The organism is Microbacterium invictum (assembly GCF_014197265.1).
GTDB lineage: Bacteria > Actinomycetota > Actinomycetes > Actinomycetales > Microbacteriaceae > Microbacterium > Microbacterium invictum.
In genome coordinates, this window is sequence record NZ_JACIFH010000001.1 from 1 (window position 1) to 55,663 (window position 55,663).

55 protein-coding genes (1 of these 55 cut by a window edge) are annotated in these 55,663 nt (G+C 70.3%); 28 read left to right on the top strand and 27 right to left on the bottom strand.

Annotation, left to right across the window (positions count from 1 at the left end):
* From BKA10_RS00005 to BKA10_RS00015, 3 genes are all read right to left on the bottom strand, one after another.
* Nucleotides 1-1,274 (bottom strand): lipase maturation factor family protein (locus tag BKA10_RS00005; RefSeq protein ID WP_183497780.1); only part of this gene is annotated, 1,274 nt, incomplete at its 3' end.
* Nucleotides 1,275-1,283: 9 nt separating this feature from the next.
* Entirely contained in the window at nt 1,284-2,765 is a 1,482-nt protein-coding gene (locus BKA10_RS00010; RefSeq protein ID WP_183497781.1) for a phytoene desaturase family protein, read from the bottom strand.
* 7 nt (nt 2,766-2,772) lie between these two features.
* On the bottom strand, nt 2,773-3,537 hold the full coding sequence (locus tag BKA10_RS00015) for a GntR family transcriptional regulator (RefSeq protein ID WP_183497783.1): 765 nt from the start codon (nt 3,535-3,537) through the stop codon (nt 2,773-2,775).
* Nucleotides 3,538-3,796: 259 nt separating this feature from the next.
* Here BKA10_RS00015 and BKA10_RS00020 point away from each other — a divergent pair, with 259 nt between their 5' ends.
* From BKA10_RS00020 to ehuA, 4 genes are read left to right on the top strand one after another with little or no spacing between them, the layout of a single operon-like run.
* Nucleotides 3,797-4,714, top strand: coding sequence for a transporter substrate-binding domain-containing protein (locus BKA10_RS00020; protein WP_183497785.1), 918 nt, complete (start codon nt 3,797-3,799; stop codon nt 4,712-4,714).
* Between the two features lie 12 nt (nt 4,715-4,726).
* The gene (locus tag BKA10_RS00025) at nt 4,727-5,446 is read left to right on the top strand and encodes an amino acid ABC transporter permease (RefSeq protein ID WP_206686717.1); all 720 of its coding nucleotides are present in this window, start codon (nt 4,727-4,729) and stop codon (nt 5,444-5,446) included.
* Nucleotides 5,443-6,102: an ectoine/hydroxyectoine ABC transporter permease subunit EhuD gene (gene ehuD / locus BKA10_RS00030; RefSeq protein ID WP_183497789.1), complete on the top strand. Its 660-nt coding sequence runs from the start codon at nt 5,443-5,445 to the stop codon at nt 6,100-6,102. The genes BKA10_RS00025 and ehuD overlap by 4 nt, the downstream gene beginning before the upstream one ends.
* Nucleotides 6,086-6,880 carry an ectoine/hydroxyectoine ABC transporter ATP-binding protein EhuA gene (gene ehuA, locus BKA10_RS00035; RefSeq protein WP_183497791.1) on the top strand — a complete coding sequence of 265 codons (795 nt, stop codon included), beginning with the start codon at nt 6,086-6,088 and terminating at the stop codon, nt 6,878-6,880. Before ehuD ends, ehuA begins: the two co-directional genes overlap by 17 nt.
* A gap of 41 nt (nt 6,881-6,921) precedes the next feature.
* Here the strand turns inward: ehuA and BKA10_RS00040 are convergent, their stop codons facing one another.
* Both BKA10_RS00040 and BKA10_RS16520 read right to left on the bottom strand, forming a co-directional pair.
* Complete coding sequence (locus BKA10_RS00040; RefSeq protein WP_183497793.1) at nt 6,922-7,263, bottom strand: cupin domain-containing protein; 342 nt, start codon at nt 7,261-7,263, stop codon at nt 6,922-6,924.
* A gap of 71 nt (nt 7,264-7,334) precedes the next feature.
* On the bottom strand, nt 7,335-7,463 hold the full coding sequence (locus BKA10_RS16520; protein WP_277816556.1) for a hypothetical protein: 129 nt from the start codon (nt 7,461-7,463) through the stop codon (nt 7,335-7,337).
* A 137-nt stretch (nt 7,464-7,600) separates the two neighbouring features.
* On the opposite strand from BKA10_RS16520, the gene BKA10_RS00045 reads away from it, so the two are divergent.
* Nucleotides 7,601-9,715: a glucose PTS transporter subunit IIA gene (locus BKA10_RS00045; RefSeq protein WP_183497795.1), complete on the top strand. Its 2,115-nt coding sequence runs from the start codon at nt 7,601-7,603 to the stop codon at nt 9,713-9,715.
* A 61-nt stretch (nt 9,716-9,776) separates the two neighbouring features.
* On the opposite strand, the gene BKA10_RS00050 is transcribed toward BKA10_RS00045, so the two are convergent.
* Entirely contained in the window at nt 9,777-10,148 is a 372-nt protein-coding gene (locus BKA10_RS00050; protein ID WP_183497797.1) for an META domain-containing protein, read from the bottom strand.
* A gap of 2 nt (nt 10,149-10,150) precedes the next feature.
* Nucleotides 10,151-11,398 carry a bifunctional phosphopantothenoylcysteine decarboxylase/phosphopantothenate--cysteine ligase CoaBC gene (gene coaBC, locus BKA10_RS00055; protein WP_183497799.1) on the bottom strand — a complete coding sequence of 416 codons (1,248 nt, stop codon included), beginning with the start codon at nt 11,396-11,398 and terminating at the stop codon, nt 10,151-10,153.
* A gap of 43 nt (nt 11,399-11,441) precedes the next feature.
* Here coaBC and BKA10_RS00060 point away from each other — a divergent pair, with 43 nt between their 5' ends.
* The 3 genes from BKA10_RS00060 (at nt 11,442) to BKA10_RS00070 (ending at nt 14,987) form a co-directional block, all read left to right on the top strand.
* The gene (locus BKA10_RS00060) at nt 11,442-12,152 is read left to right on the top strand and encodes an NRDE family protein (protein WP_183497801.1); all 711 of its coding nucleotides are present in this window, start codon (nt 11,442-11,444) and stop codon (nt 12,150-12,152) included.
* 66 nt (nt 12,153-12,218) lie between these two features.
* Entirely contained in the window at nt 12,219-13,178 is a 960-nt protein-coding gene (locus BKA10_RS00065; RefSeq protein ID WP_183497803.1) for a calcium/sodium antiporter, read from the top strand.
* A 324-nt stretch (nt 13,179-13,502) separates the two neighbouring features.
* A complete protein-coding gene (locus BKA10_RS00070) occupies nt 13,503-14,987 on the top strand; it encodes an HNH endonuclease signature motif containing protein (RefSeq protein WP_183497805.1) in 1,485 nt (494 codons plus the stop codon).
* A 210-nt stretch (nt 14,988-15,197) separates the two neighbouring features.
* On the opposite strand, the gene BKA10_RS00075 is transcribed toward BKA10_RS00070, so the two are convergent.
* Nucleotides 15,198-15,536 carry an SdpI family protein gene (locus BKA10_RS00075; RefSeq protein ID WP_183497807.1) on the bottom strand — a complete coding sequence of 113 codons (339 nt, stop codon included), beginning with the start codon at nt 15,534-15,536 and terminating at the stop codon, nt 15,198-15,200.
* 93 nt (nt 15,537-15,629) lie between these two features.
* Between BKA10_RS00075 and BKA10_RS16860 the strand changes: the two genes are divergently transcribed.
* Complete coding sequence (locus tag BKA10_RS16860; RefSeq protein WP_248199145.1) at nt 15,630-16,277, top strand: YdeI/OmpD-associated family protein; 648 nt, start codon at nt 15,630-15,632, stop codon at nt 16,275-16,277.
* 118 nt (nt 16,278-16,395) lie between these two features.
* On the opposite strand, the gene pgi is transcribed toward BKA10_RS16860, so the two are convergent.
* From pgi to BKA10_RS00100, 4 genes are all read right to left on the bottom strand, one after another.
* Nucleotides 16,396-18,075 (bottom strand): glucose-6-phosphate isomerase, encoded by a 1,680-nt coding sequence (gene pgi / locus BKA10_RS00085; protein WP_183497809.1) that lies wholly within the window; start codon nt 18,073-18,075, stop codon nt 16,396-16,398.
* Between the two features lie 227 nt (nt 18,076-18,302).
* On the bottom strand, nt 18,303-19,157 hold the full coding sequence (locus BKA10_RS00090; RefSeq protein WP_183497811.1) for a DUF4097 family beta strand repeat-containing protein: 855 nt from the start codon (nt 19,155-19,157) through the stop codon (nt 18,303-18,305).
* A 1-nt stretch (nt 19,158) separates the two neighbouring features.
* Nucleotides 19,159-19,830, bottom strand: coding sequence for a response regulator (locus BKA10_RS00095; RefSeq protein ID WP_183497813.1), 672 nt, complete (start codon nt 19,828-19,830; stop codon nt 19,159-19,161).
* Nucleotides 19,818-21,080, bottom strand: a complete 1,263-nt coding sequence (locus tag BKA10_RS00100) for a sensor histidine kinase (protein ID WP_183497815.1) — start codon at nt 21,078-21,080, stop codon at nt 19,818-19,820. Before BKA10_RS00100 ends, BKA10_RS00095 begins: the two co-directional genes overlap by 13 nt.
* Nucleotides 21,081-21,221: 141 nt before the next feature.
* Between BKA10_RS00100 and BKA10_RS00105 the strand changes: the two genes are divergently transcribed.
* The 3 genes from BKA10_RS00105 to BKA10_RS00115 all read left to right on the top strand — a co-directional run bounded on the left by BKA10_RS00105 (nt 21,222) and on the right by BKA10_RS00115 (nt 25,065).
* On the top strand, nt 21,222-22,037 hold the full coding sequence (locus BKA10_RS00105; protein WP_308221565.1) for a Cof-type HAD-IIB family hydrolase: 816 nt from the start codon (nt 21,222-21,224) through the stop codon (nt 22,035-22,037).
* A 9-nt stretch (nt 22,038-22,046) separates the two neighbouring features.
* Nucleotides 22,047-22,877 carry an aldo/keto reductase gene (locus BKA10_RS00110; protein ID WP_183497816.1) on the top strand — a complete coding sequence of 277 codons (831 nt, stop codon included), beginning with the start codon at nt 22,047-22,049 and terminating at the stop codon, nt 22,875-22,877.
* A gap of 94 nt (nt 22,878-22,971) precedes the next feature.
* Nucleotides 22,972-25,065 (top strand): S9 family peptidase, encoded by a 2,094-nt coding sequence (locus BKA10_RS00115; RefSeq protein WP_183497818.1) that lies wholly within the window; start codon nt 22,972-22,974, stop codon nt 25,063-25,065.
* 87 nt (nt 25,066-25,152) lie between these two features.
* On the opposite strand, the gene BKA10_RS00120 is transcribed toward BKA10_RS00115, so the two are convergent.
* Nucleotides 25,153-26,346 (bottom strand): RimK family alpha-L-glutamate ligase, encoded by a 1,194-nt coding sequence (locus BKA10_RS00120; protein WP_183497820.1) that lies wholly within the window; start codon nt 26,344-26,346, stop codon nt 25,153-25,155.
* Between BKA10_RS00120 and BKA10_RS00125 the strand changes: the two genes are divergently transcribed.
* A complete protein-coding gene (locus BKA10_RS00125; RefSeq protein ID WP_183497822.1) occupies nt 26,345-26,851 on the top strand; it encodes an ATP-dependent zinc protease family protein in 507 nt (168 codons plus the stop codon). The two genes, BKA10_RS00120 and BKA10_RS00125, sit on opposite strands and share 2 nt — an antisense overlap.
* A 9-nt stretch (nt 26,852-26,860) precedes the next feature.
* Here BKA10_RS00125 and BKA10_RS00130 read toward each other — a convergent pair whose 3' ends face one another.
* The 5 genes from BKA10_RS00130 to BKA10_RS00150 all read right to left on the bottom strand — a co-directional run bounded on the left by BKA10_RS00130 (nt 26,861) and on the right by BKA10_RS00150 (nt 30,529).
* Nucleotides 26,861-27,607, bottom strand: coding sequence for an SDR family oxidoreductase (locus tag BKA10_RS00130; RefSeq protein ID WP_183497824.1), 747 nt, complete (start codon nt 27,605-27,607; stop codon nt 26,861-26,863).
* Nucleotides 27,604-28,275 carry a Pr6Pr family membrane protein gene (locus BKA10_RS00135; protein WP_183497826.1) on the bottom strand — a complete coding sequence of 224 codons (672 nt, stop codon included), beginning with the start codon at nt 28,273-28,275 and terminating at the stop codon, nt 27,604-27,606. The genes BKA10_RS00130 and BKA10_RS00135 overlap by 4 nt, the downstream gene beginning before the upstream one ends.
* A 48-nt stretch (nt 28,276-28,323) precedes the next feature.
* A complete protein-coding gene (locus tag BKA10_RS00140; protein ID WP_183497828.1) occupies nt 28,324-28,542 on the bottom strand; it encodes a hypothetical protein in 219 nt (72 codons plus the stop codon).
* Nucleotides 28,543-28,568: 26 nt separating this feature from the next.
* Nucleotides 28,569-29,555 carry a DNA-3-methyladenine glycosylase family protein gene (locus tag BKA10_RS00145; RefSeq protein ID WP_372491428.1) on the bottom strand — a complete coding sequence of 329 codons (987 nt, stop codon included), beginning with the start codon at nt 29,553-29,555 and terminating at the stop codon, nt 28,569-28,571.
* Nucleotides 29,556-29,788: 233 nt separating this feature from the next.
* Nucleotides 29,789-30,529: a winged helix-turn-helix domain-containing protein gene (locus BKA10_RS00150; protein WP_183497830.1), complete on the bottom strand. Its 741-nt coding sequence runs from the start codon at nt 30,527-30,529 to the stop codon at nt 29,789-29,791.
* 418 nt (nt 30,530-30,947) lie between these two features.
* On the opposite strand from BKA10_RS00150, the gene BKA10_RS00155 reads away from it, so the two are divergent.
* Genes BKA10_RS00155 through BKA10_RS00165 form a run of 3 tightly spaced genes read left to right on the top strand, consistent with a single transcriptional unit; the run spans nt 30,948 to nt 32,153 of the window.
* The gene (locus tag BKA10_RS00155; protein ID WP_183497832.1) at nt 30,948-31,532 is read left to right on the top strand and encodes a P-loop NTPase family protein; all 585 of its coding nucleotides are present in this window, start codon (nt 30,948-30,950) and stop codon (nt 31,530-31,532) included.
* On the top strand, nt 31,529-31,825 hold the full coding sequence (locus BKA10_RS00160; RefSeq protein ID WP_183497834.1) for a GNAT family N-acetyltransferase: 297 nt from the start codon (nt 31,529-31,531) through the stop codon (nt 31,823-31,825). The genes BKA10_RS00155 and BKA10_RS00160 overlap by 4 nt, the downstream gene beginning before the upstream one ends.
* A 40-nt stretch (nt 31,826-31,865) precedes the next feature.
* Nucleotides 31,866-32,153, top strand: a complete 288-nt coding sequence (locus BKA10_RS00165; RefSeq protein ID WP_183497836.1) for a DUF2277 domain-containing protein — start codon at nt 31,866-31,868, stop codon at nt 32,151-32,153.
* Between the two features lie 6 nt (nt 32,154-32,159).
* On the opposite strand, the gene BKA10_RS00170 is transcribed toward BKA10_RS00165, so the two are convergent.
* Nucleotides 32,160-32,891, bottom strand: a complete 732-nt coding sequence (locus BKA10_RS00170) for an alpha/beta fold hydrolase (protein ID WP_248199138.1) — start codon at nt 32,889-32,891, stop codon at nt 32,160-32,162.
* 86 nt (nt 32,892-32,977) lie between these two features.
* Between BKA10_RS00170 and BKA10_RS00175 the strand changes: the two genes are divergently transcribed.
* Together BKA10_RS00175 and BKA10_RS00180 are read left to right on the top strand one after the other, a co-directional pair.
* Nucleotides 32,978-34,126, top strand: a complete 1,149-nt coding sequence (locus BKA10_RS00175; RefSeq protein WP_183497840.1) for an exonuclease SbcCD subunit D — start codon at nt 32,978-32,980, stop codon at nt 34,124-34,126.
* Nucleotides 34,123-37,128, top strand: coding sequence for an AAA family ATPase (locus tag BKA10_RS00180; protein WP_183497842.1), 3,006 nt, complete (start codon nt 34,123-34,125; stop codon nt 37,126-37,128). Before BKA10_RS00175 ends, BKA10_RS00180 begins: the two co-directional genes overlap by 4 nt.
* 434 nt (nt 37,129-37,562) lie before the next feature.
* On the opposite strand, the gene BKA10_RS00185 is transcribed toward BKA10_RS00180, so the two are convergent.
* Both BKA10_RS00185 and BKA10_RS00190 read right to left on the bottom strand, forming a co-directional pair.
* The gene (locus BKA10_RS00185) at nt 37,563-38,222 is read right to left on the bottom strand and encodes a response regulator (RefSeq protein ID WP_183497843.1); all 660 of its coding nucleotides are present in this window, start codon (nt 38,220-38,222) and stop codon (nt 37,563-37,565) included.
* Between the two features lie 3 nt (nt 38,223-38,225).
* Complete coding sequence (locus BKA10_RS00190; RefSeq protein WP_183497845.1) at nt 38,226-39,746, bottom strand: sensor histidine kinase; 1,521 nt, start codon at nt 39,744-39,746, stop codon at nt 38,226-38,228.
* 104 nt (nt 39,747-39,850) lie between these two features.
* Between BKA10_RS00190 and BKA10_RS16865 the strand changes: the two genes are divergently transcribed.
* The 6 genes from BKA10_RS16865 (at nt 39,851) to BKA10_RS00220 (ending at nt 43,785) form a co-directional block, all read left to right on the top strand.
* Complete coding sequence (locus tag BKA10_RS16865; RefSeq protein ID WP_183497847.1) at nt 39,851-40,969, top strand: phosphotransferase; 1,119 nt, start codon at nt 39,851-39,853, stop codon at nt 40,967-40,969.
* 116 nt (nt 40,970-41,085) lie between these two features.
* Complete coding sequence (locus tag BKA10_RS00200) at nt 41,086-41,655, top strand: hypothetical protein (protein WP_183497849.1); 570 nt, start codon at nt 41,086-41,088, stop codon at nt 41,653-41,655.
* 134 nt (nt 41,656-41,789) lie between these two features.
* Nucleotides 41,790-42,224, top strand: a complete 435-nt coding sequence (locus BKA10_RS00205) for a hypothetical protein (RefSeq protein WP_183497851.1) — start codon at nt 41,790-41,792, stop codon at nt 42,222-42,224.
* A gap of 178 nt (nt 42,225-42,402) precedes the next feature.
* Complete coding sequence (locus BKA10_RS00210) at nt 42,403-42,891, top strand: hypothetical protein (protein WP_183497852.1); 489 nt, start codon at nt 42,403-42,405, stop codon at nt 42,889-42,891.
* 63 nt (nt 42,892-42,954) lie between these two features.
* Nucleotides 42,955-43,131 carry a hypothetical protein gene (locus BKA10_RS00215; protein ID WP_183497854.1) on the top strand — a complete coding sequence of 59 codons (177 nt, stop codon included), beginning with the start codon at nt 42,955-42,957 and terminating at the stop codon, nt 43,129-43,131.
* 66 nt (nt 43,132-43,197) lie between these two features.
* A complete protein-coding gene (locus BKA10_RS00220; protein ID WP_183497856.1) occupies nt 43,198-43,785 on the top strand; it encodes a hypothetical protein in 588 nt (195 codons plus the stop codon).
* A gap of 48 nt (nt 43,786-43,833) precedes the next feature.
* Here the strand turns inward: BKA10_RS00220 and BKA10_RS00225 are convergent, their stop codons facing one another.
* Nucleotides 43,834-45,930: an NAD(+) synthase gene (locus BKA10_RS00225; RefSeq protein ID WP_183497858.1), complete on the bottom strand. Its 2,097-nt coding sequence runs from the start codon at nt 45,928-45,930 to the stop codon at nt 43,834-43,836.
* A 78-nt stretch (nt 45,931-46,008) separates the two neighbouring features.
* Between BKA10_RS00225 and BKA10_RS00230 the strand changes: the two genes are divergently transcribed.
* Nucleotides 46,009-49,551 carry a TM0106 family RecB-like putative nuclease gene (locus tag BKA10_RS00230; protein WP_183497860.1) on the top strand — a complete coding sequence of 1,181 codons (3,543 nt, stop codon included), beginning with the start codon at nt 46,009-46,011 and terminating at the stop codon, nt 49,549-49,551.
* Nucleotides 49,548-49,868: a DUF3467 domain-containing protein gene (locus BKA10_RS00235; RefSeq protein WP_183497862.1), complete on the top strand. Its 321-nt coding sequence runs from the start codon at nt 49,548-49,550 to the stop codon at nt 49,866-49,868. Before BKA10_RS00230 ends, BKA10_RS00235 begins: the two co-directional genes overlap by 4 nt.
* A gap of 4 nt (nt 49,869-49,872) precedes the next feature.
* On the opposite strand, the gene upp is transcribed toward BKA10_RS00235, so the two are convergent.
* Entirely contained in the window at nt 49,873-50,505 is a 633-nt protein-coding gene (gene upp, locus BKA10_RS00240; RefSeq protein WP_183497864.1) for a uracil phosphoribosyltransferase, read from the bottom strand.
* A 32-nt stretch (nt 50,506-50,537) separates the two neighbouring features.
* Between upp and BKA10_RS00245 the strand changes: the two genes are divergently transcribed.
* On the top strand, nt 50,538-51,005 hold the full coding sequence (locus BKA10_RS00245; protein WP_372491427.1) for a nucleoside deaminase: 468 nt from the start codon (nt 50,538-50,540) through the stop codon (nt 51,003-51,005).
* Between the two features lie 60 nt (nt 51,006-51,065).
* On the opposite strand, the gene BKA10_RS00250 is transcribed toward BKA10_RS00245, so the two are convergent.
* Nucleotides 51,066-51,995 (bottom strand): LLM class F420-dependent oxidoreductase, encoded by a 930-nt coding sequence (locus tag BKA10_RS00250; protein WP_183497866.1) that lies wholly within the window; start codon nt 51,993-51,995, stop codon nt 51,066-51,068.
* A 27-nt stretch (nt 51,996-52,022) separates the two neighbouring features.
* Nucleotides 52,023-53,135: an alpha/beta fold hydrolase gene (locus BKA10_RS00255; protein WP_183497868.1), complete on the bottom strand. Its 1,113-nt coding sequence runs from the start codon at nt 53,133-53,135 to the stop codon at nt 52,023-52,025.
* Between the two features lie 143 nt (nt 53,136-53,278).
* On the opposite strand from BKA10_RS00255, the gene proC reads away from it, so the two are divergent.
* Complete coding sequence (gene proC, locus BKA10_RS00260) at nt 53,279-54,109, top strand: pyrroline-5-carboxylate reductase (RefSeq protein ID WP_183500979.1); 831 nt, start codon at nt 53,279-53,281, stop codon at nt 54,107-54,109.
* Nucleotides 54,110-54,137: 28 nt separating this feature from the next.
* On the opposite strand, the gene BKA10_RS00265 is transcribed toward proC, so the two are convergent.
* Entirely contained in the window at nt 54,138-54,809 is a 672-nt protein-coding gene (locus BKA10_RS00265) for a potassium channel family protein (RefSeq protein ID WP_183497870.1), read from the bottom strand.
* Nucleotides 54,802-55,663 carry the 3' portion of a TrkH family potassium uptake protein gene (locus tag BKA10_RS00270; RefSeq protein ID WP_183497872.1) on the bottom strand. 581 nt of this gene lie beyond the right edge of the window, so the window shows 862 of its 1,443 coding nt (coding positions 582-1,443); its start codon lies beyond the right edge, outside the window — the gene reads right to left on this strand; the stop codon is at nt 54,802-54,804. The genes BKA10_RS00265 and BKA10_RS00270 overlap by 8 nt, the downstream gene beginning before the upstream one ends.

The window sequence follows — 55,663 nt, forward strand, 5'->3', positions numbered from 1 at the left end:
AGAAGACGGACCAGCAGACCCGTGAACCAATCATCCAGCGATCGCCCCAGCGGCAGGAACCACATCAGCCAGTCCAGCCGCAGGTGGTACGGCGCGAACTGGCGGGGGATCCGCCCGAGCGGGCCGGGCTTGCCCTTGAACGTGTACTCGCGCCAGTCGCCGGCACCGGGGTCATCGGCCGTCGTCCCCTCGACGACGATCTCGATGCGCTCCTTCGTGACCGTCCCGAACGCCCCATACGCATTGGCGAGCTGCCAACGGTTGAAGCTCGCGTTCATCAGCTGCCGGCGGGCGAACAGGTTGCGCACCGCCGGCACGCTGATCACCGCATAGCCCACGAAGACGATGGAGGTCACGACGATCCAGTACAGGGGGATGGATGCCGGGGTGCCCGCACCCGGTGCGGGAGCGGTCGGGGGTACACCGAACGCCGAGAACGCGAGCACGATGGTCGCCCAGTTGAGCCACGCGAAGTTGCCGGTCAGCACGAGCCACAGCTGCGTCGCGATCACGATGGCCGCCGCAGCCGTGCCGATGTACGCCGGCCACGGGCCCGATACGGAAAGCCCGATCACAGGGGCGAACAGCAGCCACGGCACGACGAGCTGGGCGAAATGGTTGCCGAGCACCTCGCCGCGGTGGAACCACGCCGGCAGCAGGTGCGCCTGGCGGCTGAGCGGCCCGGGCATGGGCTGGGTCTCGTGGTGGTACATGAGCGCGGTGAGGTCGCGCCACTCGCGCCCGCCGCGGATCTTGATCATGCCCGCCCCGAACTCCAGCCGGAACACGAGCCACCACATCAGCACGATCACCGCAGTCGGTGGCGGCTGGGAGTCAGAACCCAGGAACGCCGCCAGGAACCCGGCCTCCAGCAGCAGCATCTCCCACCCGAACCCGTAGAAGGTCTGCCCGATCGAGGTGATCGACATGTACCCGAGCCACAGCAGAAGGAAGGCCAGCATCGGCACCCATGGCGGCCCGAGCTGCGGCACACCGGCGACCAGCAGCGCCGAGACCACGGTGCCGCCCGCGCACAGCAGCACCAGCCGCCGATCGGTGTAGGCGACCCAGCGGAACAGGGTCGGATGCAGTGGCCACTTCTTCCGCGACGTCGCCCAGGACAGGAGAGTGGATGCCGGCAGCAGCCCGTTCTCGCCCAGCAGCGGCCGGAACTGGTTCAGGGTGGAGAAGAAGGCGACCAGGAACAGCGCAGCGATCCCGCGCTGCAGCACCTGCCGCGCGAACTCGAACCAGACCGCCGCGAAGCCGTCCATGGCGTCACCCTACGACGCCCCGCCGCCGGGTGACAGGTCGGGCGCTTCGCGCACACCGAACTCGTGGCGCAGGGCGCTGCGCGCGGCATGCCATCCGGCCAGTCCATGGACGCCGGGCCCGGGGGAGGCCGAAGCGGTGGCCAGATACACGCCGGGAAGAGGCGTGCGCCACGGGTCGGCCGAGAGGGTGGGCCTGCGCAGCAGCTGCCGGAGGTCGGGCGCGCCGGCGGCGATGTCGCCGGCCACATAGTTCGGATTGTGTGCGGCGACCTCGGCGGCCGTGCGCGAGCCCACCGCGACGATCGTGTCGCGAAACCCGGGTGCGAACCGTTCGATCTGCGCGGTCACCGCTTCGCGGCGATCGACCGTGCTGCCGGCCGGCACGTGCGTGTACGCCCACAGCGTGTGGGCGCCCGCCGGAGCCCGCGACGGGTCGAACAGCGTCGGCTGCGACACGAGCACGTACGGCCGCTCGGGATGCCGCCCGCCATGGACCTCGTTCTCGGCGAAGGCCATCTCGGCGCGCGTTCCGCCGACGTGCACCGTGCCGGTCCGACGCACCTCGGCGTGCGTCCAGGGCACCGGCTCGCTCAGCGCGAAGTCGACCTTCGCGACCGCGTCGCCGTACCGGAACCTGCTCAGCGCCCGGCGGTAGCGGGCCGGCATCCGCCCACCCGCCATTCGCACCAGCGCACGCGGCGTGACATCCAGCAGTGCCACGCGCGCATCGTCGAGCTCGTCGAGTGAGGTGACGTCGTGGCCGGTGACGAGCTCGCCGCCGTGCGCGCGCAGATCGTCGACGAGCGCGTCGATGATCGCCTGACTGCCGCCGACCGGTATCGGCCAGCCCTCGGCATGCGCATAGGCGGTGAGGGTCAGGCCGGCGCCCGCGCCGGCGAGCGAGGGCTGCGCGAGGATCGAGTGCGCCGCGACGCCGGTGAGCAGTGCCGGCGCCGCCTCGCCGCGGAAGCGCAGGTTCCACAGTGGGGTGCCCTGCTCGGCGGCGCTCAGTCCGAATCGTGCGACGGTGAGCGGATGCCGGGGGATGCGCAGCAGCGTCGATCCGGTGAACTCGGCCACATGCGTCGCGCGCTCGGCCAGCGGCCGCATGAGCCGGGCGTAGGCGCGCCCGTCTCTGCCCAGCCCGTTCGCGGTCGCGTCGAGGTCGCGGTACGCGACCCCCGCGCGGCCGCCGTCGAGCGGCTGCGCGAACGAGACGGCGGGGGTGGCGAACTCGACGCGCTCGCGCAGCCGGAACGCATCGAAGAACTGCGAGGCGAACGCGAGCGGATGCACCGCCGAGCACACATCGTGCGCGAAGCCGGGAAGCGTCAGTTCGCGGGTCGCCGCACCACCGCCGGCGCGTTCATCCCGTTCGTACACCCGCACCTTCAGCCCGGCGCGGGCCAGGGTCACCGCCCCGGCGAGGCCGTTCGGGCCGGCGCCGACGACGACGGCATCCACTGCGCCTCTCTTGCCACCCAGCGCCATGGCACGCTCACTCGGGCTCGGCTGCGAGCTGATCCAGCGGCATGAGCGGCGCGGTCAGGGCCGCCGTGTCGGTCTCGACGGTCTCGACGTCGCGCACACCGGTCAGACGCGCCACCGCGTCGTCGAACTGACGGCCGAGTGCGGCGACCGCGGCATCCACATCCCCCGCGACGAGTGCATCCAGCAGTGCACGGAACGTGGGCGACACTGTCGCGGGCACGGCATAACCGTCCTTCGCGCTGAAGCTCGCGATGCGGGTCTGGATGGCGAGTGTGGCCATCGCCTGCGAGAGCCGGCGGCTGCCCGCGGCGTCGACGAGCACCTGGTGGAACGCGAGGTCCGCGTCGCCGATCGCCCGCGCGTCGTCGCCCTCGCTGGCGGTGAGCAGCTGATCGAGGGCCGTCTCGAGGGCGGGCAGAGTGGACGCCGCACCGGCCGCGACCAGGCAGCGCAGCGCCTCGCCCTCCACGGCGCGCCGGGCCAGGTAGAGGTCGGGGATGTCTTCGGGCGGCACGACGCTCACGCGCAGACCGCGGCCCGGGAGCGAGGTGAGCACGCCCTCCTGCACCAGACGCTGGGTGGCTTCGCGCAGCGGTCCGCGGCTGACGCCCAGCTGCGTGGCGATGTCGACCTCGCCGAGCTGGCTGCCGACGGCGAGGGCACCCGAGAAGATCGCGTTCCGCAGCTCGATGGCGATCAGATCCACCGTCGACGGACGCGCCACGCGCAGCACGGAGGCGGGCAGTCCTGAGCGGGCGGGGGTGATCGGCATGGCGTGTCTCTCGGTCGTCCTCGTTCGATTCTTCCTCAAGTTGTCCACCGGCGCGGGACATCCGGTCGCGACTCGGGGCGCAGCGCCCGGGCAAGGCTAACAAGTCTGTATACATGTAGACAATCTGCACGTCAGAATGTGCGCATGTTTGAAAATCGGCATAGTGTGATCCACGGCTGTTCACCCGAACCGGATCGCCGCACCCCCGAGCGCCGGTCCCCACCGACATCGAGACCATCGACATGGAAAGAGGAACACCATGAGCACCTCACGCACGATCCTGCGGCGCAGCGCCGCCGTCCTGGGCGCCGCGGCTCTCGCAGTCGGCGTCACCGCCTGCACCGACACGGGCAGCGGCGGCGACACGGGCGGGAGCGCCTCGGACTCGGCCTCGACGCTCGAGCGGCTGCAGGACGAAGGCACCATCACCGTCGCGATCGCAGACGAGCGTCCGTACTCATGGGTCGAAGGCGGCGAGGCCACCGGTGCGACCATCGCCATGCACAAGGCGATCTTCGCCGGCATGGGCATCGACGACGTCGATGTCGTCGAGGTCGACTGGAACTCGCTGATCCCGGGTCTGAAGGCCGGCCGCTACGACGCCGTCAGCGCGGGCATGTCGATCCTCCCCGAGCGCTGCGCCGAGGCCGCGTTCAGCGACCCCGAGATCATGTACACCACCGCGCTCATGGTCCCCGAGGGCAACCCCGACGGCCTCACCGACCTCGACTCAGTCCAGGGCAAGGACGACGTCACCCTCGCCGTGCTCAAGGGTGGCATCGAAGCCGGCTACGCCGACAAGCTCGACATCGCCGACACCGTCTCGGTCGACAACGCCCAGTCCGGCATGGACCTGGTCGCAAACGGCCGCGCCGACGCCTTCGCCATGACCGCGATCTCGCTGAACTGGATGGCCGACAACAACCCCGACGCGGGTGTCGAGACCACCGATGCGTTCGTGCAGGTGATCGACGGCGTCGAGCAGGTCGGCGCCGGCTCCACGGTCTTCCGTCAGGGCGACATCGAGCTGCTCGACGCCTACAACGAGCAGCTGGCCACCATCACCGGCGACGTCGACGCCTACATGGGCCTGGTCGGCGAGTTCGGCTTCACCGAAGAGAACCTGCCTCCGGCAGATCTGACCACCGAGCAGCTCTGCTCGGGCGACCTGGGCTGATCCCGCACCTTGATGGATGACCTCGAAGCGCTGGGAGCGGCGCTGCCACAGATCTGGCAGGGACTGGGAATCACCCTCCTGCTGACGGTGTGCGGCGCCCTCCTGGCATTCGTCCTGGCGGTCGGACTCGGGCTCGGCGCCCGGGCGCAGAACGTCATCGTCCGCGGCGCCTCCCGCGTCGTGATCGAGTTCTTCCGCGGCACGTCGCTGGTCGTGCAGCTGTTCTTCCTCTTCTTCGTGATGCCCCAGCTCGGCCTCAAGCTGCCCGCGATCCTGTGCGGCATCATCGGGCTCGGGCTGAATTACGGCGCATATGGCGCCGAGGTGGTCCGCGGCTCGATCAACTCCGTGCCCGCCGGGCAGTGGGAGGCCTCGACGGCGCTGAGCCTGACGCGGACCCAGCGCATGTGGCGCGTCATCTTCCCGCAGGCGTGGGCGCTGATGATCCCGTCGCTGAACAACCTGCTCATCCAGCTGCTGAAGGGCACCGCGATCGTCGGCTTCATCACCCTGTTCGACCTCACCGTGGCACTGGACAAGCTGCGCATCGCCACCGACACGTTCTTCTTCGGCGCCGTCGGCATGGTGCTCTACTTCGCCATCGCGTACGTGCTGACCCTCGCCATGAACGCCCTCGAGGTGCGCGCCAAGCACCGTCTCGGCCGTGGCGAGTCGCTGCGTGACGCGCTGCGGTTCCGGGCGCCGGTGACCAAGGGCAGGACGGCCGCATGAACGACGGACTGCAGTGGAGCTGGGAGACCGCGTGGGAGGCCCTGCCGACCCTGCTCGAGGGGTTCTTCACCGTCACTCTCGTGGTGACCGTGGCCGGCAGCGCGATCGCGGTGGTGCTGGGCCTGGTGATCGCCATGGTGCGGCGCGTCGCGCCCCGGCCGATCGCGGGCATCGTCACCTTCTTCGTGAACTTCATCCGTATGACGCCGATCGTCGTGCAGCTGATGTTCGCCTACTTCTTCTTCCTCAGCTTCGACGCCCTGACCATCGGCATCGCGGTGTTCGGCATCCACTACGCCACCTACATGGCAGAGGTCTACCGTGCCGGCATCGACGCCGTCCCGCGCGGCCAGTGGGAGGCGGCCACCGCGCTGAGCCTGTCGCGCGGCCGCACGTGGGGCGCGGTCATCCTGCCGCAGGCGATCCGCGCGACCGTGCCGGCTCTGGGCAATTACGTCATCTCGATGCTCAAGGACACCCCGTTCCTCATCGCCATCACCGTGTCCGACATGGTCAGCAACGCGCTCGAGTTCGGCGGCGACCACTTCCGCTATCTCGAGCCGATCACACTGGCCGGCATCATCTTCCTGGTCGCCAGCTATCCGGCATCCGTCCTCATCCGCAGATTGGAGAAGCGCCTTGAGTACGCTTCCTGACGCACCCACGCCCGCCATCCGCTTCGACGACGTGCACAAGCGCTTCGGCGAGAACGTCGTGCTCGACGATCTGAACTTCCAGGTCGCCACGGGCGATCGCGTGACCCTCATCGGCCCCAGCGGATCGGGCAAGACCACGATCCTGCGCCTGGTCATGACCCTCGAAGAAGCCGACGGCGGATACATCTACATCGACGGCGAGCCGCTCACGCACGTCGAGCGCGGCGGCAGGCGCGTCGAGCTCAAGGAGAAGCACCGCAACGAAGTGCGCAAGCGCATCGGCATGGTGTTCCAGCAGTTCAACCTGTTCCCCAACATGACCGTCATGGAGAACCTCATCGAGGCGCCGGTGCACGTCCTGGGGCTGTCCAAGCGCGATGCGACGGCGAAGGCGCGCGAGCTGCTCGACAAAGTCGGGCTGGCGGACAAGGAGGACGCGCACCCCCTCCAGCTCTCCGGCGGACAGCAGCAGCGGGTCGCGATCGCGCGCGCCCTCGCGATGGACCCCGAGATCCTGCTCCTCGACGAGGTCACCAGCGCGCTCGACCCCGAGATCGTCGGCGAAGTTCTCGGTGTGCTGCGCGACGTGGCCGCCACCACCGACATCACGATGCTCATCGTGACGCACGAGATGCAGTTCGCGCGGGACGTCTCGAACCGTGTGCTCATGTTCGATCACGGCAGCATCGTCGAAGAGGCCGACCCCGAGACGATGTTCACCGCGCCGAAGGAGCAGCGTACGCGTGACTTCCTCTCCGCGGTCCTCGCCGACCGATGAGTACGACCGCGTGTTCGACGCGGTCCGGGCCGCCGGATGCGTCAGCCGAGCAGGTAGACGAGGAGGTGGCTCGGCTCGTCGGCGAAGACCTCGTGCCGCACGTTCGGCTCGACGTGGATGATGCCCCCGGGCACCAGCGTGTGGGTCACCTCGCCGACCGTGAACCGCACGCGGCCTGAGACCACGGCCACGAGGATCGGCCGCGGCGCGGCGTGCTCGGTCATCACCGTGTTCGCGTCGAGGGCGAGCTGGCGGATGCGCACCCCGGTCCCGTCGAACGCCTTGTGCGGGGTGATGCGGCCCGCCTGGATCGGGTTGGCGGCCAGCAGTTCAGCGGCGCCGGCGGCGATGAGCGTTGCGGTGTCGGATGCGGGGGTGGCCATGCCCCGATGATGTCACGGGCGCCTGCCACGCACCATGCCCCCGATCACCTGGTCGCGGGCACCGCTGCGCATCATTCTGCGGGCGGTTCGAGCCAGTGCTCGGCGGCCGGCACGTGCGATTCGAGCTCGTCCCAGATCTCCTCGGGCAGGGGTGTGGATGCCGCGGTCAGCGCCGCGCCGAGCCGCGACGGCCGGCTCATGCCGACGACGGCGATCGACGACGGTCCACCGGCTGTGCACGAGCATGGCGTCGGACACCAGGGTGAGCGCCGCCCTATCGGCGGCGTGCGCACACCGCTAGAGTCGCGCCACAGACGAACTGCAAGGGAGAAGGGCCATGGCATCCAATTCCGCAGCCGACATTGTCGATTCGCTCGGCGGACCCAGCAATATCGAAAGTCTCACCCACTGCGCCACACGACTGCGGTTTCAGCTGCGCGACGGCACGGCGGTCGACAAGGACCGCGTCGAAGCCGTCGACGGCGTCATGGGTGCTGTCCCACAGGCGGGCGACAGATTCCAGGTAGTGATCGGCGGCGGTGTGCAGACCGTGTACAACGAGATCCTGGCGCTGCCGGCGATGGCGAGCGTCGATCAGCCCTCCGATGCCGACATCAAGGCGGCCCAGCGAGCGCGCGGTCCCCGAGGCAAGACCGCGTGGCTCGACACGCTGTTCGAGTTCCTGTCCGACTCGTTCCGCCCGATCCTCGGCGCACTGCTGGGCGCGTCGCTGTTCATCACGTTCATGGCGCTCGCCGCGACGCTCGGGTGGATTCCGGCGTGGAACCAGCCCGGGGTGGTGCTCGAGCCGTCGTGGCAGTTCATCAACCTGATGTGGCAGTGCGTGTTCATCTTCCTGCCGCTCATGGTCGCCTACAACGCGGCCAACAAGATCGGCGCCGACCCCTGGGTGGGCTTCGCGATCATGGCGGTCGTCATGCTCCCCGGGTTCACAGCGCTGGCCGAAGAGGCGACCGCCACACAGCTCGTCTTCCTGGGCTCTGAGATCACCACGGTGCCGGTCTTCGGCATCCCGCTCACGATCTTCGACTACAGCTCTCAGGTGTTCCCGCCTCTTCTGATGGCCGCCGTGCTCGGCCCGCTGTGGAAGGGGCTGAAGCGCATCATCCCCGAGAACCTGCACCTCATCTTCGTGCCGTTCCTCGCGATGCTCATCATGATCCCGCTGACCGCGTTCCTGCTCGGCCCGATCGGCGTCTACATCGGCGCGGCGCTGGCGAACGCGCTGAGCGCCATCAACACCTTCTCGCCGTTCATCTTCGCCATCGTGATCCCGCTCGCGTATCCCTTCATGGTGCCGCTCGGGCTGCACTGGCCGATCAACGCGATCATGCTGCTGAACATCCAGACCCTCGGGTACGACTTCATCCAGGGCCCCATGGGCGCATGGAACTTCGCATGCTTCGGCGCGACCGCGGGTGTGCTGCTGCTGGCGTGGCGCGAGAAGGACAAGCAGATGACGCAGACGGCGACCGGCGCCCTCGCCGCGGGCCTGCTCGGCGGCATCTCCGAGCCGTCGCTGTACGGCATCCACCTGCGCTTCAAGCGGATCTATCCCCGCATGCTGGTGGGCTGCCTCACCGGTGGACTGATCATCGGCGCCGGCAGCTGGATGCTGGGACTCGAGAACGGCATCACGACCGGGGCGTTCGTGTTCACGTCGCTGCTGACCATCCCTGCGTTCGAACCGATCGGGCTGTACGCGATCGCCGTGCTGTCGGCGTTCGTCGTCGCGATGTTGCTCATCGTCATCGGCGGCTACAAGGACAAGCCGGCGAAGGATGCCGCGGGCGAGGCCGCTGTGGCCGCCGCCACCGCCGGGTCCGGCGTCGTCGGCGCCCACGCCGGGACGGCCGAGTCGGTCTCGGATGTCGCGGGAGCCTCCGCACTGGCGGGGACGGCGACGGCCGTGGCAGAACCGGGGACGGGGGCCGAGCCCGTCGCCGAGGGCGAGAGCACGGAGGTGGGGGCGCTCATCCAGCTCGCGTCGCCGCTCGACGGCACGGCCGTCGCGCTGTCGGAGGTGCCCGATCCGGTGTTCGCCGGGGGAGTGATGGGTCCGGGTGTCGCGATCGAGCCGACCGGCGACACCGTCTACGCACCCGGTGCCGGCACCGTCGTGGCGGCCCAGCCCACCGGTCATGCGTTCGGGCTGCAACTCGACAGCGGCATCGAGCTGCTGATCCACGTCGGAATCGATACGGTCAACCTGAAGGGCGAGGGGTTCGACGTCAAGGTCGCCAACGGCGACCGGATCGAGGTCGGCACCCCGCTGGTCACGTTCGACCGTGCGGTGATCGAGAAGGCCGGCTACCCGCTCGTGACCCCGGTCATCGTGCTCAACGCCGACGCCTTCGCGACCGTCGATCCGGTGGCACTCGGTCCTGTCGAGCACGGCGACCCGCTGCTGGACGTGCAGCAGAAGGGGTAGCGTTCGATCCTCGGCCGTGCCCGCGCCCGCGCGGCCGAGGGCGCCGGCGGCATTCGCGCGGTCACGCCGTGCGGGGGAGCGACCCGAGGACTTCGCCGTCCTCGTCGAACACCACGATCCGGTCGCCGTCGACCAGCGCCGAGCGACCGGCGGTCAGCCACTGGTCACCGAAATCGCATGCCATCAGCGTCATGTACACATCGGCGAAGACGATCGGGTCCTCGGCGGCCGACTGCTCCCAGCTGCCGCCGAACCCGTTGCAGCCGTCATGGCCGCCCAGCGAGCCGTCGGCATCGATGACGAGGTACGCGCTTCTCTCGGCGACCGTCCCCCAGGTGCCCACCGGGTCACCGCGTGATGTCTCGGGAGCCGACGGCGCGCACCCGGCCAGCAGCACGACGGCCAGCAGGATCAGGGCGCGGCGGGAGCGCATCGTCAGTCCGCGGACTGATCGGACGGGCGATGGGCGCCGACTCGGCCCGCGTGCACCGCGAGTGCGGCGTCCCACAGCGCCTCGGCGGCTTCGCGCTTGCTGCCGTCGACATCGGCGACGACCGCGCCGGCGGTGTCGAGCACCACGAGGCGATTCGTGCCGGACTCGAACCCGGCCTCCCAGCCGACCCGGTTCACCGCCAGCAGATCCACACCTTTGCGGGTTCGCTTGGCGCGTCCCCGCTCGAGCAGTTCGCCGTCGTCGGCCGCGGTCTCGGCGGCGAAGCCGACGACCGTCTGTCCGGCATGGCGGGCCTCGACCAGTCCGGCGAGGATGTCGGGATTCTCGACCAGTTCCAGGCGGGGGGCGCCGTCCTCCTTGCGGAGCTTGTGATCCGACACTCCCGCGACCCGGTAGTCGGCGACGGCGGCGACCATGACGATCACGTCGGATGCCGCTGCCGCGGCATCCGTCGCCGCCTTCAGTTCGGCCGTGCTCGACACACGGTGCACCGTGATCGCCGTGTGGCGGGACGCGGCGTCGAGCACGCCGTCGTCGACGTGCGCGGCGATGAGCGTCACCGTGGCGCCGCGGTCGGCGGCGGCGAGCGCGACGGCGGCACCCTGCCGGCCACTCGACCGGTTGCCCAGGTAGCGGACCGGGTCGATGGGTTCCCGGGTGCCGCCGGTGGTCACCGTGACGGTCAGGCCGGCGAGGTCGCCGTGCGGCTGGACGACGGCGAGGGCGGCCGCCACGATCTCGTCCGGCTCGACCATGCGCCCCGGGCCGCTGTCACCGCCGGTGAGCGGACCGTCGGCGGGGCCGACGATGTGGACGCCGCGATCGCGAAGGGTCGCGATGTTCGCCTGTGTGGCCGCGTGTTCCCACATGGCCGTGTGCATCGCGGGGGCCACGACGACCGGAGCCGTGGTCGCCAGCAGTGTGACGCCCAGCAGCCCGTCGGCGATGCCCGCCGCCATCTTCGCGAGCGTGTTCGCGGTGGCCGGGGCGACGATCACCAGGTCGGCACGGGTGCCCAGGGCGACGTGGCGCACCTCGGCGACCTCGTCGTGCACGCTGGTCGTGACAGGATGTCTGCTGACCGCTTCCCAGGTGGTCGTCCCGACGAAGCGCAGCGCGTCCTCGGTGGGAACAACGTGCACCTCATGACCGTTGGTCACCAGTGCGCGCACGAGGTGAACCGTCTTGTAGGCGGCGATCCCGCCCGTGACCCCGACGACGACGAACATGGTCCGATCCTGCCACGGATGCCGGACGACGAGAGGCCCGAACATGTGCACGGTGATCGTCCACGTCCCCGCAGAGGCCGGCGCCGCCACCCGCGTGCTGGCCGTGCGCGACGAAGACCCCTCCCGCGCGTGGGACCCGCTCGGCCCGTGGTGGCCCGACACCCGCCCGGGTGTGGTCGGCGTGCGCGACGCCCGTGCCGGTGGGGCGTGGCTGGCCGCGGATCCGGATGCCGGTCACTTGGCCGTCATCCTCAACCGGGCCGACGTCATGCCCGACGACGGGCGCCCCGTGCCCTCGCGCGGGCACCTCGTGCTCGATGCCGTCGACGGCACCGAGATCGCCGATCCCCGCACCCACGGCTTCAACCTGGTCGACGTCACCGCGGAGCGCACCCGGGTGACCATGTGGAACGGGGACGTGCTGCGTGCGGTCGATCTCGGCCCCGGCATCCACATGATCGCCCATGACGACGTCGACGACCCGACCAGCGCCCGCATCATCGCCTGGCGGGGCGCGTTCCCGGCGCCGGCCGAAGACGACGAGCGCTGGTGGACCGCCTGGATGGACGTGCTCGAGCGCACCGCCGAGGTCGGTCCCACCGACGATCGCGCGATCGTGCGCGACAACCGTCCGTACGGCTACCCGACGCTGTCGCTGCTCGTGTGCGCGGCATCGGTGACGGATGCCGGTGTCGACGTCGTCTACGGCGAGTTCGACCATCCCGGGCAGTGGAACAGGCCCGAACTCGCCTGAATCGGCGCCGCTTCGGCTGCGTCCTGCTCTGGACAGCGAACCTGCCCGCCCCGATATTCTCGGCACATGACGGCGTGGCTCTGGGTGATCCTGGGCCTTGTGCTGCTCATCGTCGGGGCAGAGCTCATCGTGCGATACGGCGCGCGGCTGGCGAGTCGCCTCGGGATCTCGTCGATCATGATCGGGCTGACCGTCGTGTCGATCGGCACCAGTGCGCCGGAGCTGGCCGTCGGCATCGACGCCGCCCGCATCGGGCAGGGCTCGCTCGCGCTGGGCAACATCGCGGGAACGAACCTCGTGAACCTGCTGCTGATCATGGGGCTGGCCGCCGCGCTGCGACTGATCCCGATCGCCCTGCAGACGCTGCGCCTCGACCTGCCCATGATCGGCGCGGTCGCCCTGCTGCTGCTCGTGTTCGTCATCGACGGGCGGCTCGACCGGATCGAGGGCGGCGTGCTGGTCGCCGTCGCGATCGGCTACACGCTCGCACTCGTGCGATGGGCGCGACGCGAGAGCGCCGCCGTCCTGGCCGAGTACGAGAACGAGTACCACGACGCGCCTCGGGAGACGGGATCGCTCGTGCTGGCGATCGTGCTGCTGATCGCCGGGATCGCGATCATCCTGCTCGGCGCCGGCTGGCTGGTCACCGGCGCGGTCGATCTCGCCGAGGCGATGGGCGTCTCGAGCACCGTCATCGGTCTGACCGTCATCGCGATCGGCACCTCGGCGCCCGAGCTGGTGACCGCGATCGTCTCGACGTACCGTGGCGACCGCGACATCGCGCTGGGCAACCTGATCGGATCGAGCACCTACAACATCACGATCATCCTGGGTATCACCGTGCTGGCGGCGCCGATCGCCGTGGACCATGCCCTCGTCTTCGTCGACATCCCCATGATGATCGCCGGGACGTTCCTGGTCGGCACGTTCATGATGAGCGGGCGCAGACTCACCCGGGTCGAAGGCGTCATCATGATCGGCGCCTACCTCGCCTACCTCGCTTACCTGCTGGCCGTGCGCACCTGAGGTGCGATGGTGCGGCATGGATGTCGGGCGTCGCCGATCAGCAGGTGCGGCGGGTCGCGGACCTTCTTGCGTGAGGTCGACCTGACCCTGAGCGGTCTGGACGCACCAGGTGGGGCTGTTCCGGCGGACGGCAAGCTGGGCCAGGAGGTTGCCTGGTCTCGGGTGTTGCGGTGAGTTATCCACAGGTGACTCGAACGCCCGTTCGAGTGTCGGGGGTTCTTGTCATACTGTTCTTAGGAATGTTTTGGCGGATGTGGCCACCGGTTGGACCGGTTGTCGTGTTTCGCTGAGCTGGGGGTGCCGGCGGCGGAGTTGCCGGCGGCGGTGCTGGATCTCAGTGACCGGTCGGTGGTGGAGATCGCGCGGGATCTCGCGGCGATCGCGAATGACGTGGCCCGGTTGCAGGCGCTGGTGGCTGGGGTGGCGGCGCATCGGTCGCAGCGCAAGGACGGGCAGAACGGGCTGTCGGCCACGGAGGGTCATGCGAGCCCGGCGTCGTTGATCCAGGACATCACGGGCGGGTCGAAGGCTGACGTGCTGCGGCAGGTGCGTGTCGGGAAGGCGCTCCTCGAGGGCGCCATCGAGGTGCGCGAGGGGCAGCCCGGCGCAGGACCCGAGTCCGTGCCCGGAGGGTCGGAGTCCGGTGCCGGCGGCGAGGGCGAGGGCGAGGGCGAGGGTACTTCGGGCGAGGCGGCTGTCCCCGCGGCGGCACCGCGGGCGACGTGGAAGACGGTGCTGCGTGATGCGCATCTGGGTCGCCGGCTCACCGCGGAGCAGCATGATGTGATCCGCCGGGGTCTGGGGGAGCCGTTCGACGATTCCGAGGACACCGCACAGGTGTGGGTGGTGGCGGCGGCCTCGCTTGTGGATGACGCCGTGAACTTGACGGTGGAGGATCTGGCGGTTCACGCCCGCGCGGTGCGTGACGCGATCGACCCGGTCGGGGCGGAGCAGCGGTACGCCAGACGTTTTGAGAACCGGTCGTTCCGGACGTGGATCGACGGTGAGGGGCAGCATCGCGGCAGTTTCGCGTTCGATGACGAAGACGGCGCGTGGATGGACGCGATCACCGCTGCCGGGTTGCGGCCTCGCCGCGGTGGCCCCCGGTTCATGACCGATGAGGAACGCGCCCGGGCGGCTGAGCTTGCTCATGATCCGCGCAGCAATGACCAGCTCGCCTACGACCTGGTGATGTCGGTGCTGCGTGCCGGGGCTGTGGCCGACGCGACGGACGTGTTCGGGGTGCGGCAGCCCGGTGTGCGGATCATCACCGTGAAAGACCCCGCCGGCGGCGACGATGCCGGTCCGCGTGACGCGTATGGGCGGCTGTTGACTGCCGGGTTCACCGAAGACCGTGGGCATCCGTTGCCCGGGTCGGTCATCGACCGCAACATCTGCATGCACGGGACCACCGAGGTCACCGTCGACGGGTGCGGCAACCCGCTGGACGCCGGGCGTGAGCACCGCCTGTTCCAACCCAAACAGCGTCTCGCGTTGGCTGCCCGCGACGGCGGCTGCATGTGGCTGGGGTGCGACATGCCGGGCTCGTACTGCGAGGCCCACCACATCGACCCGGTCGCCGAAGGCGGACGCACCGACATCGACCGGGGCATCCTGCTGTGCAAATACCATCACCTGCTGCTCCACAACCGGGGCTGGCGGATCACCCGCGACGGGAAACGCGCGTTCATCCTGCAACCGCCACCCGACATCGGCGGCCCACCCGTCACCCTGGTCTCCAAAGCACCCTGGAAATGGGCGTGGGACCGGCCACCCCCACCTTCCAAACCGAACTGGCGCGCCGCCTGACGGTGAGGGATCACCGACGCGGGCCGAGCGCTGACGCGGGCCGAGCATTGACGCGTGCCGGGTGTCGACGCGTGCCGAGCATTGACGCGTGCCGGGTGCCGACGTGGGCCGAGCATTGACGCGTGCCGAACGCCGACGGCTGCGGCTTCGATGACGACCTCGCCGCTCAGATCACGCAGGTCGCAGCAAAGTGCGGCGTGGCCGCTGACGCTACGCTTTCGAAGCGACCGCGCTTGCTCGCTCCGACTTCACCAAAGCGACCGTGACCGTCGCAAAAAGAATCACCACGACCGCCGCGGCGAATGTGATGGCAACCGCGCCATCGGCAACAAGAGTGAGCACTCCAGCGCCCGCACTGAGCGCGAACCCAATCCAGACCGTGGACGACGCGGCGCGATGACCCGCGACCCACGTCGTCTCGTTTCTCATCGTTGCGCGCGTGCGAATACCCGCGAGCCGGTTCTTCCGAAGCCGACCGTTCGCTGCGAGCTGTATGAGCACCGCTGCGAAGAGCAACAGGGCAGGAAACACCACCGCGACGACAACCACGACACCAGCGTAGATTCCAGGTGCCTGACGACGACATCGGGGCACCCCCGAGGCTGATGCGGCGTGTCTGTGGCCGGTGCTACCGTCACACGCGTGAGCGCAGCCCAGCAGGACCCCGATCGCCCAGCCGTCTTCTTCGCGTCGGCTGCTCAGTTCCGCACCTGGCTCGAAGAGCATCACGACACCGAGACCGAGCTGTGGATGGGGCTCTACCGCAAGGGCGACCCGCGTCAGGGCATCACGTGGGCCGAGGCCGTGCCCGAGGCGCTGTGCTTCGGCTGGATCGACTCGGTCAGCCAGCGCATCGACGAGTCTGCGCGCCGGCAGCGGTGGACCCCGCGCAAGCCCGGCTCGAACTGGAGCGCGATCAATATCGCGCACGTCGAGCGGCTCACCGCCGAAGGACGCATGCATCCCGCGGGGCGCGCCGCGTACGAGCGCCGCAGCGATGACAAGTCGGCGATCTACTCCTACGAGCGGCCGGACGAGCTGACACCCGAGCGGGTGGCTGCGCTGCAGGCCGATGCCGCAGCCGCGGCGTTCTGGGACCAGGCGACACCGTCGTATCGGCGCATAGCGGCGCACTGGGTGCAGAGCGCCAAGCGCGAGCAGACCCGCGCCGACCGCTTCGCGACCCTCGTCGGCGACTGTGCCGCGGGCCGGCTCATCAAGATGCAGCGCTACGGCGGTGAGCCGGCATGGCTGGCCCGCGCTGCCGCCGCAGCCGAAGCCGCTCGCTGACATCGCCGGCACCGGCGCCGCGCTTGGGGTTCTGCCGGCCCCGGAGCGTTGCACGCCCGCGTATGCGGCGTTTCAGACGGAGTTGTGCACGCCGCAGCTTTACCCCGCCGCTGCAGTCCTATGCCCGATGCTCGCGGTAGTAGTCCAGCAGCGCGCGGGTGGAGGCATCCTGCGCGGCCACGGCATCGGCATCCCCCTCGATGGCGGGGGCGATCTGCAGCGCCAGCTGCTTGCCCAGCTCCACACCCCACTGATCGAACGAGTTGATGCCCCAGATCACGCCCTGCGTGAAGGTGATGTGCTCGTACAGCGCGACCAGCTGCCCCAGCACGGAAGGTGTCAGCGCCGGTGCGAAGATCGATGTCGTCGGGCGGTTGCCGGCGAACGTGCGTGCCGCCACGAGCGGTCCGGTGGTTCCCTCAGCCTCGACCTCTGCGGCGGTCTTGCCGAACGCGAGCGCCTTGGTCTGCGCAAGGAAGTTCGCCAGGAACAGGCCGTGCACGTCCCGCCCGTCGTCGGCCAGCGGGTACGCCGGATTCACGAACGCGATGAAGTCGGCCGGGATCAGCCGCGTGCCCTGGTGGATCAGCTGGTAGAACGCGTGCTGGCCGTTCGTTCCCGGTTCGCCCCAGAAGATCTCACCGGTGTCGGAGGTGACCGGCGACCCGTCCCACCGCACCGACTTGCCGTTGGACTCCATCGTCAGCTGCTGCAGATACGCCGCGAAGCGCGAGAGCTGCTGCGCGTACGGCAGCACCGCGTGCGACTGGGCGCCGAGGAAGTTCGTGTACCAGACGTTCAGCAGCCCCATCAGCACCGGCACGTTCCGTGCCAGAGGGGTGGATGCCACGTGCTCGTCGACCGCGTGGAATCCGGCGAGCAGTTCGCGGAACGTGTCCGGCCCGAGTTCGATCATCAGCGACAGTCCGATCGCCGAGTCGACGGAGTAGCGGCCGCCGACCCAGTCCCAGAACCCGAACGCGTTGGCGGTGTCGATGCCGAACGCGGCGACCTTGTCGAGCGCGGTCGAGACGGCGGCGAAATGGTGGGCGACGGCGTCTGTCCTGGCTGCGTCCGACCCGTCGATCGCGCCCGCGGCGGCCAGTCCCGCCCACAGCCAGTCACGCGCGAGCCGCGCGTTGGTGAGGGTCTCGAGCGTCGTGAAGGTCTTCGACGCGACGATGAACAGCGTCGTCTCAGGGTCGAGGTCCTTGGTCTTGTGGGCCAGATCGAACGGATCGATGTTCGACACGAACCGCGCCTGGATGCCGGCCGTCGCATACGGCTCGAGCGCCGCCGAGATCATCACCGGCCCGAGGTCCGACCCGCCGATGCCGATGTTGACGACGTGCGTGACCTTCTTGCCGGTCACCCCGACCCAGTCGCCCGAGCGCACCCGCTCGGCGAACACGGTCATCGCGTCGAGCACCCCCTGCACGTCGGCGTCGATGTCCTGCCCGTCGACGACGAGCGCCGGCTGTGCGCCGGCCGGACGGCGCAGCGCGGTGTGCAGCACGGCACGGTCTTCGGTGGCGTTGATGTGCGCGCCGGCCAGCATTGCGGCGTAGCGCCTGGCGACGCCGGTCTGCTCGGCGAGCTTCACGAGCGAGGCGAGGATGCCGTCGTCCACGAGATTCTTCGACAGGTCCACGCGCAGGTCGGCGAGGTCGAACGTCAACCGCTCGACCCGATCCGGGTCGGCGGCGAACCAGCCCCGCAGGTCGGGCGTGAAGTCTTGCGAACGGGCGTCGAGTTCGGCCCAGGCGGACGTGGCGGTGGCATCGATGGGAGTGGTCACGGTCACCAAACTACTCGTCCGGGCCGAATGGCCGGGCGCTCTTGAAAGTTGGCGCTCCCGTCGGGTATTCGCGGAAACACCCGACGGGAGCGCCAACTCAGGATCGGTCTGCGTGTCCGAGTTGTGCGCCAACTCGAGATCCCCCAGCGCGGCGGGTCGGCCGAGCGGATCGTGGGGAGGGATGCCGGAAGGCTCCCGGCGCAGGTCCGGGAGCCTTTCGGTGGTGCTCAGCGCGCGGGGCGCAGGTCGATCGACCCGGCCGACACCGACGCGGTGATGGTGTTGCGTGAGCTGCTCGACGTGTCGAGGTCGTGGGTGAGGTCTCCGGCCGACACGTCCTGGTCCAGGTTGTAGGTCTGGTCGGGGATGGTGAGCACCATGCGCCCGGCGCTCACGTCCAGGTCGAGGGCCGTCACCGGACCGCGCAGTTCACCGTCCATCGAGCCGGCGCTGATGCTCAGTGTGGCGGTGTCGACCTCGTCGAGGTCGAGCGAGGCGCGGCCGGCCGAGATCTCGGCATCCACGTGCTCCGCCACTCCGGTGATGTCCATCGCCCCGGCACCGAGGTCGAGCTCGAGCTCGCGATAGGTGCCGTCGGCCGTGATCGAACCGGCGCCGAGGTCGAACGAGGCGTCCAGAGGTGTGTCCTCGTAACGGTCGGGCAGGGTCAGTACGACGCGCTCGTCATCGCCCCACCAGTTCCAGCCGCCCCACCACGGGCGGGTCGAGTGGACCCGAAGGGTGTCGCCGTCGCGGTCGAGCCGCCAGGCCGACGATCCCGATCCGCCGGTGACCTCGAGGCTCGCTTCGTCACCGCCGTAGGCGAGGCGGAAGCCGGCCGCGTCCACGTCGATGTCGAGTTCGGTGATGCCGGTCGCGTCGGCGGTCAGCGTGCCGGTGCTCACCGCCGCCGCGCGGATCGCGGAGAAGGCCGCGGTCGTGATCGCGCCCAGGATCAGCACGGCACCGAGGCAGATCGCGAGGATCGCGATGACCCGTGAGGTCGAGCGCGGCTGCGGCGGCTGCGGCGCGTAGCCGCCTGTCGGGGGGACCGGGGGCGGGGGAGTGATCGTGGTGCTCATGTCAGGCTCCGTTCTGCGGCTGGGCGCCGCCGTGTTCGAGGTGGACCAGCGCTGCGAGGACGCGCCGGTTGCCGTGCTCGTCCTGTTCGAGGTCGAGCTTCTGGAAGAGGGATGTGATGTGCTTCTCGACGCTGGCCTCCGAGACGAACAGCGCCTGGGCGATCGCCTGGTTGCTCTTGCCCTCGGCGATCAGGGCGAGCACCGTGCGCTCGCGGTCGGTGAGCCGCGCCATGCGCTCGTCGCGGGAGCGCCGCATCAGCAGCTGGGCCACGACCTCGGGGTCGAGGACAGTTGCCCCCGCCCCGATCCGCTCGATCGACTCGAGGAACTCGCGGACATCGGCGACCCGGTCCTTGAGCAGGTAGCCCAGGGCGGCGCCGTGCGACGTGATGAGGTCGCTGGCGTACCGCTCCTCGACGTACTGGCTGAGCACCAGCACCGGCAGGGCCGGGTTCGCCGCCCGCAGGGTGAGCGCCGCGCGGATGCCCTCGTCGGTGAACGTCGGGGGCAGTCGCACATCGAGGATGCACAGATCGGGAGTGGCGGATGCCACGGTGTCCACGAGATCGTGGGCGTCGGGCAGGGCCGCGACCACGTCGTGGCCGGCATCGGCGAGCACGCGGACGAGGCCTTCGCGCAGCAGGGCGGAGTCTTCGCAGATCAGGATGCGCACGGGACGCTCACCTCCAGGGCGGTCGGGCCGCCGGTGGGGCTGTCGATGCGGGCGGTGCCGCCGGCGGCGGCCACGCGGTTCACGATGCCGTCGAGGCCACCGCCGGGCAGCACCCGCGCGCCGCCCATGCCGTTGTCCTCGACGCGGGCCCACAGGGTGCCGTCGTCGCGGCGGCGCACGACCACGCGGGCTTCCGAGCCACGGGAGTGCTTGGCCGCGTTGGTGAGCGACTCGGCGATCGCGAAGTACACGGCCGCTTCGGCCGTCGAGCTGCACCGGCCGTCGAGACGCACGTCCAGCTGCACCGGGATGGGCGAGCGGGCCGCGAGCGCCGAGAGTGCGGCATCCAGCCCCCGATCGTCCAGCACAGAGGCGTGGATGCCGCGGGCGAGCTGCCGCAGTTCGGTGATGGCGGCCTTTGTCGAGGTGTGCGCCTCGTCGATGAGTTCTTTGGCGGCGGCAGGGTCGCTGTCGATCTTCTGCTGGGCCAGGCCCAGGGTCATGCCGACCGAGACCAGCCGCGGCTGGACGCCGTCGTGGAGGTCGCGCTCGATGCGGGTGCGCTCGACTTCGCTGGCGCGGACGGCGCCTTCGCGCTGCACACCGGCGGTGCGGGCCTGCTCGGCGAGGATCGCCTCGCGGGAGGGCACCAGGATCGACCGGGTGAGCACCGCGTGCAGCGGGGCGATGCCGACGAGGATGGCGGCCGACACGAGGAGCCCGATGATGCCGACGATCACGGCCCACTCCGTGCCGATCACGATGCCGGTCCCCGGGAACCGGGTCACGTCGGCACCGGAGAGCGGTGTGAACAGCATGCCGATACTGCGCACGAACCAGGTGATGGAGGGCAGGACGATCAGGCCCAGCACCGTGGCGATGGCCGCGCTGGCGATGCCTCGCCACATCGGGCCGTCGATGAACTGCTGCCAGAGCGTGCGCAGCCAGCCGCCGAAGCCGGGCCGGCCGCTGCGGCGCGGTCGCAGCGCCGGTAGTCCGCAGTTGTACAGGCCGTCCACGCGTTCGTACTCGAGCCAGCCGGCCGCGTAGAGCACGTAGACGAACGCGATCAGGAAGAGCGCGCCGATGCCGATGACCAGAAGGAGGCTGAGGCCGACGCTGAGCAGGACGGTGAGCATCGTGAACACGCCGGTGCCGACGATGCCCATGGCGGCGAGCTGGGCGATGGCACCGAGGTGGGTCAGGATGCCGATGCGCTGCCGCACGGGAGGGGGAGCTGTCGAAGTCATGACACCAAGGTATGGCGGGGCGTCGCGCGTGACACCAGAGCCACCCGGAGACCTGGCTTCGGGTTAACCCGAAACCGGCGTGGTCGCCCCCGGCGGACGCTTGCCCGGCCCGCCGGCGCCCCCGCCTGGAAGGATGGCGGGGTGACCACCACCGCTGACATCCGCCTGATCGCCGTCGACATGGACGGCACGCTCCTCGAACCCTCGGGCGCGATCCCCGCGACCCTGTGGCCGCTGCTCGAGCGGCTGCACGCGCGCGGCATCGCCTTCGCGCCCGCGAGCGGGCGGCAGTTGAGCACCCTGCAGCGCATGTTCTCCGGTGTCGCGTGCGAACTGGACTACATCGCCGAGAACGGCGCGTACGTGGTGCGGGACGGTGCCGAGGTCAGCTCGGATGCCATGGACCCGAAGGACGTGGCATCCATCATCACCCGCGTGCGCGAGCTCGTCGCCGACGGCACCCTCCGCGCCGGGGTCGTGCTGTGCGGCAAGCGGTCGGCCTACATCGAGGGCGCCGATCCCGAGTTCGTGGCCGAGACCGAGAAGTACTACGCGGCGCTGGAGGCGGTCGAGGACCTCACCGCGGTCGACGACCAGTTCCTCAAGATCGCGATCTACGACTTCGACGGCGGCGAGACCCACACCGCGCGCCACCTCGCCGACCTGCGGGAGACCTTCCAGGTCGTCGTGTCGGGACAGCACTGGGTCGACGTCATGAACCAGAGCGTGAACAAGGGCGTGGCGCTGCGCCGGCTGCAGGAGGCGATGGGTGTGACCACGGCGCAGACGGCCGCCTTCGGCGACTACCTCAACGACCTCGAGATGCTGCAGGCCGCCGACTGGTCGTACGCGATGGCCGACGCCCACCCCGATGTCGCCGCGGTCGCCCGCTTCCGGGCGCCGTCGAACGCCGATCAGGGCGTCATCTCGACGATCGAGTCGCTGCTGTCGGCGTAGCCTGGGGCCATGGTCACCATTCCCACGGTCACGCTCAACGACGGCTCCGAGTTCGCCGCCCTCGGTCTCGGCACCTACAATCTGCGCGGTGCGGAAGGCGTCGACGCGATCGTGGCCGCCGTCGACAGCGGCTACCGAGTCATCGACACCGCCGTCAACTACGAGAACGAGGCCGAAGTGGGCGAGGCGGTGCGGCGCACCGGCATCCGGGATCAGCTCATCGTCACCACCAAGGTGCCCGGCCGGGACCACGGATTCGACGAAACGGTACGCAGCGCGCAGGGGTCGCTGCAGCGGCTCGGGCTCGAGAAGATCGATCTCTACCTGATCCACTGGCCGAACCCCTCGGTCGGCAAGTACGTCGAGACGTTCCGCGCGATGATCGCGCTGCGCGACGAGGGTCAGGTCGGCTCGGTCGGCGTCTCCAACTTCACCGAGCCCATGCTCGCGCGGCTGATCGACGAGACCGGGGTCACGCCGGCGGTCAACCAGGTCGAGATGCACCCGTACTTCCCGCAGGCGGCGCTGCGGGCATTCCACACCGAGCGCGGCATCCGCACCGAGAGCTGGAGCCCGCTCGCGCGCCGCACCGAACTGCTCGCCGAGCAGGTGGTGACCGACATCGCCGCCGCGCACGAGGTCACCCCGACTCAGGTCGTCCTGCGCTGGCACGTCCAGCTCGGCTCGACGCCGATCCCCAAGTCCGCCGACCCGCAGCGGCAGCGCGAGAACGCCGACGTGTTCGGCTTCTCGTTGACGGATGCCGAGGTGGCAGCCCTCAGCGGTCTCGAGCGCGGGCGGCTGTGGGACGGCGACCCCGACACCCACGAAGAGATGTGAACCTGCGCGCCATCGCTCGCCGTGGAGGCGGCACCGCCGATCTCATCCTTCCGGCGGTGCCCCGGCGGTGATCGCCGCAGGTACCGTGGAAGGCATGGCGACCGCTTTCGACTCCCTCGACGACTACTACGCACTTCCCCGCATCGAGGGGCTCGCCCTCTCGCCGGACGGCACCCGGGCGGTGCTGACGGTGGCCACGCTGAACAAGGACAAGACCGCCTATGAGCGCTCGCTGTGGCAGGTTCCCGTCGAAGGCGAGGGGATGCCGGTGCGACTCACCCGCTCGGCCAAGGGCGAGTCCGGTGCCGCCTTCACCGCCGACGGCGACGTGCTGTTCATCTCTGCCCGTCCCGACAGCGAAGGTGACGGTGAGGACGACCCGCAGGCGCAGCTGTGGCTGCTGCCTGCCGGTGGCGGCGAGGCCCGCCCGGTGACCAGGCTGGCGGCAGGTGTGTCCGATGTGGTCACTGCCGAGGCCTCCGATCGAATCGTCATCGGCTCGTCGCTGCTGCCGGCCTCCGAGTCGATCGAGGACGACGCGCGGCGCCGCGCCGACCGCAAGAAGAAGAAGATCTCGGCGATCCTGCACGAGAGCTACCCCGTCCGGCACTGGGACCACGATCTCGGCCCCGCCGCGCCGGCGTTCCACGCCCTCGACCTGGGCGGCCTCGCCGACACGATCGAGGTCCTCGCCGCCGAGCCTGCGACCGACGGCGACTCCGGGTCCGAGGAAGACGCAGAGATCGACACCACCCCTTACCCCGCATCGCTGCCGCGGCCCCGCGCGCTGGTGCGCGGCCGGCAGGCCGATGCCGCCGGGTCGGCCCTCTCGCCCGACGGGCGCACGTTCGTCGTGTCGCTGCAGACGCCGCAGGGCCGTGACGCCCGGTACCGCCTGGTCGCGATCGACACCGACTCCGGCGCCGTGACCGAGCTGTTCGACGAGCGCGACACGTACTTCGAGGCGCCCGCGATCAGCCACGACGGCGCCACGATCGCCTACGTGAAGTCGGCCATGGCCACCCCGTCCGGACCCGCGGACCAGGAGCTGTGGGTCGCCGGCATCGACGGGTCGAACCCGCGACGTCTCGCGGAGGGCTGGGACCGCTGGCCCACCGGCATCCACTTCGATCAGGACGACACCGCCCTCATCGTCACCGCCGACCAAGACGGTCGCGGACCGATCTTCCGGGTGCCCGTCGACGGCGGCGCGGTGGAGCAGCTGACGGACGATGACTTCACCTACACGGACGTCGACGTGCGGCCGTCGGGGGAGCTGGTCGCGCTGCGGACGAACTGGATGACGCCGCCACACGCCGTCCGCATCGCCCGCGACGGCACCGCCACCTTGCTGACGACGCCGGTCGCGCTGCCCGAGGTGCCGGCCGCCATGACCGAGGTCGAGGCGGCCGCCGCCGACGGCGCCCGCGTGCGCGGCTGGCTGCTGCTGCCCGAGGGGGCGTCGGCGGAGACTCCCGCACCCTTCCTGCTGTGGATCCACGGCGGCCCGCTGAGCAGTTGGAACGCGTGGAGCTGGCGCTGGAACCCGCAGCTGGCCGTCGCCCGCGGCTACGCGGTGCTGCTGCCCGACCCGGCGCTGTCGACCGGGTACGGGCTCGAGTTCATCGCCCGCGGCTGGAACGCCTGGGGCGCTGCGCCCTACACCGACCTGCTGTCGATCACGGATGCCGTGGTGTCCCGCCCCGACATCGATCAGACGCGCACCGCGGCGATGGGCGGTTCGTTCGGCGGGTACATGGCGAACTGGGTCGCCGGGCACACCGATCGGTTCCGTGGCATCGTGACGCACGCGAGTCTGTGGGCGCTCGACCAGTTCAGCGGCACGACCGATCACGCCGGGTACTGGAAGCAGATCTTCACGCCTGAGGCGATGCTCGAGAATTCGCCGCACCGGTTCGTCGAAGACTTCGTCACGCCGATGCTCGTCATCCACGGCGACCGCGACTACCGCGTGCCGATCGGCGAGAGCCTGCGGCTGTGGGCGGAGCTCAACGAGCACTACGCCGCGGACGACGGGTCGAGCCCGCACCGGTTCCTCTACTACCCCGACGAGAACCACTGGGTGCTCGCCCCGCAGCACGCGAAGCTCTGGTACGAGACGGTCTTCGCGTTCCTCGACGAGCGGGTGCGGGGGGCGGAGTTCGCCCGGCCCGGGCTGCTCGGCTGAGCTGCACGCCGGGATGTCACCGGCGGGGGTGCGCGGTCTGCCACGATGCGACCGGCGCGGGCAGGCCGCGCGACCTCGGTCGGCGCCCTACTCCTCCGCGGGAATCGGCTCGGCCGGCAGCTTCCGCACGCGCGCGCGCCGACGCCGGCGTTCGGGGATCATCGAACGCATCTCCTCGAGCTTGCCGAAGCACAGCATCCGGTCGCCCGCCTCGAGCTGGACGCCCTTGCGGGGGTTCGGGATGACAGCGGTCCCGCGGTGCAGCGTGAGCACCGTGATGTCGCGTTCCCACAGACCGGCCTCGCCGAGCGTCTTGCCCACGAGGTCTCCATTGCCGTGCATCACGAGCTCGGCCACGCCGTAGCCGGTCGACACCGACAGTCGCTGGCGCACATCGATCTCGGGGAACGCCACCTGCCCGGCGATGTGGTCGATGATCGCGCCGGCGACATCGAGCTGGGTCGCCGCTTCGATCCCCTGCAGCCCCGGTGAGGAGTTGACCTCCATCACGAGGGGCCCGTCGGCGCCCTCGAGCATGTCGACGCCCGCGACGCGCAGACCCATGATCTGCGCCGACCTGACGGCTGCCTCCCGGAACTCCGCCGAGAGCTCGACCGGCTCCACCGAGCCGCCGCGGTGCACGTTCGAACGGAACTCGTCGCCGCGGGCGGTACGCCGCATCGCCGCGACGACGCGATCACCCACCACGAGCGCACGGATGTCGCGCCCGCGACTCTCGGCGACGAACCGCTGGATGAGCACGTTCTGGTTCGTCGAATGCAGGGTCTCGATGATCGCCTCGGCGACCTTCACCTCAGGAGCCAGGATCACCCCGATGCCCTGCGTGCCCTCGAGCAGCTTGATGACGACGGGCGCGCCGCCGACCTGCTCGATCGCGGGGCGCACATCGGCGCGATTGCGCACGAAAGCGGTCGCCGGCATGCCGATGTTGTGACGCGAGAGGATCTGGTTCGCGCGCAGCTTGTCGCGCGCGTTCGAGATGCCGTTGGCCGTGTTCGGCGTGTACACGTCCATCTGCTCGAACTGGCGGACGACCGCCGTGCCGAAGTAGGTGATCGAGGCGCCGATGCGCGGCAGGATCGCGTCGTAGTCGCTCAGCTGCCGGCCGCGGTACTGCAGATCGGGCAGCTCGCCCGAGAGGTCGATCGCGAAACGCAGGGTGTTGAGGACCTTCACGTCATGACCGCGCTGCTGTGCGGCTGCGCGCAGTCGTTGCGTCGAGTAAGCCCGTGGGGCGCGCGAGAGGATCGCGAGCTTCATGAGGAACCCCTGCCAAGATGGTGCGGTGAGCGAGTCCACCCATTCAAACACCCTCGCGGGATGGCGAGAGTGGGTTCAGCTGCCCGATATCGGCGTGCCGTGGATCAAGGCGAAGCTCGACACCGGGGCACAGACCTCGTCCATCCACGCCTACGACGTGGAGTCCTTCGACCGCGACGGCACGGCGTGGGTGCGTTTCCGCATCCGGCCGTGGCAGCGGTCCGACGCGGACGAAGTCGAGGTCGAGTCGCCTGTGCTCGACGTGCGTCGGGTGCGCAGCTCGTCGGGACACGTCGAGGAGCGCGTCGTCGTGCTCATGCGGCTCATCCTCCTCGGTCGCGAGGTGGCCGCCGAGGTGACGCTCAGCAATCGCGATGCGATGGGGTTCCGGATGCTCATCGGCCGCGAGGCGCTCAGTCGCGGCTTCGTGGTCGACTCGGCGCGTTCCTTCCTCGGAGATCGCGCGCCCCGGCCCATGCGCCGCCGCAACCGCGGCGTGGGGTGACGCAGCCGGTCAGCCCGTGGCGTCGGTTGCGAGCCACTCGTCGAAGGTCTGCGTGCCGATGATCGCCCCCGGTCCGGGCAGGTTCAGTCCCTGCCGCATGCCCTTCATCTGCGTCGACGGAACCGAGATCGCCGGGATCCACCCGCGGGCACCGTGGGCGCGCGCGTAGCGGCGCACCATGTCGTCGAGCTGCTCCTCGCGTGGACCGGCGAGCTCGACGAGCGGCTGCGGGTCGCCGGCCGCGATGCGGGCCAGGTGCGTGCCCACTTCGGCTGCGGCGATCGGCTGGGTCCGCGCCCGCGGCGCGAGCTGCAGCGGCCCGAACGTGGCACGGGCTGCGATCTGGCCCGCGAACTCGTGGAACTGGGTCGCCCGGACGATGGTTGCCGGTATGCCGCTGGCGGTGAGCGCCTGCTCCTGCGCGAGCTTGCCGGCGTAGTAGTCGTGCGGGTTCCGGTCGATGCCCACGATCGACAGCAGCACGAAGTGCCGCACGCCCGCCGCCCGGGCGGCCGTGGCGAGGTTGCCGGTCGCGGCCTGGAAGAAGCGTGTCGCCTCGTCTGCGGAGAGTGTCGTGATGTTGACGGCGTCGACCACGGCATCCACTTCTCGAAGTGCCTCGCTCAGCCCCTTGCCCGTGACGAGGTCGACCCCGCTGCCGCGCGTCAGGGGCGCGACCTCGTCGCCCTGCGCACGGACGGCCGCGGCGATGTGGGTTCCGACGGTACCGGTGGCCCCGGCAACAGCGATCTTCATGCGGGCCTCCGTGTGGCGAGTCGGCGATCCAGAGCATAGAACCCGTAGCCGATGCCGATCAGCGCGACCGTCAGCCCGACGAGCCACATGACCACGCCACCGATGCCCAGCGTCTCGACGTCCATGAACGGATACGGGTAGGCGGTGCCGGCGGCGAAGCGCCCGCCCAGTGCGCTGTAGACGAAGGCGAAGACGAGGTACGCCCAGGGGATGAGCGCCCACAGCAGCGGGTCGGGCCGGCGCACCTCGCCCTTCGGCACGAACAGCAGCCAGTCGCCGATGACGAGCAGCGGCGTGACGATGTGGACCAGGTTGTCGGTCAGTGTGAACGGCTCGTAGGCGCCGGGCTGCACATAGAGCGAGGGCACCAGGACGACCAGGTAGATGAGCATCGTGACGGTGATCGCCATCATCACCGCCGCCGCGAACCGCGGCGAGGGCGTCGAGATGCCGTGCCAGCCGTCCTCCTGCGCGTCGCGCAGGGTGCGGATCGCCGACCAGAGCATCCACACGAGGCACAGCACATTGCTGAGGACCGTGTAATAGAGGAACGCGCTCCAGGTGGGGTCGCCGCTCAGTACACCCGAGACCCGTGCGATTCCGATGGCGATGGCGAGGGATGCCAGTGCGCGATACGTGAAGGCCAGACCGCGCAGCTGGAGCACCATGCGCCCATGCTATTGGTCAGCGCGCCGATGAGGCGGCGTCGGCCGGTGTCAGAGCTGTGCGCCGTCGTCGAAGGGGTCGTCGAGGCCGGGTGTGCGGCCGCGCCATGACTCGTACGCGATGAGCCAGCCGATCGAGATGATCACGGCCAGCAGCAGTCCGAGCCACACGTTGTGCAGGATCAGCCCGATCACGACACCGAGCACGAGCAGCACCACGGTGCCGGCGATCCACCCGATGCGTCCCTTGGGCCAGCCTGTCTGCGTCATGGCATCCACACTACGCGGGCGGGGCGTCAGCGATCGCGGTGGTCTTCGGGGTGCAGGCGGGGGCCGCGCCGCGGCTCGTGCACTCCGCTGAGCCCGATCAGCCGGATCACCCGCTGGCGGTGGCCGCGCCACGGCTCGAGCAGCTCGAGCATGCCGTCGTCGTCGGTGCGGTGACCGGTCAGCGCGTAGCCCACCTCATGGGCGACGTGATAGTCGCCGACACTCACCGCGTCGGGGTCGCCGAACGCGCGGATGCGGGTCTCGGCGCTGGTCCACACCCCGACGCCGGGCAGACTCGTGAAGATGTCGTCGTGGTCGGCAGCGGCGGCCGTCGCCGCACGCTCGATCGATGCGCGGCGGCGCGCGGCGGCGACGATCGTGCGCGATTGCGGGGGTTCGAGCCCGGCCCGGTGCCACCCCCAGCTGGGGATCAGGTGCCAGTCGGCGGGCGGGGCGAACATCGGCCGCGGCGTGGGCCCGGGAGCGCGCTCGCCGAACCAGGTCAGGATCATCCGCCACGCGCCGAACGCCTGGAGCCCCGTGACCTTCTGTTCGAAGATCACCCCCGCGAGGGCGTCGAAGATGAGGTCGGTGCGCCCCAGGCGAAGCTCGGGGTGCCGGCGATGGGCGTCGGCGATGAGTGGATGCCGGGACGCGTCGAACCCGGCCGGGTCGTCGTCCGCGCCGCACAGCCGGGGGAGCTGCTCCAGCGCCCATTCGGCTCCTGGGCCCCATGCCGCCCCGCGGATGCGGTCGCGGCCGACGCGGATCGCGAGGGTCGCGACTCCCTCGGGGGTGCGCATCGCGCGCCAGATCACGGGGCCGGCGGTGGTGTGAGCCGGATCGTGCGCACCCTGCTGCTGTGCCATGACCGCGCGGCGCGCGTCGATCGGCACACGTGGGCGATACTCGGTCTCGAGGGGGCGGCCGTGGACGGGCCGGGGGTCACGGGCCACGTCACCGCTGCGCGGCACGCCGGCAGGCGGCATCCCTTCGCGCGTCGCCGACCTCATGCCGTCACCCTACGCGACGACCTCCGACGTCGGTCACGGGCGGGCTTGGGCAGTCGGTTCGGCATAGTCCCGGCATCCATCACTGTGCCGAGGTGACTGTTGAAGTTCTGGGGGCTGCGCGCAGCGGGCTTGGGCAGTCGGTTCGGCATAGTCCCGGCATCCATCATTGTGCCGGAGTGACTGTTGAAGTTCCGGGGGCTGCGCGCGGCGGGCGGATGCCGATCCGCTGAGGCTCAGAAACGGTCGGGCGACGGGGTGCCGTGGCCGTAGCGGATCACGACGTCGGCGTGGCGGTCGAAGCGGTAGCCGATGCCGCGCACGGTGCGCACGATGTCCTCGTAGCGGCCGAGCTTCGAACGCAGGCGGCGGACGTGCACGTCGATGGTGCGCTCGCCGGGCACCTCTTCGTCGGCGGCGTGGCTCCACAGCGACGAGACCAGCTCGGTGCGCTCGATCGTGCGGCCCTCGCGCAGCACGAGGTACTGCAGCAGTTCGAACTCCTTGAAGGTGAGCGCCGCGGCCTCGCCGTCGATGTGCACGCGGCGACGCGAGATGTCGATCGTGACGCCGCCTTCGATGTGGTCGTCGACCGGCTCGTCCTGCTTGGTGCGGGCGATGGCGCTCGGCTCGTGCAGGGCGAGGCGCACCACGTCGACGTCGCGGCCGCCGGCGCCGGCCGGGGCCAGGGCGACGGTGGCATAGGTCTCGGCGCTGGGCGCGAGCTCGCCGAGCGTCTGGCGCAGGGCGGCGACGATCGTCGACAGCGAGACGCCGTCGACGGCGGCCTTGATCTCGTCGAGCCCGACGTAGAGGGCGAAGCCGCGCGGTGCGGTGCCGACCGGAATCGCGCCGGTGGTCGGCGCGTCCGGCACGACCGGTGCCGGAGCGACGGGCGCCGCGGTGGTGATGTCCTCGATGGCGTGCAGGTGGCGGGCGGTGGTGGACGGGCGGGTGAGGAGTGCGGTGTTCGACATGGCGATGTCCTTCGGGGAGGAACCCGGGCGAGGGGCCGGAAGCGGGTTCGGAGGTGTTGCGTGGTGGCCTTCGAGTGGCCTATGTGCGAGACAGGCGGGCTCCGCGTCGTGGGCGGACGGCACCGCTGGCTCGGGGGTCGTGTGGCGCCGCATTCAGAAGCGGCGGGACGGCCCGGCGGGGATCACCGTGTCAGCGACACATTCGGCAACACATGACAACACGCTGCGGCATCATCGTGCCACAGGTTCCGTTCGCCTCCCGGGCGGACAGAGCGATGGTGTTGTCAGTCATGGGGTCGATTATGACGAACCGTGTCCGTTCATGTCAAACTGCACGGCTGCCACGGCGCCAACGTGACGGAATGTGACAGATTGCACGGTCGACGGCGTGGCGAGGCTCGCGTGCCAGAATCGACGGATGCCGCCCGCCGGACCCGCCCCTCGCCGTCTGCGCATCGTCGGCACCTCGGGTTCGGGCAAGACCAGTCTGGGCAGGCAGGTCGCCGGCATCCTCGGCGTCCCGCATCTGGAGCTGGATGCCGTGTTCTGGGATGCCGGATGGACGCGCCGCGACCCCGACGACGCCCGCGCGATCGTGCGGCGGTTCGCCGAGGACAATCCGGACGGCTGGGTCGCCGACGGCAACTGGACGAGCCTTCTGGACGGCCTCCTCGATCCGGGTACGCCGGGCGGGGCCGACGCCATGGTCTGGGTCGATCACCCGCGCCGGGTCGTGATGTGGCGCGTCATCACGAGGACTGTGCGCCGCGGCATCCATCGGGAAGAGCTCTGGCACGGCAACCGCGAGCGCATCTCGACCTGGCTGCGCTGGAACCCCGAAGAGAACATCATCCGCTGGGCGTGGACGAGCTATGCGCGGGTGCAGCAGCGCATGCGGGACCGCATCGATGCCGGTGACCGCATCATCCACCTGCGCGGGCAGCGCGAGGTCGACGCGTGGCTGGCCTCGCTGGCCGAAAACCGACGTACCGTGGAGAGATGACCGATTTCACCTTCGCGAATCAGCCCGATGCTTCGCGATACACGCTGCACCGCGGCGATGACCTCGTCAGCGTCCTCGACTACCGCGACGACGGCCGCACGGTGGCGATGACCCGCGCCTATACCGTCCCCACCTTCCGCGGCCACGGCTACGCCGGCGAGGTCGTCGCCCGCGCCGTCGCCGAGATCGAGGCGCGCGGCGACCGCGTCGTCAGCCCGGTCTGCTGGTACGTCGCCGACTGGTTCGCCGCCCACCCCGAGCACGGCGACCTGCTGGCCCGCCGCGCGAGCTGACCCCTGTTGCGCGTCCGCGCCCGGACGTACCGTGTTTGGCATGTGCCGCAACATCCACACACTCCATAACTTCGAACCCGCTGCGACCGACGACGAGGTCCACGCCGCCGCGCTGCAGTATGTGCGCAAGATCGCCGGGACGACGAAGCCGTCCAAGGCGAACCAGGCCGCGTTCGACCACGCGGTCGCCGAGGTCGCGCACGCCACGCGTCATCTGCTCGCAGACCTCGTCGCGGTGGCGCCGCCGAAGAACCGTGACGAAGAAGCCGCCAAGGCACGTGCCCGCGCGGAGAAGTCGGGTCGCTACGCGCCGCGGCTGGCGTCGTAGCAGCCCTCACTCCGCGGCGAACGCCTGCAGCAGGGCGGCCGAAGGCTCGGCATCCCGGATCATCGTCTCGTGACCGTGCCCGGCGATCTCGGCCAGCCGTGCATCGGGCACGCCGCGCACGATCGCCCGGCACCACTCGCGCGGCACGACGATGTCGTTCTCGCCGCGGATCACGAGCGTGGGCACGGTGACCCGGCCCAGCACGTCTTCGGGCCGATGGGTGAGCATCGCCCGCAGCTTCGCCCGCAGGTTCGGCCCCGCCCGCACGTATTCGCGGCCGCCCAGGACGATCACCTTGGGACTTTCGACCGCGACATCGCGCAGCAGCCGCCAGAGCTGCGCCCGCGCCGACCGGGCGCCGGGGTCTCCGGAGGGTCCGAGCAGTGCGATCCGCTCGACGACGAGTGGATGCCGCACCGCGACCTCGAGGACGATCTGCGCCCCCATCGAATGACCCACCAGCACGGCCGGCCTGCCGACGTGCGTCCTCAGGTAGGCCGCGACGAGGTCGGCGGTGCGCTCCATCGTCAGGACGCGTTCGGGCTCGGGCGCCTCGCCGTAGCCGGGCAGGTCGATCGAGACGACGTCCGCCGTGTCGCCGAGGTGGTCGATCAGGTCGCCGAACACCCCGCGCCCCATGCCGATCCCGTGGATCAGGACGAACGTCGGATCGCCGCCGCTGCGCCGCTCGGCGACGAGCGTGGCGCCGCCGTAGGCGAATTCGTGGGTCGATGTCACGGACTCGAGGGTACCCGGACCGCGCAATCGCGCCGTCCGCGGTACGCCTCGGCGGCGATGTCGGGGGCTTCTCGTACCGTGAGAGCATGCGGATCCTGCACACCTCTGACTGGCACATCGGGCGGACCTTCCACGGTCACGCCACGCTCGATGCGCTGCGCGGCGTGCTCGAGACGCTCGTCGACCGGGTGCGGGCAGGCAACATCGACGTCGTGATCGTCGCCGGCGACGTCTTCGACTCCGCGACGCCGGCCGCCGGGTGCTACACCCTGCTGTCCGACACGCTGCGCGCGCTCGCCGACACGGGCGCCCAGGTCATCGTCACCAGCGGCAACCACGACTCGGCGGCGCGGCTCGGCTTCCAGGCCGGGCTGCTGCGCGACGGCATCCACGTCCTCACCGATCCGCACGCCGTCGGCACGCCGATCACGATCGACGACGCCGACGGGCCGGTGCACTTCTACGGCATCCCGTATCTCGAGCCGGCGCTGCTGCGGCATGAATGGCCGGCTGCCCGTACGCAGGCCGGGGCGCTCGCGCATGCGATGGGCCTCGTCCGCGCCGACCTCGCCACGCGCGGCGGCCGGTCGGTCGCGATCGCCCACTGCTTCGCCGCCGGCGTCGAGCCGACCCCGCACCTCGAGCGCGACATCCAGCAGGGCGGTCTCGACGTCGTGCCGCTGTCCGCGTTCGACGGCGTCGACTACATGGCGCTCGGCCACATCCACGGTCGTCAGGCGCTCGCGCCGACCGTGCGATACGCGGGCGCGCCCCTGCACTACACCTTCGGCGAGGGCGACAAGCCGCGCGGGTCGTGGCTGGTGGAGATGGATGCCACGGGCGTGGCGTCGGTCGACTGGCTCGAACTGCCGGTGCCGCGGCGTCTCGTGACGCTGCGCGCGCCGCTCGACGCGCTGTTGACCGACGCGCGGTACGCCGCCGCCGAGGACGCCTGGGTGTGCGTCGAATACACCGACACGCTGCCGCAGCGTGACCCGCTGCGCCGGCTGCAGGAGCGGTTCGCGTTCTGCGCCAAGGTCGTGCACCTGCCGGCCGTGCGGCGCGAGGGTGACGAGCTGACCTACGTCGACCGCGTCCGGGCCGCCGTGACCGATCGTGAACTGGTCGAGGCCTTCCTCGTGCACGTGCGTGAGGGAGAGGGCGCGTCCGGGCGTGAGGCCGAACTGCTCGCCGAGGTGCTCGACGAGCGCACCCGCGTGGAGGCCCTGGCGTGAAACTGCACCGCCTCGAGCTGACGGGGTTCGGGCCGTTCCGTGAGACGCAGGTCGTCGACTTCGACGCGTTCGACGCCGATGGCCTGTTCCTCATCTCCGGGCGCACCGGCGCGGGCAAGTCGAGCATCCTCGACGGCGTGAGTTTCGCGCTGTACGGATCGGTGCCCCGCTACGACGGCGGCGAACGGCGGTTGCGCAGCGACCACTGCTTCCTCGGTGACCCGACCGAAGTGCGACTGGAGTTCACCGTCGGAGACGTCCGCTGGCGGGTGACCCGGTCGCCCGAATACGAACGGCCGGCCAAGCGCGGCGACAAGCTCACGACCGAGGCTCCGAGGGCCGTGCTCGAGCAGTGGATCGGCGGCGACTGGGTCGGACGGGCGGCCAAGCCCCGCGAGGTCGCCCACGAGCTCGACGAGATCCTCGGGCTGACCGCCCAGCAGTTCCAGCAGGTGATCCTGCTCGCCCAGAACAAGTTCTCCCGGTTCCTTCTCGCCGGTAACGACGAGCGGCAGGCCCTGCTGCGCACCCTGTTCGGCACGCGCCGGTTCGATCAGTACATCGACGACCTCGAACAGCGCCGACGCGATGCGCAGAAGCAGCTCGACACGGCGGGTGAGCACGCCCGGACGATCCTCGATCTGGCCGAGCAGCTCATCGACTCCCACGAGCTCGCCGGTGACACTGAGCGTCCGGCGGAGCTGGCCGCTCGCCGCCAGGCAGCGGAACTCGCCGATCAGCGGGCGGCCTACCGGATCGAGGCGCGCGCCACCGAGCGCGGGCAGGCTGATGCCGCGGCTGCGGCCGCGACCGCCGCACACGCGGCCCTCGTGGAGCGCGCCCAGCGGCTCGCCGATCGGGCTGCCGCGCGAGTGCGCCTCGACACGCTCGAGGCGGAGAGCCCGGCTCGAGACCTCGACCGCTCCCACCTCGAACGCGCCCGCGCGGCTGAGGCGCTGCGCGCACCTCTCGACGCGTTCGTCCGCGCGGACGCCGCACGCACCGATGCGACGGCAGCGCGCGCCCAGGCGCAGCAGGCGTGGGTGGATGCCGGTGGCGACGCCGACGCCGATCTCGAATCGCTCATCGACCAGCTGACCGGCGACGTCGCCCGCTGGCAGGCCGCCGTCGCCCAAGAACGCGAACTGGCCGAGAAGGAAGCCCTGCTGATCACGAGTCGCCGCGCAGAGAGCGAGTCGGCGGAGACGCTCGCCGCGCTCGATGCGCAGCAGGCGTTGATCCCCGCCGAGCGGGCACGGCTGGAGGCCGCCCGCACGGCTGCTGCGGCCGATGCCGCGCGGCGCGATGTGGTGGGGCAGCAGCGTGACCTGCTGGTCGAGCGGCTCGGTGCCGCGCGTGAGGCGGCGGAACTGGAACCCGAGGTGGAGGCGGCCGAGGCGGCCTACCTTCGTGCGAGCACTGCAGCCGGCGAGGCGGCGGGCACCGTGACCCGGCTGCTGCAGCGGCGCATGGCGGGCTATGCCGGCGAGCTCTCGCAGCGGCTCGTCGACGGCGAACCGTGTGAGGTCTGCGGGTCGACCGAGCACCCGCATCCGGCCGAGACCGGTGACGACACGGTGACCGACGACGACCTCACCGTCGCCGAGCGGCGGCGCGATGACGCCACCACGGCCGAGTCGTCGGCGGCGCAGGCGGCCCGGGCTGTGCGCGAACGGCGTGCGGCCGCGCGGGCGCGCATGGGCGATGTGACCGGCGACCGGGACGCCGTCACGGTCCTGTCCGACGAACTGGCAAAGGCCGAGGACGAGCTTGCCGTCGCCGAACGCGCGGTCTCCGCGGTCGCCCGGTTCGCCGAACAGCTCCACGAGCTCGACGTCCTGGCCGCGGCCGCCAAAGTCGAGCGTGCAGAGCGTGCGGCCACGCTCGCAGCCGAGGCCGAGAAGCGCGTCGTGCTGGAGACCACCGTGCAGAGCCTGGAGGTGACCGTCGCGGCCGCCCGAGGCGACCACGAGACGGTGTCCCAGCGTGTCGCGGCGGCAACCGCACGCCGTGATCTGGCCCGTGGCCTCGGCGACGCGCAGCGCACCGTCGCCGATCGTGAGCGCGTCTACGCGGAGGCGCTCGCCGATCGCGACGCCCGGCTCGCGGCATCGGACTTCCGCGACGCCGATGATGCGGCGGCGTCGCTGCTCGATGACGCCGCGCGGTCTGAGATCGACGCGTGTCTGAACGAACACGCGGCGGCGCTGTCCGCGGCCCGTGCGCGCCTTCTCGAACTCGAACTCGCTGCCGCTGATGACGCTGAGATCGGCGACGATGAGGTGGCCGGGGCAGAGCGTGCGGCGGCGGCGGCCGACCACGCCCGCACGGTCGCGATCGGGGCGCTGCGGGACGCCGAGAGCACCGCCGGCCGACTGCGCGAACTGCTGCTTCAGGCCGACGAGGCCTACGCCGCCGTCGCCGCCCGCGCCGAAGACGCGGCCGTGGTCTCCCGTCTCGCCGACACGGTCGCCGGCCGTGCGCCGAACACCAAGAAGATGGACCTCGAGACGTTCGTGCTGGCCGCCGAGCTCGAAGAGATCGTCGCCGCTGCGAACCTGCGGCTCACCGAGATGTCGTCGGGGCGCTACACGCTGCATCATTCCGATGCGCTCCAGGCGCGGGGCAAAGCCTCCGGCCTCGGGATCGATGTCCTCGATGCGCACACCGGCCGCATGCGGTCACCGCAGTCGCTGTCCGGCGGCGAGACGTTCCTCGCTTCGCTCGCGCTCGCGCTGGGGCTCGCCGAGGTCGTCACGAGCCGCGCCGGCGGGCTCCGCCTCGACACCCTGTTCGTCGACGAGGGGTTCGGCTCACTCGACCCCGACACGCTCGAGCTCGCCATGCGCACGCTCGACGACCTGCGCGTCGGCGGGCGCACCGTCGGCGTGATCAGCCACGTCGAGGCCATGAAGGAGCAGCTGCCCGCACAGCTCACGGTCACCGCGACACCCGACGGCCCGAGCACGATCAGCCAGGATCTGCCCGCGCCGGTCGTCTGAACGGGCGGCTGTCGTCTGGCACCGCCCTCCGCGGTGAGCACGCAGCCTGCCGGCCCGGTGCGGCCCCGAGACGACGCTGGGGGCCGGAGTGCGCACGCGCCTGCGATGGGGGTCGCGTGTGGTTGTCTCGTGCGGTGGGAGGTGGCAAGAGGTGACCCGGATGTGCGCGTGGGGGTCAGCGCGCCTGCGATGGGGGTCGCGTGTGGTTGTCTCGTGCGGTGGGAGGTGGCAAGAGGTGACCCGGGTTTGCGCGTGGGGGTCGGCGCGCCTGCGATGGGGGTCGCGTGTGGTTGTCTCGTGCGGTGGGAGGTGGCAAGAGGTGACCCGGGTTTGCGCGTGGGGGTCGGCGCGCCTGCGATGGGGGTCGCGTGTGGTCGTCTCGTGCGGTGGGAGGTGGCAAGAGGTGACCCGGGTTTGCGGCCCGCCCCCGCAGATCAGACGAGCCGGTACCCGACGCCTCGGACGGTCTCGATGCGCTCGGACCCGAGCTTGCCGCGCAGATATCCGACATACACGTCGGCCACGTTCGAACCGGGGTCGAAGTCGAAGCCCCACACCCTGCTGAGCAGCTGTTCGCGGCTGAGCACCTGCCCTGCGTTGCGGATGAATTCCTCGGCCAGCGCGAACTCCCGGGCCGAGAGCTCGACCGCACGCCCGACCACGTGCGCCTCCCGGGTGCGGATGTCGAGGGTGATGTCGCGGTGGGTGAGTGTCGCGACCGACCCGGTGTCCTCGTCCCGGCGCATGCGCAGCCGGATCCGGGCGAGCAGTTCGTCGAACCGGAACGGCTTGCCCAGGTAGTCGTCCGCACCACCCTCGAGCCCGGCGACGGTGTCATGCAGCTCGACGCGGGCGGTGAGCATGATGACCGGCATCCGCGACCCTCCGCCGCGCAGCTGCTCGAGCACCTGGAAGCCGTCCATACCGGGCATGTTGATGTCGAGCACGAGCAGATCGAACTCGCCGGACTGGGCGAGCTCCAGGGCGAGCGTGCCGTTTGCGGCGACCTGCGTCGCGTAGCCGGCGGCGCGCAGCCCCTTGTCGATGAACCCCGATATGCGGGTCTCGTCCTCGGCGATCAGAATGGATGCCACGTGTCACTCCTTCGGGCCGGCGCCGACCGTCGTCGGCAACGGGGGCTTGGGTGGAATACTGAGCGACTCGAGTGAATCGACGGCGAACGGCTGCTGCGGGCCTGGGCCGACCACAGCCCCCGGAAGGATGATCGTGAAGACCGCGCCACCACCCGGGGCGTCGCCGAGGTGCACCCGGCCTCCGTGCGCGCGAGCGATGACCTGCACGATGTTCAGACCAAGGCCGCTGCCGCGGCTGTCCTGATCGGCGCGGTAGAACCGCTCGAAGACGGTGTCTTTTGCGTCGTCCGGAACGCCCGGACCGTGATCGCGCACCCAGAGCTCAAAGTCGCCTCCGCGCGCGCGGCTGCCGATCTCGATGTCGCCGCCGCCATGGCTGACGGCATTCTGGGTGAGCTGCAGCGCGGCCTGGGTCACTCGCTCCGGATCCACGTTCGCGACGACCTCGGCGACCGGCCCGCCGGTCACGTCGGCGCCGGCGATCGCCTGCGCGTTGCGGATGATCTGCCGCACGAGGTCACCGGCATCCACTGCCTGCGGTGTGACCGGAGACGGTCCGTGCAGCTTCGCCGCGCGCCCGAGGTCCTGCACGAGATTGCCCATACGCTCCAGTTCGTCGACGACGAGGTCGCGCGTCTCGGCGACGTCGTCGGGGTTGTCGGGAGCCATGACCTCGAGATGTCCTCGCACGATCGTGATCGGGGTCTTCAGCTCGTGCCCGACGTCGCTGAGCAACTGCCGCTGAGAGTCGAGGGCGGCGTCGAGCCGGTCGAGCATGTCGTTCATCGTTGCCGCGAGACCGGAGACGTCGTCGCGCCCGTTGATGGGCAGACGCTCCGAGAGCGACTGCGCCGAGACGCGCTCGGCGGTCTCCCGCATCTGGCGCAACGGGCGCAGCAGGCGCGTCGAGACGATGAGCGCCACGAGGGCGATGACCACCAGGACGATGCCGGAGGCGATGAGGTAGGCCTGCGCGGCTTCGTTGATCTCGGCGAGTTCTTCGTTGACGTCGTACGCCATGGCGAAGACGACATGCTCGGCTTCCTGGCCGCCCTCCACCGCGATCGGGGCGGCGAGGTACCGCCACGCGACGTCCTCGTGCACGAACGTCCCGATGACCGGATCGGCGCCGGAGGCCTGCGCCGCGACGTGCCCCGCGAAGGTGGGCACCGACTGCAGGTCGACGTCCAGCGGCACTCCCGGAGCCATGACGGCGCGGCCGTCGATGATGCCGAGTGCACCCGTGTTGTCATCGGGGCTCATGCGCTGCACGACCGCTCTCAGCGCCTCATCGGCGCCCGCCCACGTTCCCGAGCCGTCCTTGCCCTGCTCGACGAGGAACCGACCCGATTCGAGGTTGTCCTGCAGACGGTCGTCGATGCTCTCGAGGATGTTGGCGCGCTCGACGAAGTACACCGCCACGCCGGTGGCGATCAGTCCGAGCGCCGCGACCAGCGTGATCACGGCGACGATGCGCGTGCGCACCGACACGGTGAACCGGCGGCGGCTGGGAGTGTCGTCCATGGCCATCAGTATGGACACACCGGGCCACGCGCGGGGTCGACCGTAAGAGATGTCTCATCGTCTGCCGGCCCCATCGAAGGCCCGTTCATGGTGGGATCGGACACGTGGACACCACCCCTGTGCAGCCCGTCGACGCTGAGGCTATCCTCGCCGCCGATGCGCTGGGCGTGCCTCTCGACGCCCTTCAGCTGATCTCACGTGAGCCGCTCGGCCCGGGCAGTGTGACCGGCTTCAGCGTCACGGCCGCCCCGCCCGTCGTCGCCTACGTAGACACCTCGCTGCACCGCGTGCGGCAGGAGACCGGACTCGTCCTCGAGGGTGAGGCGCGCGTGTGGATCCACCCGGCTGACCCGCACCTGCCCGCCCTCGCCCCCGCGGCCTTCGGGCACGCCGCCGAGGTGCTGCTGAGCCGGCTGGGCATCGCCGCGGCGGGCATGCCCGAGATCGTCGGCTACCGGCCCGGCCGGCGTGCGGTGCTGCGCGTGCCGACCGCAGACGGCATGACGTGGGTCAAGGTGGTGCGCCCACGGCGCATCGAGCGGGTCGTGCAGGTGCACACTGCGCTGCGCGACCGCGGACTGCCGGTGCCGCCGGTGCGCGGATGGTCGCCGGAGGGCCTGCTGGTGCTCGACAACGCGTCCGGAGTCCCTGCCACCGACGGCAGGTGGCTGCCCGAGGCACTGCTCGACGAACTGGACCGGCTGCGCGCGCAGATGGCATCCGCCGATATCGAAGGGAAGGCCCGCACTTCGCTGTCGAGCCGGCTGTCCTGGTACGCCGAACGGCTGCGCGCCGCACGTCCGGATCAGGCCGATCTCGTGAACGGGGTCGCACGGCGGGCGGATGCCGGAATGAACGCCGACCACCGGATCCAGACGATCCACGGCGATCTGCATCTGGGCCAGCTGTTCGTCGACGAGAGCACCGGGGAGGTCACGGGTCTGATCGACGTCGACACCGCGGGTGCCGGCAACCCCGCCGACGACGCGGCGGCCTTCATCGGGCACGCGATCGCCAGCGCCGTGCTCACGCAGGAGGGCGGCGACGCCGACACCGTATGGACTCTGGTCGATCTGGCGGTCGAGCGGTGGGCGATGGATGCCGGAACCAGAGCGCTCATCGCCATCCACCTGCTGGGGCATGCGCTCGCTGCCGCCGAGACGGGCGTGCAGCCTCGCGCCGACCTGCTGCTCTCCCGGGCCGCGGACATCGTCGAGACCTAAGAAAGCTCTCATCGACCTCTTCGAGAAGCTTTACCGGCGACGCCGAGACTCGAAGTACGCGGTCCCCGGACTGCGTGGTCCCGATACCGGGGCCCGTCGAGATAGAGGGACTCGCGATGAGCAGCAGATGGATGGCGTACGGCGTCACCGGAATCGTCGGGATCGGCGTCATCGCCGGTGGTGCGGCAGCGGCCGCCGCCACCATGGACCTGCGCACCACGGCCGGGTCGATCGTGCCCGGCGGCGCCATCACCGGCAAGGACGGCGCGCTCCTGGACCGTCCCAGCGTGCAGCTGCGCGTCACCGGCGCCTCGGTGACCATCGTGTCAACCGTCACCCCCGCGGCGCTGGTGAGTACGATCTCGGCAACCTCTGCAGCATCGGCACCCACACGCGTTTCCACCCGGACGGCGGTGTCGGCGGCCAGCGTCGCGTCGGCGGCCAGTGCACCTTCCGCACCGAGGAAGGCGCCCGCACCCAGCCCTGCCTCCCCACCCAGCGCCGTCTCGGCGCCCTCGTCCGCGTCCGCGCCGGCCCAGGCGTCGGCGCCCAGCCCGGTGTCCGCCCCCAGCCTGGCATCGCCGCCGTCCGCTCCCACCCCGCCGAGCCCCGCCTCCGCGGACAGTCCCGCGTCGCCGCCCAGTGCGGCGTCTGCCGGCTCGGTCGCCTCGGCGAACTCGAACTGACGCGATCGGGCGGGTGCCGGGTACCGGCATCCATTGGTAAGAGACGTCTCATCCACGACTTCGATGCGGCTTAGCCTCGCCGCCAAGACTGGAACCAATGAACGAAGCGCTTTTCTCGAACAGGAGGATTCAAGATGAACCGCAAGTGGATCGCCTATTCGGTCACGAGCATCGTGGGCATCGGCCTTCTCGCCGGCGGTGCGTCGGCGGCCGCGGCCTCGATGGAACTGCGCACGACCGGGGGCGACGTGCTCCCGGGTGGCGTCATCACCGGCAGGGACGGCTCGCTGCTGGACCGCCCGACGGTGCAGCTGCGGGTCACCGACACCTCGGCGACGGTCATCTCGGCCGTCAGCCCCACGGCACTGACGAGCACGGCATCTGCCGCGTCGGCACCGGGTCGCGCCTCCGCGGCGAGCGCTCCGTCGGCGGCCAGTGCGGCATCGGCCGCGAGTGCGGCCTCGGCCCCGAGCCCCGCGTCAGCGCCGAGCCCGGCCTCACCCGCGAGCCCCGCGTCGGCGAACAGCCCGGCATCGGCCGGCTCGATCGCTTCGGCGAACTCGAACTGACACTCGCAGGCACGGAGAACGGGGCCCGGAAGGGGTCCCGTTCCCTCGTCTGCATCCCAGATGAATCCAGGTAAGACAGCCCTCATCGACTTCTTCGAGGGAGCTTACGGCCGTCGAACAGACTCGAAGTACGCGGTCACCAGGACCGGCAGGAACTTGACACTACGGAGGAAACGAAATGTACAAGATGAACAAGAAGTGGATCGCCTACGGCGTCACGGGCATCGTCGGTCTCGGCGTGATCGCCGGCGGTGCGGCGGCCGTGGCCGGCACGATGGACCTGCGCACGACCGGCGGCGATGTCGTTCCGGGCAGCACTCTCACCGGCAAGGAGAGCAAGGTCCTCGACAGCCCGGGCGTGAAGCTGCGGGTCACCGGCAGCTCGGTCTCCGTCGTCTCGGCGGTCAGTCCCGCCGCGCAGGTGAGCACTGCGTCTGCCCTCAGCGCCGTCTCCGCGCCGACCAAGGCATCGGCTCCCAGCCCCGCTTCCGCTCCCAGCCCCGCTTCTGCACCGAGCCCCGTTTCCGCACCGAGCCCGGTATCGGCTCCCAGCCCCGTCTCCGCGCCGAGCCCTGTCTCGGCGCCCAGCCCGGCATCCCCGCCCACCCCCGCCTCGCCGGACAGCCCGGCGTCTGCCGGATCGGTCAACTCGGCGAACTCGAACTGATCTGACAGCGCCACCTGACAGGGCCCCCGACCGGGGGCCCTGTTGGCTGTCTAGGCTTGAGACATGACCAAGAACACCCTGTGGACCGTCCTCGCCGTCGTCGGCGCGATCGTGATCGCCTGGCTCGTGGTCGACGTGGTCTTGGGGCTCGTCTGGTTCCTGGTCAAGATCCTGCTGGTCGCCGTCGTGGCCCTCATCGTGTACTTCGTGCTGCGGACGATGATGCGATCTTCGGATTGACACGGGACCCGCTCTCCCGAGCCGTCCCGATCTGGGCCAGGATGGAAGCACCGACAAGGGAGCGACATGAGCCTGCAGAGCGTAGTCCTGGACACACCCGCTGGAATATCGGCGCGACTGGGATGGGATCCTGCCACGACGGTGCATGATCGTCGTCGGATCCTCGCGAAAGAGCTGATCGCGGCACAGCTCGGCTGCGAGGTGAAAGACATCAAGATCGAGCGGGAGGCCCCCCGGAGCTTCGGTTATCACACGCAGCTCATCGCCTCGCGCGACGGAGCCGATCTGCCGATCGCGATCAAGACGGCGAGCTACCGTGCCGCGACCATCGTCGCCATCTGCGATCCGGGCCTGCCGGTCGGCGTCGACATCCGCGATCTGCAGCCCGATGCGGACGAGCTGCGTCAGATGCGCAAGCACTCGCACCTCCTGGACGAGAGCAACGTCCCCGAGCTGGTCCACCACTGGACGCACGCGCAGGCGGTGCTGGAGGCCGACGGGCGCGGGGTGCGGGTGGCGCCCGATCACGTGCGCCTGAACTCCGCCCGCACCAAGGGATGGATTCCCGACCGCGCGATGCAGTACGCGCTGGCCGACGTGTCGCGCGACGCCTGGATCATCACCATCGCCTACGGACTGCTGCCCAAGGCATAGAGCGGTGATGGATGCCGGGGTCGCCGGACTCGGCGTCGGGTTCCGGACTCACTCCACGAGGTCGGGCAGCGCGGCATCCAGTTCGGCGAGCCAGACGGTCGCGTTGCCGTCCGACGGGGCGCGCCAGTCGCCGCGCGGCGACAGCGATCCGGCCGGAAGCACCTTGGGACCGTTCGGGATCGCGGAGCGTTTGAACTGCGCGAACCCGAAGTAGCGCTTCAGGAATACCCGCAGCCACCGCACGATCTCGGCCCGCTCGTAGCCGTACCGGTCCGCGTCGGGGAATCCGGGCGGCCAGGCTCCGGCATCCGGATCCGCCCATGCCTTCTCGGCGAGGAACGCGATCTTCGACGGCCGCAGCCCGTAGCGCAGCACGTGGAACAGCGCGAAGTCGTGCAGGGCGTACGGGCCGATGGTGTCTTCGGTCGACTGCACCTTGCCGTCCTGACCGGCCGGCACCAGTTCGGGGCTGATCTCCGTGTCGAGCACCGACTGCAGCACGGTCTTGGCGGCGTCGGTGAGCGATGTCCCGGTCTCATCCGAGGCACTGTGCGCGATCACCCAGCGGATGAGGTGCTGGATGAGCGTCTTGGGCACGCCCGCGTTCACGGCGTAGTGGCTCATGTGGTCGCCGACGCCATAGGTCGCCCAGCCGAGCGCGAGCTCGGACAGGTCGGAGGTGCCCACGACGAAGCCGCCGTTCTGATTGGCAAGGCGGAACAGGAAGTCGGTGCGTGCGCCGGCCTGCACGTTCTCGAACGTGACGTCGTAAACGGGCTCACCGCCGGCGAACGGGTGGTCGATGCCCTTCAGGAGCTCCGTCGCCATCGGCCGGATGTCGATCGTGGAGATGGTGGCGCCGATCGCCTCGGCCAGCGCGATCGCATTCGACTTCGTGTGATCGCTGGTCGCGAACCCGGGCATCGTGTACGCGAGGATGTCGCTGCGCGGACGGCCCATCCGGTCCATGGCGCGGGCGACGACCAGCAGGGCGTGCGTCGAGTCGAGGCCACCGCTGACGCCGATCACGGGCTTGGGAGAGCCGATCGCGCGCATGCGCTGCTCGAGCCCTGACACCTGGATGTTGAACGCCTCGTAGCAGTCCAGGTCGAGGCGGGCGGCGTCATCGGGGACGAACGGGAAGCGGTCGAGCGGTCGCCGCAGGCCGATGTCCGCTGCCGGGGGATCGAGCACGAACGTCACCTGGCGGAAGTCGGCGTCCACCGCCGCGACCCGCAGATCGCGGGCGCGCCGGTTGTCGTCGAACGTGCCCTGGCGGAGCCGATCCTGACGGAGACGGTCGAGATCGACGTCCGCGACCGAGCGGCGCGGGCCGTCCGGGAAGCGCTCGGTCTCGGCCAGCAGGGCGCCGCCCTCGAAGATCATCGTCTGACCGTCCCATGACACGTCGTTCGTGGACTCGCCCATGCCCGCGGCCGCGTACGCGTAGGCGGCGAGGCAGCGCAGCGACTGCGACTGGCACAGGTCCTTGCGATCCTCGGCGCGTGCGACGGTGATCGGGCTGCCGGACAGGTTGACCAGCACCGTCGCCCCCGCCAGCGCGGCGCGCGAGGACGGCGGGATCGGCACCCACATGTCTTCGCAGATCTCGGCGTGGACGGTGAGCCCGGGCACGTCCAGGGCGTCGAACAGCAGGTCGGGGCCGAATGGCGCCGACAGCTCGCCGCGGTCGAACCACTGGCCGTGCGTGTCGTCGCCCGGCGCGTACCAGCGGCGCTCGTAGAACTCGCGGTAGGTGGGCAGGTACGACTTCGGCACGATGCCGATGACCTCGCCGCGGTGGATCGCTACGGCGCAGTTGTAGAGCCGCGACCCGTGCCGCAGCGGCGCGCCCACGAACAGCAGCGGCATACCGTCGGCGGTCTCCCGAGCGATGCGCACGAGCTCGCGTTCGACGGCGTCGAGGACGACGTCCTGCATGACGAGGTCCTCGATCGCGTAGCCGGTCAGGCACAGTTCCGGGAACACCGCCACGGCGGCCGCATCGTCGTGGCATTCGCGGGCGGCCGCGATCACGGCATCCGCGTTCGCGACGGGATCGGCGATGGCCACGGGGATCGTGCATGCGGCGATGCGTGCGAACCCGTGCCGATAGGCGCTGTCGAACTCGAGGTTCTCGGTCACCGGTCCAGTCTGGCACGCGGACCCCGGACGGCGCCCGCTGTCGGAAGCCACCGATACTGTCGGAGGCGAAGGGGAGGCATGCGGTACATAGCAGATGAGGGCCGGATCGTCTGGAGCGCGAGCGATCTGAAGGCGGCGGCCGAATGCGAGTTCGCCTGGCTGCGGGCGATCGACGCGAAGCTGGGGCGGGTGCCGGCGGTCGAAGATCCCGAAGACCTCACGCTGCAGCGGGCGGGCCGGCTGGGCACGCAGCACGAGTTGCGCGTGCTCGCCGACTACCGGCGGCAGTTCCCGGGCGGCGTCGTCGAGATCCCGGAGACGCGGTCGACGGATGCCGTTGCCCTGGCCGCCGCGGTCGACGCGACCAATACCGCGCTCGCATCCGATGCCGACATCGTCTACCAGGCAGCGTTCGCGACCGCCGACTTCGTCGGGTTCGCCGACTTCCTGGTGCGCGACGCGGCGGGCCGCTGGATCGTGCAGGACACGAAGCTCGCCCGTCACGCACGGGTGACCGCCCTCATGCAGCTCGCGGCATACGCCGACCAGCTCGACCGGCTCGGCATGGCGCGTGCGCCGGAGGTCCAGCTGCTGCTGGGCGACGGCACCGTCTCCACCCACGCGCTGCGCGACATCGCCCCGGTCTTCGCCCTGCGCCGTGAACGGCTGCACGCGCTGATCGACGACCGTGACCTGGCCGCCGGTGCCGCAGGTGACCCGATCGCCTGGGGCGACGAGCGCGGCGCACTCCGGGTGGTGGCGTGCGGCCGCTGCGCCACGTGCGACCTCGAGGTCATCGCCCACCGCGACCTCCTGCTGGTCGCCGGCATGCGACCGGTCCAGCGACAGCGACTGCGCGCCGCCGGCATCCATTCGATCGACGAACTCGCCGCCGCGCGAGAGGCGCCTGCGCGCATGTCCTGGGACACCTTCGCGAGCCTGCGGACGCAGGCGCGGCTGCAGCTGTCGAGTCCGGCGGGCGGGCTCGCCCCGATCGCGCCGGCGGCAGACGCGACTGAACCGGCGGCGCCTGCCCCCGCCGTGCCGACGTACGAGGTCGTGTTCCCGAAGGCGCTGGGCGCCCTGCCCCGGCCCGACGAGGGCGATCTGTTCTTCGACTTCGAGGGCGATCCGCTGTTCACCGAGGGCCCCGGCCATCAGTGGGGCATCGACTACCTGTTCGGCTGGACCGACATCCGCGATCAGTACAGTGCGCTGTGGGCGCACACGTTCGACGAGGAGCGGCAGGCGTTCGAGCGATTCCTCGACATGGTGAACGCGCAGCGGCAGGCGCACCCGGGCATGCACATCTACCACTACGCCCCGTACGAGCCCACGCATCTGCTCGCGATGGCCGCGAAATACGGCGTGCGCGAGAACGACGTCGACCGGCTGCTGGCCGATGGCGTGTTCGTCGACCTGTACCCGATCGTGCGCCGCGCGCTGAGGGTCGGGTCACGGTCGTACTCGATCAAGAAGCTCGAGCCGCTGTACATGGGCGCCGAGGTCCGCACGAGCGACGTGCAGCGCGGCGACGACTCGATCGTGCAGTACGTCGAGGCGCGGGCGTTCGCCGCAGCCGGTGATGCCCAGTCCGCCGAGCGGATCCTGGCCGACCTGGCCGACTACAACCGGTACGACTGCGTCTCGACGCGGCGCCTGCGCAACTGGCTGATAGACCGGGCGCGCGAAGCGAAGCTGCAGCCCTCGCCCGACCTCGAGGCAGCCGAGCGCGCCTATGAGCCGTCGCCGCGTGCCGAAGCGCTCACCCGGCTCGCGGGTGAGACGGCCGGCGACCGCGAGGCCGAGGCGCTGCGGCTGGGAGCGGCCGCGATCGACTACTACCCGCGCGAGGCGAAGACCTTCTGGGCGACCCACTTCCTGCGGCTGCGCGAGCCCGTCTCGGTATGGGAGGACACCCGCGACGTCATCGCGATCGACCGCGACCGCTGCCGGGTGCTGACCGACTGGCATCTGCCCGAGGGTGCGCGGGTGACCAAGCGCGTCGTCGAGTTGCGCGGCGAACTGGCACCGGGCACGCGGCTGAGCGTCGACAGCAGCCCGAGCGCGGTGTACGACCTGCCGGCGCCGTTCCCCGCCGAGGCGCATCCCCGCTGGATCCACGTGGCCCGCACGGTCCGCATCGTCGACGTGCTCGACGACGGGGTCGTCGTAGAGGAGAACGCGATCCAGGGCTTCACGTGGGACGAGTGGCCGGTCGCGCTGACCCCCGAGTCCCCGCCGCGGGCCGGCAGTCAGCAGGTCGCGATCGACGAGTGGGCCGATTCCGTGGTCGCGGCATCGCCCGGCTTCCCGGCGGACGCCGCCACCGACCTGCTGCTGCGCCGACCGCCGCGGCTGCGGGGCGGATCGCTCGTCCGCGGGTCGGGCGACGACGTGTCCGACATCGTCGGATCGCTGCTCGACCTCGACCGCAGCTACCTGGCCGTGCAGGGGCCCCCGGGCACCGGCAAGACGTACGTCGGGTCGCATGTGGTCGCCCGTCTCGTGCGCGACCACGGCTTCAAGGTCGGTGTGGTCGCGCAGTCGCATGCGGTCGTCGAGCACATGCTCGATCGGATCGTGGATGCCGGTGTTCCGCCCGCCCAGGTCGCGAAGGCACTCAAGAGCGGAACAGCCGCCGGCGGCCAGTCGTTCACCGTGATCGCCAAGAACGGGATGGCCGGCTACATCGCCGAGCAGCAGGACGGGTTCGTCGTCGGCGGGACCGCCTGGGATCTCACCCATCCGGGACGCATCGCGCGGGGGAGCCTCGACCTGCTCGTCATCGATGAGGCCGGGCAGTTCTCCCTGGCATCCACCATCGCGGTGTCGGTGGCGGCGCAGCGACTGCTGCTTCTCGGCGACCCGCAGCAGCTGCCGCAGGTGAGCCAGGGCACCCATCCCGAGCCGGTCGACACCTCGGCACTGGGCTGGGTCATGGACGACCTCGCGGTGATCGGCGAGGACCGCGGCTACTTCCTCGCGCAGAGCCGGCGCATGCGGCCCGAGGTGGCCGCCCCGGTGTCGCATCTGTCCTACGAGGGAAAGCTTGCGGCGCACCCGTGCACATCCGACCGGAGACTCGACGGCGTGGCTGCGGGGGTGGTCCCGGTGCCGCTGGCGCATACCGGCAACGCCACCCAGTCTCCCGAAGAGGCGGAGACGGTCGTGGGCATCGTCCGCGACCTGATCGGCAGGCGCTGGCACGGCGATGACGGCGAACGCGCGCTGACGGCATCCGATCTCATCGTCGTCACGCCCTACAACGCGCAGCAGGTGCTCGTCGAAGAGGCTCTGGTCGCGGCCGGGTTCGGTGACGTTCCGGTGGGGACGGTCGACCGGTTCCAGGGGCAGGAGGCGGTCGTTGCGATCGTGTCGCTGGCGGCATCGTCGGGACGCGACGCCCCGCGCGGGCTCGAGTTCCTGCTGCTGCAGAACCGGTTGAACGTGGCCATCTCGCGCGCGATGCACACGGCGCACCTGGTCTTCTCGACCGGTCTGCTCGACGACGTGCCCCGCACGCCCGAGGGCGTGGCGCGCCTGAGCGCGTTCGCGCGGCTCGTGGGGGCTGACGCCGGTCTGCGTAGACTCGGCGTCGACGAGAGAGGCGCGGCATGACCGACGACGCACCGCGGCAGTTCGAGATCGATCTGCCGCCCGAGAAGATCCCGGGCAGCTACGCCGACTTCGCGAACGTGTGGCACACCCCGGACGTGTTCGTGCTCGACTTCCTGTCGCTGGCGCAGCCGCCGCACCAGGGCGTCGACGACGAGGGTGCGGCCGTGACCGTCGTGCCCGCACGGGTCGTCCAGCGCGTGCGGATCCCCCCGCAGCAGGTCTTCGAACTGGCCAAGGCCCTCACTCAGCAGCTCGAGTTCTGGGAGCAGGAGACGGGGCGTCGCCCCGAGCACCCACTGGGCCCGGACTCGCTCTGACCGGTCAGACCGTGCCGTACAGGCGGTCGCCGGCGTCGCCCAGACCCGGCACGATGTACGCCTTGTCGTTCAGCCCCTCATCGAGCGCACCCAGCACGAGGGTCACGTCACGGCCGGCGGACTGCTTCTCGATCACCGAGATACCCTCGGGCGTGCCGAGCAGGCAGATCGCGGTGACGTCCTGCGCGCCCCGCGTGAACAGGAACTCGATGGCCGCGCCCAGCGATCCACCCGTCGCGAGCATCGGGTCGAGCACGAAGCACTGCCGGTCGCTGAGATCCTCGGGCAGACGCTCGGCGTAGGTCATCGGCTGGAGCGTCTCTTCGTTGCGTGCCATTCCGAGGAAGCCGACCTCGGCGCTGGGCAGCAGCGTGACCATGCCCTCCAGCATTCCGAGCCCCGCCCGCAGGATCGGCACCACCAGCGGCCGCGGGTCGTCGATCTTCACGCCCGTCGTATGGGTGACCGGGGTGTCGATCTCGACCGACGCCACCCGCACGTTGCGGGTCGCCTCGTACGCGAGCAGCGTCACGAGTTCCTCGGTCAGCTGCCGGAACACCGGCGACGGCGTGCGCTTGTCGCGCAGCACGGTGAGCTTGTGGGTGATGAGCGGGTGGTCGGCGACGTGCAAGCGCATGTCGCAAGGGTACCCGGGCATAGTCTGATCGCGTGACGCTGCCCGCCCGCGAATCGGATCTCACCGCGATGGACCGTGCCCTCGCGAACGCCGCCGTGGCCGGCGAGGGCGGTGAGATCCCCGTCGGTGCCGTCGTCGTGGACGCCCAGGGCATCATCATCGGCGAAGGCGCCAACCTGCGGGAGCGTAGCGCCGACCCCCTCGCACACGCCGAAGTCGTCGCACTCCGCGAGGCCGCCGCGGCTGCCGGCTCGTGGAACCTGCAGGACTGCACCCTGGTGGTCACGCTCGAGCCGTGTCTCATGTGCGCGGGGGCGATCCTGCAGGCGCACGTGGGCAGGGTGGTCTTCGGCGCGTGGGATGCCAAGGCCGGCGCGGCCGGATCGATGTACGACGTGCTGCGCGACCGGCGCCTGCCCCATCGTGCGGAGGTGGTCGGCGGCGTGCGTGAAGAAGCGGCATCCACTCTGCTGCGCACCTTTTTCGACGCGCGCCGCTGAACCGAACTCGATCGACGGCGACCCGGCACATCTGAACCGGCCCCGACGTGCCTCGGGCACTCAGCGGGGGAGGAGCGGCAGCACCTCCGCGCCCAGGAACTCGACGTGCTCGACATCGCGCAGGTCCATGAGCTGGAAGTGGATCCGCTCCGCGCCCAGCGCGCGCAGGCGCTCGACCTTCTCGGCGATCTCGGCCGGCGTTCCGACGATGTCGATGTCGTTGCGGGCGTCGGCGAGGGTCTTGCCGACGGCCTCCGCGCGCCGGGCCAGCTCACCGTCGTCGGTGCCGGCGATCGTCGGCAGCGCGACCGAGAACTTCATGGTCGCCGGATCGCGGCCGATCCGCTCACACGCCGCCCGGACCCCCGCAAAGCCCGTGGCGATGTCCTGCTCCGACCGGAAGCCGACGTTGAACTCCGTCGCGAATCGGGCTGCGAGCTCGGGGGTGCGGCGCGGGCCGCTCCCGCCGATGATCACCGGCATCCGCTCCTGTACCGGCTTGGGTAGCGCGGGGGCATCCTCGAGTGCGTAGTGCTCGCCCCTGAACGAGAAGGTGTCGCCGAGCGGCGTCGACCACAACCCCGTGACGATGGCCAGCTGCTCCTCGAACGGGCCGAAGCGCCGAGCGGGAAACGGGATGCCGAGCGCGCGATGCTCCGCCTCGAACCAGCCCGGCCCGAGTCCGAACTCCACGCGGCCGTTCGACATCGCGTCCACCTGCGCGACCTGGATCGCGAGGATGGCCGGATGCCGGTGCGTGGCCGACGACACGAGCGTCCCGAGCCGGATGCGGGAGGTCTCGCGCGCCAGTCCGGCGAGCGTCGTCCACGCGTCCGTCGGCCCGGGCAGCGCGTCGCCCCCGCCCATGCGCATGTAGTGGTCGGAGCGGAAGAAGGCGTCGAAGCCCCCGCGCTCGGCGGCGTGCGCGAAGGCCAGCTGGTCGTCGTATGTGAAGCCCTGCTGAGGCTCGGTGAAGATCGTGTACTCCATACCCCGAGTCTGACAGGACCGCGACGGTCAGTCGGACGAGCTGAGGATGATCGTCTCGGTCGGAGGGGCGGGGGATGCCGGGTGGCCGATGTATCCGATCACCTCGAGCAGTGCACGGCGGAAGACGCCGGGCTGCTCGAGGTGCGGGGAGTGCCCCACTCCCTCGAGGCTCAGTTCGGTCACCTGGCCGCCGGCGGCGCGGTACGCCTCGAGAACGTCGCGCGTCTGCGCGATCATCTCCTGCGCCGGGGCGACGTCATCACCGGGCCATCCGGGCACGACGCCGACCTTGCCCAGGTGGTTGAGATCGAAGAACGACGTGTCCGAGACGATGGCATCGGCCGTGCCGTGCACCCACAGGATCGAGGGCTTCACGGGCAGGTCGACGATGCCGGAGGTATCGAAGTACTTCGGCGCCATCGTGTTGAGCACACCGTTGGTCCCTGCCGCGAACCCGGGCCAGTTCGGGCTCTCGACGCTGTCGCCGGGGTAGTTCCCGTCGGCGGTGGAGGTGGTCAGCATCGACTCGACCCAGATGTCCTCGACGGCCGTGACGTAGTCGCTGGACACGTAGCTGGACCGGAACACGTTGCGCGGCGAGGTCGGCGCCTCGTCGCCGGTGTCACCGTCGGTCAGCCGCTGGATGAAGTCGGCGTTGGCGCCCCCGCCGCCGACGCCGGCGTCATCGTCCGTGAGGCGTGCGCCGTCGCGCCGCGTGCCGCCGAAGCCGTAGGGCGAGATCGGTGCCTCCAGCGTGAGGGACAGCACCGGGTGGTCCAGCGCGTACTGCATGATCACGCCGGCGCCCAGCGACCACCCGACCAGGTGGGCGGTCTTGAGGTCGAGTGCCTGCATCGTCGCGAAGAGGTCGTCGCTGAAATCGCGCACCCCGCGCGTGGCATCGATGGGGAGGTTCTCCGTGTCGCCGAAGCCACGCAGGTCGACGGCGATGATCCGCAGATCGCTCGGCAGATCCTGCATCAGCTCCTGCCAGAACAGGGCGGATGACACGTTCCCGTGGACGAGGACGAGGGTGTGCTCGGCGGGCGTCTCCGGATCGTCCCCGGCGCGCTCGAGGATGTTCACCGTGAGTCGGTCGGTGTCGACGAGGCGGCTGGTGATGCCGTCGAGGAGTGTCATTCGCGGGCCCTTCGATCTTCAGCGGAAGCGCCGGGGTCTCCCGCTGATTCGACTATAGTCGCGGGTCGGCTCGGGCACATGAACCGACTCTCAGGTGGCTGCCTCAGTGGAGCTCGGCCTCGTAGGATGAGCGCGTGCCTGACATGACCTCACTTCCCCCGATCGCGATCCTCGGCGCCGGCTCGATGGGCGGCGCGATCCTGCAGGGCATCATCGCCTCCGGGCGGGATGGCGGCGTCACCGCGACGAACCGCACGCGCGAGAAGGCGGCGGCGTTCGACGGCGTGGCGGGGGTGACCAGCATCGCGCTCGAGGAGCGCCCGGACGGCAACGCCGATGCGCTCGCCGGCGCGAAGGTCGTGCTGGTAGGCGTGAAGCCGGCGATGGTGCCCGACCTGCTGCGCGAGATCGGCCCATCGATACGCCCCGGCACGATCGTGGTCAGCCTCGCGGCGGGTGTCACGATCGCGACGTTCGAGTCGATCCTGGGCACCGAGGTCCCGGTGCTGCGGTCCATGCCGAACACGCCGGCCGTCGTGGGCAGAGCCGTCACGGGTCTCGCCGCGGGAAGCGCCGTGTCGGACGAGGACCGCGCGCTGGTGAGGAGTGTGTTCGAGACCTGCGGCGCCGTCGTCGACCTCCCCGAATCGCAGATCGACGCGCTGTCGACCATCTCGGGATCGGGGCCTGCCTATGTGTTCCTGCTGATCGAGGCGCTCACCGAGGCCGCGCGCGGCAAGGGCTTCACCGACGCGGACGCGCGGCTGATGGCCGAGCAGACCTTCATCGGCGCCGCTGCGCTGCTGGATGCCACCGGCGAGGACCCCGCCGAACTCCGACGTCGCGTGACGAGCCCGAAGGGCACGACCGAACGCGCCGTGGCCGTCCTGGCCGACGCCGGGCTGCCGGCGCTGTTCGCCGAAGCCACCGACGCCGCGCTGGCACGTGCGCGGGAGCTCGCCACCGGCGCCTGAACCGGCATCCACCCGGCGGGCAGCTCTGTCAGCGGTCGAGGCCGGCGAACCGCTCGATGTCGGAGTTGGTCCCCGACACGATGATGAGGTCGTGGTTGGTCACGATCGTGTCGGCCTCCGCATAGCGGAACGGCTTGCCGGGGCTCTTCACGCCGACGACCGTCACGTGGTACTTCGTGCGCACGCCGGACTGGTTCAGGCCCACGCCGCGGATGAACTTCGGCGGGTACATCTTGGCCAGCACGAAGTCGTCGTCGAACCGGATGAAGTCGAGCATCCGTCCGCTGACGAGGTGCGCGACGCGCTCACCGGCTTCGCGCTCGGGGTAGATGACGTGGTTCGCGCCGACGCGGGCCAGGATCTTGCCGTGCGACTGCGACACGGCCTTCGCCCAGATCTGCGGCACCTTCAGGTCGACGAGGTTGGCCGTGATGAGCACCGACGCTTCGATGATCGAGCCGACCGCGACGACGGCGACCTGGAAGTCCTGCGCGCCGATCTGACGCAGGGCGTCGATGTTGCGCGCGTCGGCCTGCACGGTGTGGGTGACGCGGTCCGACCACTTCTGCACCAGCTCGAGGCTGCCGTCGATCGCGAGGACTTCACGGTCGAGCCGGTCGAGTTCACCGGCGCAGGCGGCGCCGAAGCGGCCGAGGCCGATGACGAGGACCGGAGCGTCGCTCCGCAGCTGCTCAACCAACGATGGGCCTTTCCACGGGCAGCGAGTAGTGCTGCGAACGGGATGTCGCGGCCACGGCCGCGGCGAGAGTCACTGTACCAACGCGCCCCATGAACATCGTCAGCGCCATGACGTAGGACGCGGAGTCGGGCAGGGTCTCGGTGAGACCGGTAGACAGGCCCACGGTGCCGAAGCCGGAGATGACGTCGAAGAGGACGTCGGCGATGGGTGCCTGGGTGATCTGCGCGATCGTGATGGTGGCGATCGCGATGATCGTCGCGCCCCACGCCACGACCGACAGTGCCACGCGCTGCACGTCGCTCGGGATCCGGCGGCCGAACACCTCGACGCTCTGGCGGCCACGGGCCTCCGACCATACGGCCAGGGCCATGACGGCGAGGGTGGTCACCTTGATGCCACCGGCGGTCGAGGCCGACCCGCCTCCCACGAACATGAGCATCGACCCGACCACGAGCGACGAGCCGTGCAGGTCGCCGATCTCGACGACGGAGAACCCGCCCGAGCGCGTCATCGCCGACAGGAAGAGGGCCTGGAAGGTGGTGTCCCAGGCATCCAGCTCGCCGAAGGTCGCGGCATTGTCGAACTCGAGCAGCGCGAATACGCCGGCGCCGACGAAGAACAGGATGACGGTCGTGATGAGGGTGAGTTTGGCGTGCAGCGACCAGCGCCGGACGTGCCAGTGGTGGCGCCACAGGGTGAAGATGACGGGGAATCCGATCGAGCCGAGGAACACGCCCACCATCAGCACCGAGAGCATGAAGTAGTTGTCCGCGAAGGGGTCGAGTCCGCCGGCGTTCGGGCTGAAGCCGGTGTTGGTGAACGACATCGCCGCATAGTACGGCGCCTCCCACAGT

What these genes read in the sequence shown, in the direction of transcription:
- BKA10_RS00010 (WP_183497781.1), bottom strand. Translation starts at nt 2,765, where the DNA reads ATGGCGCTGGGTGGCAAGAGAGGCGCAGTGGATGCCGTCGTCGTCGGC.
- BKA10_RS00015 (WP_183497783.1), bottom strand. Translation starts at nt 3,537, where the DNA reads ATGCCGATCACCCCCGCCCGCTCAGGACTGCCCGCCTCCGTGCTGCGC.
- BKA10_RS00020 (WP_183497785.1), top strand. Translation starts at nt 3,797, where the DNA reads ATGAGCACCTCACGCACGATCCTGCGGCGCAGCGCCGCCGTCCTGGGC.
- BKA10_RS00025 (WP_206686717.1), top strand. Translation starts at nt 4,727, where the DNA reads ATGGATGACCTCGAAGCGCTGGGAGCGGCGCTGCCACAGATCTGGCAG.
- ehuD (WP_183497789.1), top strand. Translation starts at nt 5,443, where the DNA reads ATGAACGACGGACTGCAGTGGAGCTGGGAGACCGCGTGGGAGGCCCTG.
- BKA10_RS00040 (WP_183497793.1), bottom strand. Translation starts at nt 7,263, where the DNA reads ATGGCCACCCCCGCATCCGACACCGCAACGCTCATCGCCGCCGGCGCC.
- BKA10_RS16520 (WP_277816556.1), bottom strand. Translation starts at nt 7,463, where the DNA reads ATGAGCCGGCCGTCGCGGCTCGGCGCGGCGCTGACCGCGGCATCCACA.
- BKA10_RS00045 (WP_183497795.1), top strand. Translation starts at nt 7,601, where the DNA reads ATGGCATCCAATTCCGCAGCCGACATTGTCGATTCGCTCGGCGGACCC.
- BKA10_RS00050 (WP_183497797.1), bottom strand. Translation starts at nt 10,148, where the DNA reads ATGCGCTCCCGCCGCGCCCTGATCCTGCTGGCCGTCGTGCTGCTGGCC.
- coaBC (WP_183497799.1), bottom strand. Translation starts at nt 11,398, where the DNA reads ATGTTCGTCGTCGTCGGGGTCACGGGCGGGATCGCCGCCTACAAGACG.
- BKA10_RS00060 (WP_183497801.1), top strand. Translation starts at nt 11,442, where the DNA reads ATGTGCACGGTGATCGTCCACGTCCCCGCAGAGGCCGGCGCCGCCACC.
- BKA10_RS00065 (WP_183497803.1), top strand. Translation starts at nt 12,219, where the DNA reads ATGACGGCGTGGCTCTGGGTGATCCTGGGCCTTGTGCTGCTCATCGTC.
- BKA10_RS00090 (WP_183497811.1), bottom strand. Translation starts at nt 19,157, where the DNA reads ATGAGCACCACGATCACTCCCCCGCCCCCGGTCCCCCCGACAGGCGGC.
- BKA10_RS00100 (WP_183497815.1), bottom strand. Translation starts at nt 21,080, where the DNA reads ATGACTTCGACAGCTCCCCCTCCCGTGCGGCAGCGCATCGGCATCCTG.
- BKA10_RS00110 (WP_183497816.1), top strand. Translation starts at nt 22,047, where the DNA reads ATGGTCACCATTCCCACGGTCACGCTCAACGACGGCTCCGAGTTCGCC.
- BKA10_RS00115 (WP_183497818.1), top strand. Translation starts at nt 22,972, where the DNA reads ATGGCGACCGCTTTCGACTCCCTCGACGACTACTACGCACTTCCCCGC.
- BKA10_RS00125 (WP_183497822.1), top strand. Translation starts at nt 26,345, where the DNA reads ATGAGGAACCCCTGCCAAGATGGTGCGGTGAGCGAGTCCACCCATTCA.
- BKA10_RS00120 (WP_183497820.1), bottom strand. Translation starts at nt 26,346, where the DNA reads ATGAAGCTCGCGATCCTCTCGCGCGCCCCACGGGCTTACTCGACGCAA.
- BKA10_RS00130 (WP_183497824.1), bottom strand. Translation starts at nt 27,607, where the DNA reads ATGAAGATCGCTGTTGCCGGGGCCACCGGTACCGTCGGAACCCACATC.
- BKA10_RS00135 (WP_183497826.1), bottom strand. Translation starts at nt 28,275, where the DNA reads ATGGTGCTCCAGCTGCGCGGTCTGGCCTTCACGTATCGCGCACTGGCA.
- BKA10_RS00140 (WP_183497828.1), bottom strand. Translation starts at nt 28,542, where the DNA reads ATGACGCAGACAGGCTGGCCCAAGGGACGCATCGGGTGGATCGCCGGC.
- BKA10_RS00145 (WP_372491428.1), bottom strand. Translation starts at nt 29,555, where the DNA reads ATGAGGTCGGCGACGCGCGAAGGGATGCCGCCTGCCGGCGTGCCGCGC.
- BKA10_RS00150 (WP_183497830.1), bottom strand. Translation starts at nt 30,529, where the DNA reads ATGTCGAACACCGCACTCCTCACCCGCCCGTCCACCACCGCCCGCCAC.
- BKA10_RS00155 (WP_183497832.1), top strand. Translation starts at nt 30,948, where the DNA reads ATGCCGCCCGCCGGACCCGCCCCTCGCCGTCTGCGCATCGTCGGCACC.
- BKA10_RS00160 (WP_183497834.1), top strand. Translation starts at nt 31,529, where the DNA reads ATGACCGATTTCACCTTCGCGAATCAGCCCGATGCTTCGCGATACACG.
- BKA10_RS00165 (WP_183497836.1), top strand. Translation starts at nt 31,866, where the DNA reads ATGTGCCGCAACATCCACACACTCCATAACTTCGAACCCGCTGCGACC.
- BKA10_RS00175 (WP_183497840.1), top strand. Translation starts at nt 32,978, where the DNA reads ATGCGGATCCTGCACACCTCTGACTGGCACATCGGGCGGACCTTCCAC.
- BKA10_RS00190 (WP_183497845.1), bottom strand. Translation starts at nt 39,746, where the DNA reads ATGGACGACACTCCCAGCCGCCGCCGGTTCACCGTGTCGGTGCGCACG.
- BKA10_RS00200 (WP_183497849.1), top strand. Translation starts at nt 41,086, where the DNA reads ATGAGCAGCAGATGGATGGCGTACGGCGTCACCGGAATCGTCGGGATC.
- BKA10_RS00205 (WP_183497851.1), top strand. Translation starts at nt 41,790, where the DNA reads ATGAACCGCAAGTGGATCGCCTATTCGGTCACGAGCATCGTGGGCATC.
- BKA10_RS00210 (WP_183497852.1), top strand. Translation starts at nt 42,403, where the DNA reads ATGTACAAGATGAACAAGAAGTGGATCGCCTACGGCGTCACGGGCATC.
- BKA10_RS00215 (WP_183497854.1), top strand. Translation starts at nt 42,955, where the DNA reads ATGACCAAGAACACCCTGTGGACCGTCCTCGCCGTCGTCGGCGCGATC.
- BKA10_RS00220 (WP_183497856.1), top strand. Translation starts at nt 43,198, where the DNA reads ATGAGCCTGCAGAGCGTAGTCCTGGACACACCCGCTGGAATATCGGCG.
- BKA10_RS00230 (WP_183497860.1), top strand. Translation starts at nt 46,009, where the DNA reads ATGCGGTACATAGCAGATGAGGGCCGGATCGTCTGGAGCGCGAGCGAT.
- BKA10_RS00235 (WP_183497862.1), top strand. Translation starts at nt 49,548, where the DNA reads ATGACCGACGACGCACCGCGGCAGTTCGAGATCGATCTGCCGCCCGAG.
- upp (WP_183497864.1), bottom strand. Translation starts at nt 50,505, where the DNA reads ATGCGCTTGCACGTCGCCGACCACCCGCTCATCACCCACAAGCTCACC.
- BKA10_RS00250 (WP_183497866.1), bottom strand. Translation starts at nt 51,995, where the DNA reads ATGGAGTACACGATCTTCACCGAGCCTCAGCAGGGCTTCACATACGAC.
- BKA10_RS00255 (WP_183497868.1), bottom strand. Translation starts at nt 53,135, where the DNA reads ATGACACTCCTCGACGGCATCACCAGCCGCCTCGTCGACACCGACCGA.
- proC (WP_183500979.1), top strand. Translation starts at nt 53,279, where the DNA reads ATGACCTCACTTCCCCCGATCGCGATCCTCGGCGCCGGCTCGATGGGC.